The sequence below is a fragment of the Aliarcobacter vitoriensis genome (assembly GCF_003316695.1).
GTDB classification, from domain to species: domain Bacteria; phylum Campylobacterota; class Campylobacteria; order Campylobacterales; family Arcobacteraceae; genus Aliarcobacter; species Aliarcobacter vitoriensis.
This window is the reverse complement of the sequence record NZ_PDKB01000010.1, coordinates 57,672-102,573: the sequence shown is the minus strand read 5'-3', so window position 1 is coordinate 102,573 and position 44,902 is coordinate 57,672. Positions and strand designations below refer to the sequence as shown.

Below are 44,902 nucleotides of genomic sequence, written 5' to 3'. Positions count from 1 at the left end.
GTATTTTAAATAATATCTATCCCCATCTCTAGGTTAAATATTACTACTTGTACAAATTTTTTCTTTTAACATATATATTCGGTTTACAAAGATTACCCTCTCTAAACCTATCAAACTTTAAAGATCTCAACCTTCCCAGCTATCTGGTCAAATTGGACGGGAATTATAATCGCTTTTTTCTTATTTGTCAAGAGTTTTTTATTAATATTCGCTTAAATTCCTGAATTTGTTTATTTATTTTTTAAAAACTCGATAAAACCACTATTTGGGTGAATAACAATTTCTCTAAAATCATTTGAATTTGATATAAATTTTATAATACAAGGTTTTTTTATCTCAAAATCATATGCTTCTGATATTCTTGAGTAAACTTTTCCATCTTCACCAAAAGATATTTGCCCTAAAGAATCAGTAGAATTGCAACTAATATCTACTTTTTTTATATCATAGTTTTTTAAAAGCACAAATGGACTATTTTCAATATTATTGTTACAAGCATTTGTATTATAAATATATTTATTTGACAGTGGATCTTTTAGACTCTCTTTTTGACCAGCATGTCCTTTATCATTTTTTTCTGAATAAATACGAAAATAAATTCCTCCACCTTTATTTTCAGAACATCGCATAAATTTCATAGTCCATCTACCTTTATACCAAAGATTATCTCCCTTGCTATCTTTTTCTTCTGAATAAACATCATCGCTCAAAGCTTTAAATCTTGTAAAATGTAAATATATTAAAATTCTATTCGTAACTTCATCTAATTTGTTTATGTATTTTTTCGGAGTAAAAATTGAGTAAATTATCCCTAATATAACTATTACTATAATAAATTCTATTAGGAAAAATGATTTTTTCATATTAATTTTTTTATATACACTCTAAAAAGTTCTTTATCGTAGTAGTTAATTGATATTTTTTCATCATAACCATAAAATTCAAATTCTGATAAAAAGTAATCTTCTGTTTCTTTAATTCCATAAAATTTTAGCCTTAAAGCTAAAGACTTATCATCACAAAAAACACCATTGATATTTCTATTTTTAAGTTCTTTTGAAAGTTCTTTTACAAAATGGTATTGATGTACAAAGTGTTTATCGCTTCTTTCAAGAAGTAAATAAATTGGTTTATTTACAAATGTAAACAAAATATTAATTGATAAAAATAAAATTGTTGTTATAGCTATAATATTATAAGTTGTTCTAAACTCTTTTAATCTAACTCTATATGAATGCAAAAATATTTTTACAATTGCAGGAATAACCACAACAACATAAGGAGCAAAATCTTCTATATATATGCGTTGTCTAAATGATGCTAAAATAGATAAAAGAAGTGCTGTTGAAGCTATATACCAACTCAAATCCATCTCTTTTTTTATTAATACTCTATATAAAGAGTATAAAAAGTATAAAAATAAAACTGGAGATAATATAGCTGCATATATTCCAAAAGTATCTATTAAAAAACCTTTTGGACGCCCATCAGTAAATATTCCATAAATAAATATAGATAGAACAAATAAAATTGTTGAGAAATATAAAAGTTTTCTATCTTTAGTTTTAAACGAAAATAAAAAAAGAGCCAAAAAAAGTATTGCAAAAGAGTTATCAACAAATAGTAAAAACGGTAACAAATAATATAAGTGTTTACCATATTTTTCATAATAGTAGATATATAAAAGAGTTAAGAATATACAAATTATTGCCGTATTTACTAAAAGTGAGGCACTCAAAACTCCTGGTAAGACCATAAAAAGGCAAATTGATATAAATCTATCCATTTCATATTTGAAATAGTTTTCAGTAATTTTATACATTAAAACTACACTAAAAATATACATACATATAAAAGGTAATCTTAATGCTAAATCACTTTGCCCAAATAAATATACAGAAGCTTGCGTAATAAATGATAAAATAGAACTATTCTCATAAAAATTTAAAGCTTCTTTATATGAGATACTTAGATAAAATTGTGTTTGTATAAAAAGTAAACATACAATAAAAAATAATAATATATAAAAATATAATGTATATTTACTTTTTAAAAGCATTCTAAATCTTTAAAAAATTATCTATTATCTTATGCCCATGTTCACTCATAATTGACTCTGGGTGAAATTGTACACCATAAATTTGTTTATCTTTTATTTCCAAAGACATTATCTCTTCATCATCTAAACTTTTTGAAGTAACAATAATATCTTCTGGTAAATCATTTTTATCTACAATTAAAGAATGGTATCTTGTTTGAGTAAACTCTTTTGGTAATCCTTCAAAGATTTTTGTATCTTTTACAACTTTTATTAAAGAAGTTTTTCCATGCATCATATTTTTTGCTCTTACAACTTTTGCACCAAAAACTTGTGCTATGGCTTGATGCCCTAAACAAATACCAAAAATTGGTTTTTTATCAGAAAAATATTCTATAACTTCAAGGCAAACACCAGCATCATCTGGAGTTGCTGGACCAGGTGAAATTATAATTTTACTAGGATTTAAAGCTATTATATCTTCTAAACTCATTTCATCATTTCTAATTATCTTTAAATCTGCTCCCAATTCTAAACAATATTGAACAATATTATATGTAAAGCTATCATAGTTATCAATCATTAAAATCATTTTATTTTTATCCTTTAAGCCATATTTTCTATGGATTTATACAAAATTTATTCTAAAATATTAAAAATCATGCTAATTAATTACTACTCATTTTAGTATTTTATACAGTTTATAAGAGTACGCTAAAAGTAGCATAAAAGTTCTTGATTATATCTAATTGATGTTTAATCTCAAATTTTTATGATATGTAAATTAATAATATTTAACTATATTGTTTTATTATCATCTGCACAGCTTTTTCTACTAAGTTATTTTGTTCATCAGATGTCAATTTAGCTGCACCATAGATTTGTGGATAAAAAGCAAATGATTTAATCATTCCTATAAACTGTTTAGATACAAATAAAGAACTTTCAAAATCTAATTTTTTATTTTCTTTAGCTTTCTCAAACCATTTTGAAGTCATATCCATACAGTCATCTCTTTCATAAGCCAATAATTTTAAACCAATCTCATTTTTTTGAATCATTACAACTGTTAAAATTTGAATTAATTTCATATTTTCATTGTCATTTAAAAACTCTAATTCTTTATACGCAATTTCTTTTAATTGAAATTCTATTGTTTTGTTATTATCATATTCATATTGAAAACTCTTTTCAAGTTTTTCAAGTAATATATGTGCTAATGCTAAGAATAGATCTTCTTTATTTTTAAAATGATTATATACAGTAGCTTTAGAGACATTAGCCTCCTTAGATATTGTATCCATACTAGAAGCTTCATACCCTCTTGTATAAAATTCTTCAATAGCAGCTTTTATAATAGCATTTCTTTTTTCTTGATTTAATGGTCTATTTCTTTTCATAATAGAATTTTAACAAATAAAAACTTAAGGGCTATTCAAACTAAACCGTTTAGTTTAATTAATATTTAAGATTTCTTACACTAAACTTTTGAGTATGGTTTAAATAATAAAGGAATAAAATGAAAAATGTAGCTTTAATAACTGGTGCAAGTTCAGGAATAGGAAAAGAATTAGCTAAGATTCATGCAAGTAAAGGTGGAGATTTAGTTTTAGTAGCAAGAAATGAAGATAGTTTGATAAGTTTAAAAAATGAATTAGAATTTAAATTTTCAGTAAAAGTTGTAAATATAATAATTGATTTATCAGTTATAGGATCAGCTAAAGAGGTATATGAAAAAGTAAAGGCTTTAAATATTAATATAGAATATTTATTTAACAATGCAGGATTTGGATTATTAGGTAAATTTGATGAACTTTCTTGGGAAAGACAATCTCACATGATTAATCTTAATATAATAGCTGTAACAGAACTAACATATTTATTTTTATCTGATATGAAAAAAAGAAATAGTGGAAAGATTTTAAATATATCTTCAATTGCTTCATTACTACCTGGACCACTTCAAGCAGTATATTATGCAACAAAAGCTTATGTAACTTCATGGGGAAATGCATTAAGTGAAGAATTATATGATACAAATATTACAGTTACAAATTTGCTTCCAGGTGCAACCAAAACCAATTTTGGTGCAACTTCAGGAGTTGATAAAACAAAACTTTTGGATAAGGCTGTTTCTGCACTAAGTGTTGCTCAAGATGGTTATAATGCCATGATAAAAGGTGAGTTAGATAAAATTTCTGGTGTTGGTTGTTTTCAAAATATAATGATAAGAATAATACCATTTGTACCAAAAAAAATATTTTTAAAATATGTTAGACAAATACAAGAGGTATAGTAGTTTATGAAATCAATAGAAAATACAATAACCTAGAATTTATTAAAATTAAAAATGCTGGAAGAAAGTATAGGAGTTTGTAATATATAATTACAACATCCTAATAACCATTCTTACTATAACTTTTTTTAAAGTTTAAATATTATATCATTCAAGTTCAAATTAAAAAATGGAGTATATAATGATTAAAAAATTAGCATTAAGTTCACTTTTACTTTCAAGTTTTCTATTTGCAAACAATGAAGTAAATGTTTATTCTCAAAGACATTACGATTCAGATAAAATTTTATTCAAACAATTTGAAGAAAAAACAGGTATTAAGGTAAATTTGGTAACAGCAAAAGCTGAAGAGTTAGTTTCAAGATTAGCTATTGAAGGAGCAAATTCTCCTGCTGATATACTTATCACTGCTGATATTGGAAATTTATATGATGCAAAACAAAGAGATTTACTTCAGAAAGTAGAATCAAAAACTTTAGAAGAAAATATTCCAAGTCATTTAAGAGATGAAGATGGGAAATGGTTCTCTCTTACAAAAAGAGCAAGACTTTTTGTTTATAACCCAAAAACTGTAAACCCTAAAGATTTAGGAGACTATTTTTCTATTACAAAACCACAATTTAAAGGTAAAGTTATAACTAGAACTTCAACTCACGCTTATAATAAATCTTTATTAGCTTCAATTATTGCTCATCATGGAGAAAATAAAGCATTAGAGTTCGTAAAAGGTTTAGTTGAAAACTTTGCAAGAAATCCAAAAGGTGCTGACAAAGATCAAATAAGAGCAGTAGCTTCTGGAGAAGCTGATATTGCTATTGTAAACTCTTATTATGTTGGAGTTATGGCAAATAGTGGTGATAAAGTTGATGAAGAAATAGCAAAATCTATTGGAGTATTTTTCCCTTCACAAGAAACAACTGGTGCACATATAAATATTTCAGGGGCTAGTGTTACAAAATTTGCTCCAAATAAAGATAATGCTGTAAAATTAATAGAATTTTTAACAAGTGTTGATGCACAAGGTGCTTTAGCACAAGGAAATTATGAATATCCTGTAAATCCAAAAGTAAAACCAGCTGGTATAGTTGCTTCTTGGGGTGAATTTAAAGAAGATACTATCCCTTTAAATGAAGTTGGAAAATATACAAAAAAAGCAGTTGAAATAGCAACAAAAGGGAAATGGAAATAAAAAATTTAAAATTCTACATAGCTCCAGTTTTGGGGCTATGTATAGCCTTACCAATATTAATCTTAATAGCATATTTTATATTTAGTGGTTCATTTAATAAAGAGTTTCTACAAAGTGATTTCTTAATAGAGTATACATTAAACACTACTCATTTGATTTTAGGAACGGCTATTTTTGTAATCATCATAGGAACTATAACATCATATTTAAGTGCAAGATTTACATATTTTGGAAGTAAATTTTTCGCTATTTGTTTTGTTTTACCTTTAGCTTATCCAGCTTATATTTTTGGATATACTTATGTTGGATTTTTTGAATTTCGTGGTCTTTTATCACAAATACTAAATAATACATCAATAAAACTTGATATTTTAAATATGAGTGGAGCAATTTTTATATTTACAATAGCAATGTTTCCTTATGTTTATATTTTAGCAAGAGTATCTTTTGCATCTCTTTCATCAACAGTAACAGAATTAATATCTTTACAAAAAATAAATCCTATAAAAGCCTTTTTCAAAGTATATTTACCATTGTCTTATCCAGCAATTTTTGCAGGAACAATACTTGCTATTATGGAAACATTAAGTGATTATGGAACAGTTTTATATTTTGGAATAGAAACTTTTAGTGTTGGTATTTTTAAAAGTTGGTTTGGTTATGGAGATTTAGCTGGAGCGATAAATGTAGCTATTGTTCTACTTGTTTTTGTTTTTTCTATTTTATTGGTCGAACATAATATTAGGAAAAAATTAAGATTTACAAGTTCAACTCATAGTTCAAAAAAAGCTAATAAAATAAAATTGACTGGGAAATACAATCTTTTAGCATTTTTAGTATCTTTTTTTATCAGTTCTTTTACACTATTTATTCCAACTGCCATTTTAATTTATTGGACTTACTTGGATATTCACACTTTAGATTTTGAAGCATTTGATTTATTATTTAATACTTTAAATTTAAATATTATATCAAGTTTATTTATAGTACTTCTAGCATTTTGTATAGTTTATTTTATAAGAAAATTTCCTTCAAGAATATCAAATATTACTCACAAATTATCCATATTAGGATATTCAATCCCTGGAGCAGTTGTTGCTGTTGGGTTGATTATTATTGCAAATTTTATAGATAATAGTCTAGGAATATATTTCTTTAGTGGCTCATTTATAATTTTAATTTTTGCTTACACTACTAGATATTTTGCATCAAGTATTGGTTCAGTTGAGAATGGCTTTAGTAAAATAGATGCTAGTATAGATGATGCAAGTAAAATATTTTGTAAAAATGAAGTTCAATCTATTTTTAAAATTTATCTACCACTTTTAAAACCTTATTTAATAAGTGGTTTTTTAATACTTTATATAGATATAGCTAAAGAGCTTCCTGCAACACTGATTTTACGACCATTTAACTTTGATACTTTAGCTATAAGAATATATGAATTAGCAACAAATGAAATGCTTTATAAAACTGGGTTCCCTTCATTAATCCTTGTTTTAACGACTGCTGTTGCAGTTTTATTATTAAATTCAAAATTTGTAAGAAGAAGAAAATGAAAAAAATTGTAGATATAAGAAATTTAAAAAAATCATTTTGTAAAGGTAATGTTTGTGTAGCAAATAATATAAATTTATCTTTTAATGAAGGTGAAATCTTTACTATTTTAGGTACTAGTGGTAGTGGAAAAACTACATTTTTAAGAATGTTAGCTGGACTTGAAAAGCCTGATGAAGGTGAAATTTTTATTGATGAACAATTGGTTTTTTCAAATAATATAAATTTAGAACCAAGAGATAGAGAAGTTGCAATAGTTTTTCAAAATTATGCCCTACTTCCACATCTTGATGTATCTTCAAATATACTTTTTGGAAGCAATGCTTCAAAAAAGGAACTAGAAGATATTTTAGAAAAAACAAAACTAAAGGGTCATGAAACTAAATATCCACATGAATTAAGTGGAGGACAACAACAGCGTGTTGCACTAGCACGTGCTATTATAAATAAACCAAAAATATTACTTTTAGATGAACCTTTAAGTAACATAGATACAGAATTAAGAAATATTCTAAGAACTGAATTAAAAGAGATGATAAAATCTTTCAATATAACAGCACTTTTTATAACTCATGATAAGGAAGATGCATTTTTTTTATCAGATAGAATTGCTATTATGTTTGGTGGTGATGTTCTTCAAGTTGGAACTTCAAAAGAGCTTTATCATAATCCATCTAATTTATATTGTGCAAATTTTTTAGGAAAATTTACAAAAATAGGAGATAATTCTTATATTCGCCCTGAAAATATAAAAATTTGTGAAAATGGAAATATAAAAGCTATCGTAAAAGAAAATATTTTTTATGGAAATTTTAATGAAATCATAGCAGAGGTTAATGGGCAAGATTTATTGATAACTAGTTTTGATAGAAGCCCTAATATTGGAGAAACTATAAATTTAAGTTTTGAAGATAAAGTTTTAAATTTTTGATTTATAACAAAGGATATTTTTATGAGTAGTATTCCAAAGGTTGAATTTTGTACTTTTGTTGAATTAGAAAAAGAGATATTGAATCCATTTGAAAGATTAATCCATATAAGATCTATAAATAAAAATTTAGGAGATGGAAAATATTTTTGGTATGATATGGGCAATGGTATAGCTGTTTTAATTAGAAATTTTACTCCAAACCAAGATATTACATTAATCGAACAAAGTGGTGGAGTTGCAGGAGCAACTTTTATTTTCAATCTAGGAGAACCTCTTAATTATACATTTGAAGACAAAGAATTTAAATTAAGAACTAATGATTTCTTTTTAGAACTTATTTCTGATAAATATTATGCTCAAAATCATTTAAAAAAAGGTAAAAATTATACAACTTTTATGATAGCAATTAAAAAAGAACTTTTTTTAAAACTCGGTTCTCCTATTGAAAATATAAAAAGTTATATGAATGAAGCTTATATAAAAATGAGAACTCATATATACAATGGAAATATTGATTTAGAACAATTTGAAATTTTAAATACACTTAATAGTAGTTGTTTTGATGAAGATCTATTGAAAAACCTGTATTTAGAATCAAAAAGTATGAATTTACTTCACTATACTGTAGAAAAAATAGCAAAAGTTTTGAATAATGATTTTATAAATTATGACAAAAATAGACTTTCAAGTTTAGAAAGAGCTAAAGATATAATTATGAAAGAGTACAGTTCAAATCTTTCTATAAAAGATATTGCTTACAAATCTGCAACAAATGAGTGTTATCTTAAAAAAGATTTTAAACAATATTTTAAAATGACTATATTAGACATGCTTCAAAAAAGAAGGCTCGAAGTAGCAAAAGAATTGTTAAAAGATGATTTTAATATAAATGAAGTTGCTTTAAAAGTTGGCTATAAACACTCTGGATACTTTAGTAAATTATTTACCGACTATTTCAAAATAACTCCAAGTGAATATAAAAAACAATTTACTGCTTATTAAAATATTATAAATTTCCCTTTTTTAGTTTAATTTTTCCTTTTTATGATTCTTAAATATTGATAACAACTATTTATTTTTATACTATTCCAATCTAAAAAATTAAATAAAAGGAAAAGAGAATGAAAATAAAAATGGCACTATCTGTTGCTACAATTTTAACTATTAGTAGTGAAAGTCTCCTAAATGCAAATGAAACTACAAGACTAGATGAAATTACAGTAAATAGTTCTACAAGCTATAATTATCAAAGTAAAATAGAGTTAAATAGAACTCAAATGTCAAAAGAAGATACAGCAAAATCTATTCAAACTTTTAATAAAAATTTTATAGAAGATTCATCTTCTCAAAATGTTGAAAATATTATAACCATGTCATCAAATACGGTTTACACAGGCGATAATCATGGAAGAACAAATGATATATCAATGAGAGGTTTTTCAGGAGTTCCTATTTTATTTGACGGAATAAGATTTACAAATAAACTAGCACATCCAGAAATTTTTAATCTTGAAGCAGTTGAAGTTTTAAAAGGTCCTGACAGTTTACAATATGGACAATCAAGTCCAGGTGGATTAGTAAATTTAGTTACAAAAAAACCTACAAAAAACTCTTTGGCTTCAATAGAATTTGAAGCCACAGACAATCCATCTTATAGTCCAAAACTTGATATTGGAGGAAGTTTGAATGATGACAAATCTTTATATTTTAGATTAACATCTGTTTTAAAATATGATGAAGGTTGGACAAATAGCAATACAGATACAAATAAAATATTTATAGCTCCTAGCTTAGCTTATAATATCAATGATAATAATACTATTACTTTTGTAACTGAATATACAGATGAAAAAACTCCATCAAATTTTGGAACTTATGTAAATAATAAAGGAAAACTAGTAGCTCCTATAAAAAATATGAGTTCACATCCTGATGAAGAGTTTGAAAAAACACAAAAAATTGCTGGTTTTGATTTAGATAGTATTTTTGATACTTGGAGTTCTAATTTTAGATATAGATATATTGATTATGTTGGAGAAAATGAAAATGTTGCATTCCCATTTATGTATCAAGAAGCAACAGGTAATTTATTAAGATTCTTTGCTATACAAAACCAAAAATATCAAGAACATGCTTCTCAATATACTTTAAATAAAGAATTTGATATATTTGGTATAAAGAATAGATTTACTATTGGAGCTGATTATAACAAAGCTTATTCAGAACAAATTATGTTTGCAGATATGAATACATTTTATCCTATAAATTTTTCAAATCCAAATTATGAACATCTTACAAATTTAAAAGACCATCCAAATGCAGCAAATATGTCAGTACCAAAAAATAGTGTAGAAAGTTATGGAATATTTTTACAAAATAATATAAATATAACTGACTCTATAATTTTTAGTGCTGGAATTAGATATGATGAAGTAAAACCTCAAAATAGTCAAAAAAGTGATGCTACAACTCCATCATTTGGTTTAGTTTATCATGTAACTCCACAAACAACTATTTTTACAAATTATTCTCAATCATTTACACCGACTACAAGTATTGATAAAAATGGAAATGTCTTAGACCCAGAGAAAGGGAAAGGATATGAACTTGGAATTAAACAAAAACTATTTGATGATAAATTTGATTTATCTGCTTCTATTTTTAAAATAGAAAAAGAAAATGTTGCTACTCGTGATATAGTTATAGGGAGTCCTATTTTTTACTATAAAGCAAGTGGAAAACAAGAAAGTAAAGGTTTTGAACTTGATTTAAGTGGAGATATCACAGAAAATTTATCTCTTATTGCTTCTTATGGATATGTTGATACAAAAAATAAAGATGTTAACAATAATGATTTAATAAATATTCCAAACCATACTGCAAATCTGTTTACAACTTATAAATTAGCTTCAATTAATCTTCCTGATTTTTATATAGGTGGTGGAGTTAAATATTTGGGTAGTAAATATGCAAATGAAACAAATAGTATAGAACTTGATTCAGTAATCACTTACAATGCAACTATTGGGTATAAAAAAGGTAATTGGAGAGCAAACTTAAGTGTACAAAACTTAACTGATAAAGAATATGTTGATGGTTCACTTATTAGTGATGCAAGGGGGACAAGAGTATATGTAGGAACTCCTAGAACTTTCTTAGCATCTGTTTCTTATAAATTCTAAAAGAATAAAATATGTTAAAAAAAGCTTATTTATATTTAGCTACACCTGAAATTTCAGGAAAGAAAATAGGACTATTTAGAACAATGATCGCCATTTTTGGCGGTCTATTTGTTGCTTATTTAGGTATGACATTACTAGCTTTCATAATACCTATGGAAGTTAAACAATCAGGAATAATATCAATTATGTTCAATACCTTTGCTTGGGCATGTACTTTTACTTGGATAGCACTATCTTATACAAAACTTGAAGCACTATTAAAAGCTGTAATTCCTACTGTGATTTTTGCAATATCACTTTATATTTTATATTAGGAAAAAATTATGGAAAAATCAAAACTATTTAAACAAAGACTTTTTGCTCTTCATATAGCTGCTGGTATTACTTTTTCTATTATTATGTATCTTGCAATATTTTTTGGAGTATTTGCTATATTTTTACCACATATTCAAAATTGGGAAAAACCTTCAAGATATATCGAAAGATCTGATATTAAAAAAATTGACTATAACTTTATGGTAGAGATTGCTTTAAAAAATCCAGATTTCCCAAGAGATAACATTCTTATAAATCTACCGGGAAGACTTGGAGATACAGCAGTTAGCGTTACGAACCGTTTCGTTAAACCAGTAGTTTTTAATCCTACAACAAAAGAGATTCTAGAAGATGAAAATAAAGAAGTTACAAATCTAGCTGAATTTTTAAATCAACTTCATTATGGGTACCCATTACAATTAATAGGTAGATTAGCTTTTGGATTTACAGCTGTTGGAACTTTGGCTCTAGTGATAACTGGATTAATTTTAATTTACTATTTTAAATTTAGGTATAGAGCAAAAAATCAACAAGGATTATTTTCAACTATTCATGTCAAAATATTTACTTGGGCATTTTTACCATTTTTACTTATAACAATAAGTGGTGCAGTTATGAATTTAGGATTAATATCTGCTCCACCTATGGCAAAAATACTCACAAAAGGTGAAGCAAAAGCAATAGATGAACTTGTAGGTTCTACACTTTTCCCACAAAACAAACCTGTAAAAAAAGAGAATATTGAAGCGAAAATGCTTCCTTTAAATGAGTTGATGAAAAAAGCTAATGAAATAAATCCACAACTTACATTTAAACAAATAAAACTTTTAAACTGGAACGATACAACTGCAAGAGCTGAATTTATAGCTTACAACCCTTATAAACCATTTTTAAATGGTGGAATATTTAATATTCCTTATGTAGCACTCAATGCTCATACAGGGGAATTACTAGAGAATAAAAGAGTATTGGACAATACTATTCCAGTATTTGTAGCTGAAGGATTATTCTTTCTACACTTTTTATTTGGTATTGATATTTTTTCAAGAACTATTATAGCTATTTTGATGGTACTTTGTGGAGTTGCTATTGGATTTGGTGTGATGTTATGGCTTGAGAAAAAAGCAAAAAAAGTTGAAGGAAAAATCACTTTTTATCACTGGATGGGAAAACTATCAACAGCAACAATGGTAGGAGTTATTCCTGCTGTTGCAGTTTTATTTTTACTGCAATGGACATTACCATTTGATTTAGAAGATAGAGTTTTATGGCAACAAGGACTTTTTTATAATGTTTGGTTATTTACACTTTTTTGGTCATTTTATAGAATTAACTCTTATCAAGCTAGTAAAGAGTTTTTAGTAAGTGGAGGAATTTTATTTATATTAGCTGTTTTAATGCACTTGATAAGTTTTGATTTAGAACTTATAAAAAATAGTTATTATGCAGTTGATATTACTTTAGTTTTATTTGGAATTTTTTTAATATATTTAGGCAAAAAACTTCCAGAAAAAAGAGAAGATTTTATACTAGCTAAGATTTTAAACAAAGGAAAAACAGATGAATAAAATATTTAAAATAGCAATACTTTTACTATCTCCTTTATATATTTTTGCTCACTCTTTAGTTTTATATGTAGATGACAATAAAGATGGAACAATAACTATTGCAGGAGAGTTTAATACGGGAGAAAGTGCATCAGGGGCATTGGTAAAGCTTGAAGCTTTACACTCTGGTGAAATACTTTTTCAACAAAGATTAACTGATGATGATTTGATAGTCGATATTCCAAAAATTCCATATAAAGTAGTTTTAGATGGTGGAGGAGCTGATCATCAAGAAGAAAAAATTGGAATTGCTCCACCAAATGGATTTGAAAAAGTAGAACAAGTAGCTAAACCTGAAGCTAAAAAAGAACAAAAACCTAGTAGAAGTTTGATGCAAATTTCATCAAGTCCTGCTGTAACAATAAGTATATTTTTAGCCTTTTTACTACTTTTTGCAACAATGCTTGTAAGTATAATAAATACAAATAAAATATTAAAAAAATTAGAAGATAATAAGTAGAGAGTTAAAACTCTCTATTTATTGAATTATGGGTTTCAAGATAGATTTTACTTAAGTATTAAAATTTCGACTAAAATTTCTTGATAGCAGTAGATAGTATTCCTTTTACTATCTTGGAACTCATAGTTGAATAAATCAACTATTCATCATCACTACTAGCACCACCAACTGGCTCTAAAGCAGCTAGATAATCCTTAAATCTTGTTTGTCCTAAGTTATCAGTTTTATAGTCATTTAAAAGGCTTTCAATATAATCAACAACTCCAGTAGCTGGAACTTTTACACCTATTTTTCTAGCAATTCGGCTTTTACTTGTACCTTCTAAATTTCCACCGATTAGTACATCATATCCTTCTACTCTTTCTCCATCAAATCTCATCATTCCACCAACAAATCCAATATCAGCAATTTGTGGATGAGAACAAGTATTTCCACATCCAGAAATAGCAATTGTTAGGTCTTCTTTAAAATCTGGAAATCTATTTTCAAGTTCAACTACAACTTTTTTTGCATACTCTTTTGTTTCAGTAATTCCAAATTTACAGAACTCTTTTCCAGTACATGATTGTAATCTTGCTCTAAATGGATTTGGTTTATATGGATACCCTAAAGCTTCAAATTCATCTGCTAAACTTTGAGCAAATTCATCTTTTATATCATAAACTATAAAGTTTTGAGTTCCAGTTAGAGCAACTCCTCCAGCACCATATTTACTACAAATTTCATAGAATTTTACAAAATCTTCCCCAGCAACTCTTCCAGAATTTGTTGCAAATCCAACATAAGAAAGACCTACTTGTTGTTGTTTGTTTATTCCAAAGTGATTTCTATTTTCATACGAAGCAATAATTGGCTCAACTTCGCCAATTTGAAGTTTATATCCAATAGCTTTTTCTATCTCTTCAACAAATTTTTCAATTCCCCAATCATTTAAAAGATGTCTTACTCTTGCTTTATTTCTATTACTTCTATTTCCATTATCTCTAAAAATCTCTGCACAAGCAACCGCTACATCTAAAACTTGTTCTGGTTTTACATATCTGTTTGCCCTAGTTGCAATTTGTTTAGATTTTGATAATCCTCCACCAATAGTTAAATCAAATAAAACCTCATCATTTTTAGTTTTAAAAGCAGTAAATGCAACATCTTGAACTTCATGAGCTGCACAATGACATTTACAGCCACTAATTCCAATTTTATATTTTCTAGGAAAATTACAAAATCTATCATCGTTTTTATCAAAATATGTATCAACTTCTTTTAAAAGTTTAGCAACATCATAAATCTCACCATCATCTATTCCACTAACAGGACATGTCATAATAGGTCTTGGTCCATCTCCAGATGCCATTCTTGAAGTCAAATTTACACTACTTAATAAATCAAAAATAGCTGGAATATCTTTAATTTCTATATAGTGAAATTGAACATTCTGTCTAGTTGTAAAATCTACTAGACCTTGAGCATATTTCATTCCAATTTCACTCATAACTTTTAGTTGTTCTAAATTCATCCTTGCATCAACAAGCTTAATTCTTTTCATAAAATATTTTTTATCTTCAAGACCATCTTTGTTTATGTGTGGATACATACCATACCATTTTAAAAGTCCGATATATTCATCACTTAAAGGAATCCCCTCTAACGCCTCTTTATATAAATCTTCAACTACTCTTAGTGGATTTCTTGAAGCTTTAAGTTGTTCAAGTGCTGATAATTCTGCCATAATTAATCCCTTATAATTTTTTAATTTGTAATTTTACAATAAATTTGCAAAATTATATCTCTATATTTTTAAATACAGATTAAAATAAAGTTGATTAAAATAATATACTTTAATATTTTAAAATTAAGTTTCATTTTAGAATAAAAAAAAACTTTATAGTTTATAATTCCACGCATAGAATAATTTTTATTCTATCTAAAATTATAGGAGTTAATTTTGGTTAATTCATTGATAAATGAGCCAAAAAATTTTAATCTTTTTTTAGATTTGTTAAAGCAACTTATTCGTGTTCCATCTGTAACAGGAGCCGAACACTCTTTTTTAGTATATATAAAAAGAGAGCTTGAAGAATTAGGGATTAAAACTCAACATTATGATGGTTTATTAGTTGCTCTTGGTAATAATCCAAAAAATGGAATATTAAGTGCACACATTGATAGACATGGCGTTATTTGTACAGGTCCAAATGAGTTCCAATTTGCTGCATTTTTAGCAAAAAATCGTTCTGATTTAAAAGGAAACTCAGTATCTGAACAAACTTTCCAACTAATCTCTCAAAGATATATCAACCAACAAGTCCATGCTTATGAACCTTATAGCGGTAGTTACTTAGGAATGGGAACTATAAAAAATGCCTTTTTAAAAGAAGAAATAAACAATTTAATCTTTGAAATAGAAGGACTTTCTCATCTACAACCAGCAACTCCAATAGCATTTAGTGATAAGTTAAAACAAAATGATAATTTAATATCTGCTCAATTAGACAATGTTCTTTCAGCAGCAATTATCATATATTTGTATCAAAATGGATTTCAAGGAACTGCATTTTTTACAGCTCAAGAAGAAGCAGGAAAATCTTGGAGATTTGTACATGAATGGTTTAAAAAACAAAATCTTTGCACAAATGAACTTCTTGTATTGGATACAAGTCCTTACGAAAGTAGAGAAGAAGCGAATAAACAACTTGTAGTTTTGAGAAATAAAGACGTAAATGCAAGATTTAAATCGCCTATTTTAAAACAGCTAAAAAGTTTTTGTAAAAAAAACAAATTATCATTTTCTTGTAAAGATAAGTTTATTGAAGAAAAAAATAAGATTCGAATAGAACAAGGTTTAAAACCTTTAAGTTTAGGAAGTACTGAACTTGGAAGAATTGTGATGGAATCAAAAGGAAAGATTCAAGGAACAACATTGCAAATCCCAACAACAGGCTACCATACAGTCGATGAAACAGCTTCAATAGAATCAGTTAAGGCAATTTTATTTATTTTAAGTAGTTTATATATAACTACAAACTAAAAATTTAGAGGTATAAAATGAATTTAGCTATTATTTATGAATTAAGAGCAAACGATGTAAAAGAAGAAGACATCGAATTAATCATGGATAGAGTAAAGAATAGATTAAGTGAAGACAATATTGATAAAGAACTCGTAAAATTGGGTTATCCTAAAATATTTACTGTTGATTATAGCGAATATGACGACTATAATTATAACGAAGATTATTCACCAAACCATAAAGGAAATTTTGACGATTTAGACTAAAATATCTTATTTTATACTTTCATAAGCATTTTGTTTATGAAAGTTGCCTATCATTTCACAAAATCCAAAAAAAGAACATTTATGAATTTAATAGAAATTTTACAAAACAAAACAAATTTATCAAAAAATATTATTGAAAATATTATAAAACTACTTGATGAAGGTTGCACAATACCATTTATTGCAAGATATAGAAAAGAGTTTACAGATGGTGCAACAGATAAACAACTTAGAGATTTTGAAGAGATTTTTGAATACTCAAAAAAACTTATAGCAAGAAAAGAAGAGATAATAAATCTTTTAAAAGAGAAAAACTTTTTAGATGAAAAAATAAAAAATAATATTCAAAATGCTACAACTTTACAAGTGTTAGAGGATATTTATGCACCTTTTAAAGAAAAAAAATCTTCAAGAACAACTGCTGCTTTGGAAAATGGATTAGAACCACTAGCAAATATCATTCAAAGCATGAGATATAGTATTGAAGAATGTGAGCAAAAAGCAAAACAATTTTTAAATGAAAATATACAATCTATAAGTGAAGCAATCAACGGTGCAAAAGATATAATCGCACAAAGATATGCAGATGATTTTAAATCAAAAGAAATTTTGAGGAATCTTATACAAAATTGGGGTATTTTAGAAATAAATGAAGGTAAAGAGTTTGATAAAAATGGACTTTATATAAACTTTGTAAATACAAGTGAAAAAATAAAATATATAAAATCACATAGAATATTAGCTATTTTAAGAGCAGTAAATGAAAAACAACTAAATATAAAAGTTGAAATAGATGAAAATCATATTTTAGAAAATATAAAAAAATATAAAATTCCAGTTGAAGCAAATAGCTCTAAAGAGTTAGTATTTGATGCTTACAAAGATGGGTTAAAAAGATTGTTACTTCCAACTTTAAAAAGAGAAGCTATAACAACTTTAAAAGAAAAAGCAAGTATTGAAGCAATTGAACTTTTTGGGAAAAATCTAAAAGAGTTACTTCAAACTGCCCCGCTTGTAAATCAAATAATACTTGGAATTGACCCAGGATATAAAACTGGTTGTAAACTTGCAGTCATTGATGAAAATGGTCTGTTTTTAGATAGTGGAGTTATATATCCAACAAAACCTAAAGAAGATATACAAACTTCATCAAAAGTTGTTTTAGATTTGATTAAAAAATATAAAATTACTGCTATTGCTATTGGAAATGGTACAGCTTCAAGAGAAACTGCAAATTTTGTAGATGAACTTATAAAAAAAGAGAACTTGGAAGTAAAATATGCAATTGTTAGTGAAATAGGTGCAAGTGTTTATTCAGCTTCAAAAATAGCTTCGCAAGAGTATCCAAACCTTGATGTAACTATAAGAGGAGCAATATCTATTGCTCAAAGACTTCGAGATCCAATGGCAGCTTTAGTGAAGATTGACCCTAAATCTTTAGGTATTGGACAATATCAACATGATGTAAATCAAAAAGAGTTAAGTTTAAAGCTAGAAAATATAACAATAGACTTAGTAAATAAAGTTGGAGTTGATTTAAACTCTGCTTCATATAAACTTCTTTCATTTATCTCTGGAATTAGTGAAAAACTTGCACAAAATATTGTTGAGCATAGAGAAAAAATAAAAAAATTCAGCACAAAAGAACAACTTTTAAAAGTAAAAGGAATAGGAGAAAAAGCTTATATTCAAAGTGTTGGTTTTTTGAGAATAAAAGATGGTAAATCTATTTTAGATAATACAGCAATTCACCCAGAAGATTATGAACTAACTTCAAAATTGCAAAAAAACTATAAAGTCGAAGAAATAAAAGATTTTGAAAAAGTGGCAAATGAAATAAATTGTTCGATTTTAAAATTAAAAGATATTGTAAATGAGTTACTAAAACCTGGATATGATGTGAGAGTTGAGTTTAATCAAGTAAAATTTTCAAATGACATTTTGGATATAAATGACTTAAAAGAAGGATTTATTTTAAGTGGAATTGTAAGAAATATAACAGATTTTGGAGCATTTGTTGATATTGGGTTAAAAAATGATGCCCTACTTCATATCTCACAAATAAGTGAAAAAAGGATCTCTCATCCTAGTGAGGTTTTAAGTATAAACCAAAATCTTGAAAATCTAAAAGTTATAAGTATAGATTTGGAAAAACAAAGAATTGGAATAAGCCTAAAATGAATGTTTCAAAATCAAATCTAGGAATAATTTATATAGCTTTATGTATTTTTCTTTGGTCACTACTTGGAATTTTTGTAAAATTTGCACAATCAAACTTAGACCACTATCAGTATATGTTTTATTCATCAGCTTTCTCTTTTTTATCTTTATTATTTATAGCAATTGCAAGTAAAAATTTAAAAGAAATTCTAAGCTATACAAAAAAGATTTTTTTAGTTTTATTTGCTTTAGGATTTTTAGATTTTATGTTTTATCTACTTTTATATTTTGGTTATCACAATGCAAACTCTATTGAAGTATTGGTTATACAATATACTTGGCCTATTTTTATCCTTGTTTTATCTTTGATTATTTTAAAAGAGGATTTTACAAAGAAAAAACTTTTTGCTGTAATTTTAGGATTTATTGGTGTTAGCTTGGTTATCACTAAAGGAGATATTTCAGCCTTTAATTTTAAAAATATTGATGTTTTACTTGTAGTTATGTTATCTGCTTTTTGTTTTGCTCTTTTTTCAGTTTTGAGTAAAAAAGTTAAAATAAATGCTGTAAATGCAGTTATGATTTACTTTTTTAGTGCAACAATATACTCATTTTTTACAATGCAAACTTTCTCAAATTTTGTAATCCCAGCATCAAAAGACTGGATTGCTATTTTGGTAAATGGAGTTTTTATAAATGGGATTTCATATGTATTTTGGATAAAAGGACTTCAAATTTTTGATGCCTCAAAAGTAGCACCATTTACATTTATAATTCCTATTTTATCAGCATTTTTCCTAATTTTAGTTTTTGATGAACCTATATTAATGGTATATTTTGTAGGACTTACTTTTGTTGTTACAGCTGGACTTGTAAATAGTATAAAAACTAGATAAATCTATTTTTATACTAATAAACAACAACTTGATTTTTACCTAAATTTTTTGCTCTATAAAGTGCTTCATCTGAAAATTTAAAAATCTCTTTTAAACTAGTTTTTTCATTTTGTTCCAAAATATATACTCCTATTGAAATCGTAATACATATATTATTTTTAAATTTTAACTTTGTTATCTCTTCTTTAATTTTATTAGAATATATTAATATTTTATCTTTATCAAAATCCATAGATATTATAGAAAATTCATCTCCTCCTAATCTAAAAGCAAAATCATTCGCTCTTTTCGTAAATCTTTTTAAAACAATTGCAACTTTTTTTAAAATATTATCTCCATATAAATGCCCAAAAGTATCATTATACTTTTTAAAATTATCTATATCAATCATCATTAAAACAAAATTCTTATTCATCCTTCTAGCTCTATTTATCTCTTTTCTTACTATTTCATCAAAAAATCTTCTATTGTACAAATTTGTCAAAGTGTCTGTTATACTTAAATTCTCTAATTTCTTTTTGTCTGTTATATCTTGCCTCTTTGCAGCATAACCTAAAATATTTCCTTTTATGTCTCTTTTAATAAAAATTGTAGTTTTATACCATATATCATTTTTATTCTTGTCTAAACATCTCAATTCACCTATCCAAAGCTTATTATTTGTTATATTTTCCCAAAGCTCTTTATATTTTGATTCTTGTTCTAAAGGATGCTTTAAAATTGAGTGTTTTTTTCCAATAAGTTCTTCTTTTTTATATCCTATCAAATCACAAAAAGATTGACTAATATCAGTTATAAACCCATTTAAATCTGTTTCTGAAGAATAAGATAATTCTTTAAATTGTTCTAAAAATAAGTTTAATTCATAATTAATTATTTTTAACTGTTCATTTTCTTGTATTAAATCTTGCATTATTAATATATATCCTATAGATTAGTATTCTATAAACAATTGAATAAGTATTCTACTTCATCTATCATTAGTTTTTAATTAACCAATAGGATAGTAACTATGTTTATTTCAAATGTTGATGATGAAGAGATTATAAAATTTTATAAAACTGTTTCACAAAATGTAAAAAGATATCGCAATGAAAAAGGTATGACTCAACTAGAATTAGCCCTAACTATAGGACAAAAAGGAAATGCATTTTATAATTATGCAGAAAATAATACAAATGGAAAGCATTTTAATTTGGAACATCTATATAAAATAGCAAAAGCTTTAGATGTTCCAATAGAAGATTTTTTTAAAGAATTAAAAAACTAGAAAAATCTAGTTTTTAAAAGCTATTACATCTACTTCTACTAAAACATTTTTTGGTAATGTTTTAACAGCCACTGTACTTCTTGCAGGTGCAGTTTCAGCTTTGAAATATTGTCCGTAGATTTCGTTGAAAGCTACAAAATTATCCATATCAGATAAATAACAAGTTGTTTTTAAAACATTTTCGAAAGAACTTCCAGCCTCTTCTAAAACAGCTTTTAGATTTTCCATAACTTGTTTTGTTTGTTCTTGAACTCCACCACTTACTATTTCCATAGTAGATGGATCAAGTGCTATTTGTCCAGAAGTAAATACAAGTTTTTCAAAACTTGTAGCTTGATTGTAAGGTCCTATTGCACTTGGTGCTTTTGTTGTGCTTATTATCTTTTTCATTTTTATCCTTTATTTTTAAAGTTTGTATTATATTTAGTTTTTGCTTTCTTTCACAAAAAACAACTCAAACTCATTTTTTAGATGATTTAAAATTGGAGTTTCTGATTTTTCTAGTCCACTCATGCTAATCGCTGATTTTACGATAGTTTTTGTATATTTACTAATATCTTCTCTAATAAACATTTCATCAAGATTCAACCAAATAGCCTCACTTATCTCTTGTTTATCTTTTATATCTATTTTCAAACTTTTTGGAACTGCTTTACAAAGAACATATAAATTTGATTTATTAAATTGATGTGGATAAAAATGCCCTAAAGATACTATTTTTTCAAAATCTACAACAACTCCTGTTTCTTCAAAAACTTCTCTACTTAAAGCAGTTGTTATCATCTCTGCATCATCAATATGACCTCCAGGAAGCTTGTAGTACTCATTTCTTAAATGCTCTTTTATAAGTAAAATCTCATTCTTTTTATTGATTACTACTGCACCTACTCCCAAAGTATGATTTGCCAAAGTTGGAATAATAACTCCTTGCTTCAAAACTTTTAACAAAAGTAAATAATCACTATTACAAGAGTGAAAAGTAAAACCATATTTTGTCAAAATTGGTATAAATTCAGAATCTTTTATATCAACATATATCCAAATAAGATTTCGTTTATTTTTTATCTCTTCAATCAAAATAGCTAAACTTTTTTCAAACTCCAAAATATCTTTTGGAAAATCATTTTTTTCTATTGTTATTCCATTGTATGGGTCAAGAGTTGTTTTAAAATTGGCTATATATTCTATGCTACTTGTCATTATAAATCCTTTTACACATATCTTATTGGTAGATAAAAATCTAAAGTAAATTCTTCATTGTTACTTAGAAAATGGTTTTTTTCATATATTGTATAAGATGGATTTGTTGTTGTTTCATATCCACTTTTTATAAGCCAAGTATGATAAACCCACTGAATCAACTTGATAACATCACCATATTTTCCACTCAAATTAAATTTTGCATAAATTCCCTTTGGAACAATCAAAGAAGGCAAAGACAAATCTTTTAAACTATCTTCATCATCTAAAACTACAATCGCAATATATTGACAATCTTCAAGTGGAGTTATAATAGGGTTATCGTGATGAAGAGCTATTTGCTTATAATCTTTTATATCATTTGTATATATCCAAGTTTGAATTTTTGCCCAAGTTTGTTTTATAGTTTTATCATAACCTTTATGTCTTATATAATAACCTTTTATTTCAGGCATTTTTACAATTGTTGGCTCTATATCAAAATCTCTTTCTTCAATATTATTGGATATCTTTTCTACTATTTTATTTGAATATTTTTTATATCCACCATTTCTCCAATCTTTTGGAGTCATATTAAATCTTTGTTTGAAACTTCTTAAAAATGAAGTTTGAGAACTATATCCAATCATTAAAGCAATATCAGATATCGTAGAGTATCTATTTGTAATAAGTAAATTTGCAGCTTTTTCAAGTCTGATAGATTTTATACTTTCATAGATATTTTTTCCAAATTCTTCTTTAAATATTCTATGAAGATGAAACTTACTTATATTTAACTCACAACTTAATTCATCTATATTTATATTTGTATCAATATATTTATAAATATAGTTCATAACATCATTCGCAAGTTTTATTCGTTTTTCAAATGTAATTTTTTTCATAAGAAATTATATCAAGAATTGTATATAAATTTAGCAATAATTGATAATAATAAAAGCATTTTATGTAAAGCATAAATAATTCTTTTGATGTAGAATTTTGCCAATATATATAAAAGGATTATAAACCAATATGAAACGGTCATTTATACGAGAAATTCTTGAAGCAATAGATGAAGAAACTATCTCTTTTGCTGGTGGACTTCCAAGTCTTAATCTATTTCCAACGCAAGATTTAAAAGAAGCAACAATAAAAGTTTTAGACAATCCAAAAATTTATCAATACACAGTTAGCAATGGAATAAATGAATTAAGAGAACAAATAGCCAAAAGATATTCAGATGAAGGATTTCCTACAACAAAAGATAATATTCTGATAACAACTGGAAGCCAACAAGCTATGTATATTTTGGCAAAGTTTTTTGAAAACAAAGATATAACTATCGAAGAACCATCATATTTAGGTGCTATGAATATTTTTAGATTAAATAAGTTAAAAATGCAAGGAGTAAAGTTAGAAAATGATGGAGTAAATATTAGTGAATTTGAGAAAAGTTTTAAAAACACAAAATTAACTTATCTAATACCAGATTTTCAGAATCCAAGTGCAACAACATATAGCCAAGAAAAAAGAGAAGAAATTACAAAAATAGTAGAAAAACACGATGGTATTTTGATAGAAGATAGCCCATATAGTGAACTATTTTTTGATAAAAAAATGCCTTATATTAGTGCTAAATTACCAAAAAACTCTTTTCATTTAGGAAGTTTTTCTAAAACTTTAGTTCCTAGTTACAGAATTGGTTGGATTAGAGCAGATGAGGAAAAAATAAAATCTTTACTGATTATAAAAGAAAGTATAGATTTACACTCAAGTGGAGTTTCACAATATATTTTGGCTGAATATCTAAAAGATACTCAAAAATATGAAAAACATCTTCAATCAATAAGAGATGACTATAAAGCAAAAGCAGAATATTTTTCAAAACAATTAAAATTAATAATGCCCGAATTTAAACACCAATTACCAAAAGGTGGAATGTTTTTATATGGAACTTTTGGAGATAATATAGATACATTTGCTCTTGTTCAAGAGTGCTTAAAGAAAAAAGTTGTTTATGTTCCAGGAAATCAGTTTTATATTGATAAAGTGCCAAATGGTGAGATAAGATTTAACTACACTCATTCAAATTTTGAACAAATTGAAAAAGGTATAAAACTTATAAAAAGCTGTCTATAAGATATTTATAGGCTCTTTTTTCTTTTTTTTGTAATTTTGTAGTATATATAAGAAAAGATTACAATAGATACTAAAATTACGATTATAATCAAATGTAAATACTCTTTTAGTAACTCTTCATTATCTCCTAAGAAATACCCAAGATATGCCAAAACTATCATCCAAAGCCCTGCACCTAAAGTAGTATAAAAAGTAAATTTTGCTAAATTCATCTGTGCAAGTCCAGCTGGTAGAGATATATATTGTCTTACAACTGGTATCAATCTTCCAAAAAAAGTAGAAATATGCCCATGTTCTTTAAAAAATTGCTCTATTTTCTCTAAAGTTTCTTCTTTTATAAAAACATAATTACCATATTTTACTAATAGTTTTCTTCCCAATTTAATTGCTAAGTAGTAGTTAAACAAAGCCCCTGCAAGTGAACCTAAAATCCCCGATAATACTACTAAAAGCATACTCATTTCACCTTTATATGCCAAATATCCTGCTGGTATCATAACAACTTCAGATGGAAAAGGAATTATAAATGAACTTTCAATAAACATCATTATAAATATTCCTATATAACCTAAGCTTCCAACAGTTTGAACAATAAAGCTAATTATTTCTGATAACAATTTTATCCTTTAAATTAGATAGTTTGAAATGAAGTATTTTAAATTTGTAGAAATTGTGATAAAAATCAAAAAAATTAAGGCAAAAAGCCCTAATTATTTTTTTAACTCTCTAATTTTTGCAGCTTTACCTTTTAACTCTCTTAAATAGTTAAGTTTAGCTCTTCTTACTCTACCTCTTCTTATTACTTCAAAAGATTTTAAAGATTCACAGTATAAAGGGAATATTCTTTCAACACCAATACTATTTGCACCAAGTTTTCTAATTGTAAAAGTAGCATCAACACCATTTCCGCTTCTTCCTATAATCACACCTTCGAAAGTTTGAACTCTTTTTTTCTCGCCTTCTTTAATCTCAACACCAAGTCTTACTGTATCTCCTGCTCTAAATGCTGGAACTTCTTTAGAAGCAATTTGTGCTGCTTCGAAACTTGCAATATATCTGTTTTTCATCGTTTTTCCTTATTAGGTCTATAATATTTTGTCTTACAAATGGACATCTGGAATTTTAAGTCGCAAATTTTACTATGGTTTCCCTTTAAAAATTCTTTAATGACACTTAAATTTTGGTATTTTTCAGGTTTTGCAAAAGATGGAGCTTCTAAAAGATTGTTTTCATAGCTTTCAACTTCCAAAGAATCGGCATTTCCTAAAACACCATCTACATTTCTAGCAATTGCATCACACATAACTAAAGATGGAAGTTCTCCACCAGTTAAAATATATTCTCCTATAGAAAATACTTCATTTGCATACTTTTCAATAACTCTTTCGTCAATTCCCTCATATCGTCCACTAACCATTACTATATTTTTTTTCTTTGCCAATCTTTTTGCATCATTTTGGTGAAATGGCTTAGCAGCAGCCAACGGAAAAACAATGTATGCATCTTTGTTTTTCTTCTTTATATCATCAAGACAATCAAAAAGAGGTTGGCAAAAAAGAAGCATTCCTGCTCCTCCACCAATCATAGCATCATCAACTTTTTTATGCTTATTAGTTGTAAAATCTCTTGGATTAGAAAACTCATAAGATATAAAGTTTGATTCCACTGCTCTTTTTAATATAGAATCTTTAAAATATGGTTCTATCAAATTTGGGAAAAGGGTTACAAATGTAAATTTCAAAGCCTAAAATCCGTCCTAAAATTTTGTTTGGAATATTACCATATTTAGTTTTAGTTATTATTAAGGATTATTGATTTAGACTTCTTACTTTATTTATAATAATTATAAGAGAAGGTTTTTTATTGAAAACATTAAATGGTTTTGGAAAAAAATATTTTTCATTGTCATCAATACAAGCTTACAGTGTAGCTATATCTTTGCACAACAAAGTAGTGTCTTGTAAAAATCATTTAAAAAACAAACTTCAATTATCTTCAAAAAATGATGAAGAAATAGAAGAATTAGAACCAACCATATCGCAAATTTTACTATCATGTTTTATTTCAAAAAGTAAACCTTGCCATTGTGACTGTTTCTTTAGAAAAAAAACGGCACTTGCAGTAAGACTTTTCAAATTTATTCCAAGATGTCCATATTATACAACTTATTTTGCTTTTAGAAGAACTGGCGTTCATCCTCCATTATATACTATTTAATTCGTATCAAAAATTATAAAGATACATCCGTTTTTTAGTTTTAAGTTTTGGCTAACTAAATAGTCAATTATAGTATGGTTCTTTTTTTAAAAGGAACCTTTGAAAAAAGGATTAATAATGTCAAAAAATTATGTAATAGGATTTCCAAGAATTGGAGAAAAAAGAGAGTTAAAAAAAGTTTTAGAACAATACTGGGCAAAACAAACAGACTTTGATGAAGTAAAATATGTAGCAGAAAGTCTTAGAAAAAGACACTGGACATACCAAAAAGAAGCAAAAATAGATTTTATAGCTTCAAATGATTTCTCATATTATGACAATATGTTAGATACTACAATTTTACTTGGAGCTATTCCACAAAGATTTCAACACCTAAAAAATGAAGAGTTATATTTTGCGATGGCAAGAGGAAATCAAGATTCTGTTGCTATGGAGATGACAAAATGGTTTAATACAAACTACCATTATATCGTACCTGAAATATCTAAAGATACAAAATTTGCTTTAAACTCTAAAAAAGTAATAGAAGAGTATAAAGAAGCAAAAGAATTAGAAATAAACACAAAAATAAATTTGATTGGTGCAATAACATATTTAGGATTATCAAAAAGTGTTGATAATAGTGATGTTTTTGCTCATATAAATAGTGTAGTTGATGTTTATAAAGAACTGTTATTGGAAATTTCAAAACTTGATGAAGAAATTGTAGTTGAATTTGCTGAACCACTTTTTGTAAAAGATTTAGATACAAAAGTTTTATCTCTATTAAAACCAGTTTACGATGCACTTTCAAGCGTTGCACCAAATATTAAAATAGTTGTAACAACATATTTTGAACACTCAAATGAAGCAACAAAAATCTTAGTAAATACTCCAATTTGGGCTTTAGGATTAGATTTTATTCATGGAAGCAAAAATCTTGAGGCTTTAGAAATAATCAAAAATTCAAACAAAGTTTTGATAGCTGGTGTTATTGATGGAAGAAATATTTGGAAAAGTAACTTTGAAGATAAATTAGCTTTACTAAATAAAATTTCAAATGTTATTTCAAAAGAAAATATCATAATAGGAACTTCTTGCTCACTTTTACACGTTCCTTTTACTTTAAATTATGAAGAAAAATTAGATAGTGAAATTAAATCTTGGCTAGCATTTGCAACTGAAAAATTAAAAGAGTTATCACTTGTAACAAAACAATTCTTTGATTTAAAACTTTCTCTTGATGACAATGCAAATATAAAGAAAAATGCTGAAGAAAATGCAAAAAGAAAAATATCTACAAAAATTCATAATGCAAAAGTTCAAGATGAAATCAAAAATTTAAAAGTATTCCAAAGAGCTGACAAATTTGAAGATAGAATAAAAGTTCAAAGAGAATTTTTTAAATACGACGCACTTGCAACTACAACTATTGGGTCATTTCCTCAAACTCCAGAAATTAGAGAAAATAGAAAACAATATAAAGCAAATGCTATTTCAAAAGAGCAATATGAAGCTGAAATTAAAAAATATATTGATGATTGTGTAGAATTCCAAGATGAAATTGGACTTGATGTTTTAGTTCATGGAGAACCAGAAAGAAATGATATGGTTGAATATTTTGGTGAATTAATGGAAGGTTTTGCATTTACTCAAAATGCTTGGGTACAATCATATGGAAGTAGATGCGTAAAACCACCTGTTATTTTTGGTGATGTTTCAAGACCAAATCCAATGACTGTTGAGTGGATAAAATATGCTCAAAGTAAAACTAAAAAAGTTATGAAAGGTATGCTAACAGGTCCTGTTACAATTCTTAACTGGTCATTTGTAAGAGATGATATGCCAAGAAATGAAGTAACAAAACAAATAGCTTTAGCAATCAATAAAGAAGTGGATGATTTACAAAATGCTGGAATTAAAATGATTCAAGTTGATGAAGCAGCATTCAAAGAGGGTTATCCACTTAGAAAAGAAAATATCAAAGCTTATGAAGATTGGGCAGTTGAAAACTTCCGTTTAAGTGTAAGTTGTGCAGAAGCAAATACTCAAATTCACACTCATATGTGTTATAGCGAATTCAATGATATTATAAAAACTATTGAAGCAATGGATGCTGATGTTATCTCTATTGAAACAGCAAGAAGTGGAAATAGACTATTGAGAATTTTCAAAGAAGTAGCATATAAACAAGAAATAGGACCTGGAATTTATGATATTCATAGCCCAAGAGTTCCAAGTGTTGAAGAAATGGTTGAACAAATTAAAGCTTTAGTTGAAGTTTTACCAAAAGAACAATTATGGATAAATCCAGATTGTGGATTAAAAACAAGAAAATGGCCAGAAGTAAAAGAGAGCTTAAAAAATCTTGTTGAAGCAGTAAGAATAGTAAAAAATAGCTAAGAGCATTTGCTCTAGCTATTTTGATAAAATCAATTCAAATTAATACATTATCAAGAATAAACTCATTCACAATTTTTTCAACTATTAAACCAATTTCTGATAAAATCCACTAAAATTTCTCAAAAAAGATAGAAGATGATTACACTAAACGATATAAAAGATGCAAAAAAAAGATTAGAAAATACAGTTTCTAAAACTCCACTTATGAAAGCTCCTTTTTTAAGTATTGAAAAAAATGCCCAAATTTTCCTAAAAGAAGACAATCTACAAATAACAGGAAGTTTTAAATTAAGAGGTGCTTTTAACAAAGTAGCAATGCTTGATGATAGTAAAAGAAAAGCAGGAGTTGTAGCAGCAAGTGCAGGAAACCATGCTCAAGGTTTAGCTTTTGCAGCCCAATATTTTGGCTGTGAAGCAACTATTTTTATGCCAGAAGCAACTCCACTTACAAAAGTTTCAGGAGTAAAATCTTATGGAGCAAATGTTGTTTTAACTGGTGAAAATTTTGATGAAGCATATGCAAGTGCAGTAAAATTTGCAAAAGAAAACAATAAAGAGTTTGTTCATCCATTTGCTGATGATGAAGTTATAGCAGGGCAAGGAACAATTGCACTAGAAATTTTAGAAAATATTGAAGATATAGAACAAATTATCGTACCAATTGGTGGTGGAGGATTAATTGCAGGTATTGCAATAGCAGCAAAATCTATAAATCCAAACATAAAAATAACTGGTGTTGTAGCAAGTGGTGCAAAAGGTATGAAAGAAAGTTTTGAAGCTAGAATGCCAATAGACTCTTCAAGTGTAAGAACAATAGCAGATGGAATAGCAGTACGTGATGTAACACCAAAATTACTTGATATTATTTTAGAGTATGTAGATGAAATAGTAGAAGTAAGTGACAACGAAACAGCAAATGCAATTTTATTTTTATTAGAACGACATAAACTTATGGTTGAAGGTGCAGGAGCAGTTTCAGTTGCTGCTATTATGCATGATAAAGTTGATATTGCAAATAAAAAAGTTTGTGCAATAGTTAGTGGTGGAAATATAGATGTTACTATGTTATCACTTATTATTGAAAAAGGTTTAATAAAATCTCATAGAAAAATGAATCTTATAGTTACACTTATGGATAAACCAGGGGCTTTGATGCACTTAACGGAAGTATTCTCACAATGTTCAGCAAATATAGTTCAAATAGATTTTGATAGAAACTCTTTAAAACTAGAGTTTGGAGAAGCACATGTAACTATCGCTTTAGCAACAAAAGGTGAAGAACATCAAGAGCAAATAAGAGAAAATTTGAAACAATATGGATATAGATTTAAACAAATCTAAATTATTTTACAACATTTATAAAATTTTTAGAAAACAAATATTATAATCCAAGCATAATTTAGTAAATGTAGAAACAAAGACAAAGGAAGAGTATGGAAGGAAGACTGTTTACATTCTTAGGAACAATCGGTGGACACGGACAAGAATGGATAATTTTATCTCACTACGTTTTAGTAATTGGGATTATTTTCTTAATTTCAAATATGGCAACTAGAAGATTGCAACTAGTTCCAACTGGTTCACAAAATGTTATGGAAGCATTTGTTGGTGGTGTTATTGGTATTGGTAGAGATTCTATGGGAGAGCAAAACTCAAGAATCTATATGCCACTTATTGGTTCATTGGCTTTAGTTATTTTTGTTAGTAATATGATGGGAGTTATCCCAGGATTTGAAGCTCCAACTTCAAATATCAACTTTACTTTATCTTTAGCTTTGATAGTATTTGTATATTACAACTACTTAGGTATTAAGAAAAATGGTTTTATAAACTATTTCAAACATTTTATGGGACCTTTACCAATATTAGCTCCTTTAATGTTCCCAATAGAGATTATCTCTCATTTATCAAGAATTGTATCTTTATCTTTCAGGCTGTTTGGTTCTGTAAGAGGAGATGATATGTTCTTAATGGTACTTCTTATGTTAGTACCTTGGATTTTGCCATTACCAGGATTTTTCCTTTTAGCTGTAATGGGTGTGTTACAAGCATTTATTTTTAGTATCCTAACTTATGTTTATATAGCAGGATCTATTATGATGGAAGAAGAACATCATTAAGATGTCTTTGTAAAATAAAAAGGGAATAAGTAAAACTTATTCCCTTTTTTTATGGAGAGAATATGACAAATATAAAATCTTATCTTATCACTGATCCAAAGTATTTTTCAGATAATCCAAAAATATTTAAACAAACTTTAGAAAATAGTTTAAAATTACACAAAATAGATTTTGCTTGTTTTAGAGATAAAACATCTACAAACTTTGAAAAGTTAGCAAAATTATTTTTAGATACTTGCAACGAATTTAAGATAAAAAATATCTATCTAAATTCCAATATTCAACTAGCAAAAGATTTAAATTTTGATGGAGTTCATCTAAACTCAACACAATTTGAAAAAATAGGATTTGCAAAAAGTCTAAATTTAAAAACTATTATATCTTGTCACAATCATAAAGAGTTAAAACTAGCCTTTGATAAAAAAGTGGATTTTGTAACATACTCACCTATTTTTGATACACCAAATAAAGGTGAAGAAAAAGGAATAGAAGATTTAAAGCAAACTATAAAAGAGTTTAAGAGTCTAAATATATTTGCACTAGGTGGTATAATAAATGATATTCAAGTAAATAAAATATCGCAAACAAATGCCTATGGATTTGCTTCTATTCGCTACTTTATTGCTAGTAATTAAGCCAAATCATCTATCAAATATAAATCCAAACTTAAATTAATCAAGAATTAATACATATTTAATGACTTTAAGAAAAGTTTAATTTTTTCTCATATAAAATAGTCGCGACGGTAAGCAAGGAAATATTATTTTTTGCAAATCGATTAAAATTTCGAAATTTTAGGAGAAACGAATATGAGAAAAATCTCAAAATTAAGTTTAGTAGCAGCTGTTGCAGTTGCTGGTTTTAGTACTGCTAATGCTCAACCATTAGAAGAAGCAATCAAAAATGTAGAAGTATCTGGATCTGTAGTTTATAGATATGATAATTTCCACAATGACAATGATTATTTACAAAATGGAAATTCTGATTCTGGAAAAAACAATTATAAAGTAGGATTAAATTTATCTTCAAAAGTAAATGACTATGTTAAATTTAACTCGAGATTTATAGTAGGTCAAGAAGGTAGCTTAGGTTTTGCTAGTTTAGATGCAAAAGACGATGGTGATACAAGTGTAGATGTTGAGCTATCTCAAGCATACTTTGGATTTACAGCTATTCCAAATACTATAGTAAATGTTGGAAAACAAGGTTTAACTACTCCATATACAGTTGCAACTGATATTAATGGTAATGAGCAAACAGGTACAGGTATCCTTTCTCTAACTACAGTTGGTCCAGTTACAGTAGCTCTTGGAGGATTTAACCAAACTAATTTAGATAAAACTCCAGATGTAAATGGTGGTTTAGGTGTAAAAGGTACTACAGCTCTAATTGATGGAACTGAAAATACTTATGTAGCTGCTTTAATGGGAGATTTAGATTTCGTTAAATTAGAAGCTTGGTATTTAAATTTAGAAGATACATTTGATACATTTACATTAGCTGCTGCAGGTAAATTTGATTTAGCTGAAAATGCAAACATTGGTTTAGAAGCTAGATATGTTCAATTAAACTTTGATGATCAAAGACAAAAAGATTTAGGTTTAGCAGAAGATAAAAACTCTATGTTTAGATTTGCTGTAGATGGTAAAGTATCTATCGTTAATGCTAGAGTTGCATATACTAAAACAGGTAAAGATGGTGGTTTAACGGCACTTGATCAAGATGCTAAAAATACATCTTTAGGTTGGGCTATCTCTTCTAATGGTATAGCGGATGCTGATTATTGGCAAGCTGCTTTAGGTGCTGATATCTTAGATAACCTAAACTTCACAGCTCATTATGGAAACTTAAAAGCTGATGGTTCAAATAAAGGAACTATTAATAATGTTTATTTAGGTGGAATTGATGCTTCTCTTGTTGGTGAAGAAATTAAATTACAAGAAGTTTATGGACAATTAACATACAAAATGTCTAAAAACTTAACTACTTATGTAAGATATGGTAATTATGAGCAAAAAATCGGTGGTGACAAAGCTATTGATCAAGATAGAGGAAGAATCCAAGTTGCTTATACATTCTAATTTTTTTAGAGTATAAAACTTTCTTTCAAAGGTTGGGCTTAGGCTCAACCTTTTTTTAATTAAGAAGTGAGAATTCAGTCCTAATAAATACAAAAATCATATTTCAGATAAACTAAAATATTCTTTATACAATAAATCAAACCTCAACTTCAACAATATCCAAACTATCTTCTTTCAAATAAAACAGATAAGCTTTAACATTATGATTTGTAAAAATATCACTTATAGCTTTTTTATAGTAGCTAACTTGTATTTTATGCTCATCTAAAATCTGTCTTGTTGTTTTATAATCGATAATATAAAAACAATCATCTTTAAAAAGTAATAAATCAAGAATTTTCAGCTCTTCTTTATACATCAAAGCTTGTTCATGCACTATTTTTGAATTTTCTAACAAACTTTGAAAACAACTATTTTCTACTAGATTGTTTACAACTTTTTCTATTTTTATAAAATCCATATCATCTAAATAGTTTGAATATCTAGCTTTTGATAAATTTATAGCATAAAGCATAGAAGAGATAGTAAATTCACTCATCATTTCTAAAACATAGTGAGTTGCAAGTCCAAAATACCTAGCTTTTAAGATCTCATCTTCTTCAACACCTTTTTCATTTACTATCTTTTGCTCTTGTTTTCCCAAATATATAGGAGTATAAGATATTTTTTTTATTTTTCTATCTAAACTCAAAGTTTCACTTTGAGATAAATGCCCTATTTTGCAAACACTTAATCCCAAAATATCAAAAGCCGATGACTTAGCTTTTTTAAATATGATAAGATTGTTTTTTGCCCTTGTAAGTGCTACATAAAGAACATTTTTATCATCATCTAAACTTAAATTTTTCTCTTTTTCTTGTGCTTTTTTGTACTCTAAATCAAAATTCTCATATCCTGATATTTTATAAAAAATATTTTTCAACCCTATATTTTCATAATCAAATAATAAAGAACTTTTATCAAAATTCTTCCTTTTTATCCTATCAAGTACAATTACTGTATGAAACTCCAAACCTTTTGATTTAAAAACAGTTAAAATTTGAAGTCCATTGTCTTGACTATTTTCTATACTTGTTTCAAGTTTATCTATCTCATATACAAAATCAACAATATTGTTATAAATTGTTGCGATATCCATCAGTTTCACAATATTTTCATCTATAATATCAAAATGTTTAGCAAGTTCATACACAATCTGACTCATACTTTTTTGTGATATTTCAAAATCAAACTCAAAAGAAGTTAAAAGTTTTCTTCCTAAAAGAGCATTAAAATTCTCTTTATATATATCTTCACCAAAATATATATATTTTATAGCATTTATCACAGCTTTTACATTTTGTTGATTGATAAGCTTTGAAGTCATATCTGTTTTGATTTTTAGATTTGGAAATTTTTCTTTTAGATAGTAAAAAAGTTCTAGCACATCCCCATTTGTATAACATAAAATCGCAATATCATTTGGATTTATTCCACTATTTATAAGTTCATCTATTTTTAACGATATATTTAAAAATTTATCTTCATTTTGTAGATTTTCATCTTCAATAACTTCTACACAACCATCTTTTCTGATACTTTCTTGTTGTTGATAGTCGTAATTTGGCAAATTAAAAAAAGCACTATTTACAAAATCTATGATATTTTTACAAGAACGATAATTTGTATCTAAATGTTCAAGTTCAATTATAGGATTTGTTTTTAAAACATAATCAAAAAGTTCTCTTTTACCACCACGAAATCTATAAATACTTTGTTTTGGATCTCCAACATAAAAAAATGTTTTAAATTTTGTTTCATCTCCTGATAAAATCTCTTCTATTAAAGGTTTTAAAATCTTGTATTGCAAAATAGAAGTATCTTGAAACTCATCTATCAAAATATGCTGGTAAGTACTATCAAGCCTAAAATATAAAAAATCTCTATTGATTTTTTGATTTAAAAGTTCATAAACTAGATTTGAAATATCATTGAATTCAAAATAGTTTTTTATTTTATTGAAGTTTAATTTATACTCTTTAAACTCCAAATATAGTTTAAAAATTTTATTTAAACTATAAGTTGCTCGTAATTTGTAGTAGTTTTTAAACTCTTCTTTTAAGTTTAAAAACTCTTGATTTATCTCATCATTTGCACACTTTTTAAAATAAGAGTAGTCAAACAAACTATCTTTTTCTATCCAAGTTTTTTCAAATAATTCTTCAAAATTTGTAAAATCTACTGCTTTTATCGCACTATTACTAGCATTTGCACAATTTAAAAAATGCTCTTTTATCTTAAAAGCTTGTTGTAAAACATTTTCTTTTTGTAAATTTATAAAAGAACCATCAATCTCTAAAAGATTTATATGCTCATTTTTTTCTATCAAACTTTTAAAAAGTTCAAAAATTGAGTTAAATTTTTTTCTTTCATAATTTGAAAATTCAACCAAATCTTTAAAACTATTTTCATCTAAAGATTGTAAAAATTTGTAGCTTAAAAGTTCTATATCATCATTTTTTATATCAAAATCATCACTGATCCCTATGTAACCACAAAACTCTCTTAATATTTTATTTACGAATTTATCTATTGTAAAAATAGAGATTGTAGCATTTGAAAAACTTTTTATTAAAAATGATTTTTTACCTAAAATCTCTTCTTTTGAAAATCCAGAAACTCTTATTAATTCCCCTAAATATGCTTCATCAACGCCCAATGTTTGCAAAGTTTTGTATATTCTTTGGCTCATTTCAAGTGCGGCTTTATTTGTAAAAGTAAGTGTTAAAATCTCACTTGCATTTGCACCTTTTAACAATAGGCTAATATATCTTACAGTTAATGCAAAAGTTTTTCCACTTCCAGCACTAGCTTTTAATGCTAAATATCTTTTCATAAATCTATTCTACTATAAATCGTTTTAATTAATAAGCGATTTTTAGATATAATCCGTGCTTTAAAACTTGCAAGGATTGGCAAAATGGCACAAATAAACCAAAAAGTTCAAACTCTAATAGACGCAATTCCATATTTCAAAAAATTTTATGGAAAAACAATAGTTATTAAATATGGTGGTTCAGCACAAACAAGTGATGATTTAAAAGAAAAATTTGCTCAAGACATAGTCTTACTAACTCTTTTAGGAATAAGACCTATCATCGTTCATGGTGGAGGAGCAAGAATAACAGAACTTTTAAAAAAATTAGAAATTCCATCATCTTTTGTAGATGGATACAGAGTTACTTGTCAAGAAAGTATGAGAGTTGTTGAAATGGTTTTAAGTGGAGAAATAAATAAAAATATCTCTTCTTTACTAAATTTTCATGGTTCTAAAGCTATTGGAATTTCTGGAAAAGACTCTGGAATTATCAAAGCTATTCCAAAAGATGGTGGTAAATTTGGCTTTACTGGAGATATCACAGAAGTAAATGGAGAGCTCATCAACAATTTACTAAAAGAAGGATTTATTCCTGTAATTGCACCAATAGCAAATGGAGATGAACCAAATCATCCAGGATTTAACATCAATGCTGATGTTGCAGCTTGTAAAATCGCAATGGCTGTAAAAGCACAAAAAGTAATATTTTTAACAGATACAATCGGAGTTTTAAATAAAAGTGGAGAGTTAATCCAAACTTTAGATAAATCAAATGTTGAAATGTTTAAAAAAGATGGAACAATAGCTGGTGGTATGATACCAAAAGTTGATTCTTGTATTGAAGCAATCTATAATGGCGTAAATAAAGCCCATATAATTGATGGTAGAGTTGAACACTCTATCTTACTTGAATTATTCACAAATGATGGGATTGGAACACAGTTTATAAGAGTTGATAATCCAAATAATGGTATTAATATAGAGAAATTATTAAATAGCTAAGTTTAAAAGCTTAACTCGTTATGCACTTTAGGGTTTTGCTACTTTTAGTAATTTTTTCAAAATTGTGTTAAAAAGTAGTTATTAAATAAAAAGGTTTCCTTTTAAATGGGAACCATTAAAAGGAGAATATATATGAATTTTATTGAAACTAGAGGAAATGATGGAATAAAACCAAAAGAGGTAAGTTTTAGTGAGGCTATACTAAATCCAAGTACATCTTTTGGTGGGCTTTATGTTCCAAAATATTTACCAACACTCAAAGAAAACTTTATTCAAAATCATTTAAACTCAAGCTACAAAGAGTTGGCTTATGATATTTTAAAAGCTTTTGAAATAGATATTGATGAAAGTGAAATAAAAAAAGCTTTAGATTTATATGATAATTTTGACGATATTAACAATCCTTGTCCTGTTGTTAAAGTTAAAGATGACTTATTTGTTCACGAACAATATCACGGTCCAACACGTGCTTTTAAAGATATGGCATTACAACCTTTTGGTTCTATTTTATCTTCAATTGCAAAAAAGAAAGATGAAAAATATCTTATACTTGCTGCAACTTCTGGAGATACAGGACCAGCAGCACTAAATACTTTTAAAAATAAAGAAAATATTCAAGTTGTTTGTCTATATCCAGATGGTGGGACAAGCGATGTTCAAAAACTTCAAATGGTTTGTGAAGATGGAAAAAATTTAAAAGTTTTGGGAATAAAAGGAAATTTTGATGATGCACAAAATGCTCTTAAAAATCTTTTAGCTTCATCATCTTTTAAAACTGAACTAGAAAAAGATAATATAAAATTAAGTGCTGCAAACTCTGTAAACTTCGGAAGAATAATATTTCAAATAATCTATCATTTTTGGTCATATATTCAACTACTTAAACAAAATGAGATTAAAAATGGTGAAAAAATATATTTAGTAGTTCCAAGTGGAAATTTTGGAAATGTTTTAGGAGCTTACTATGCACAAAAAATGAATTTACCACTAGAAAAACTTTTAGTTGCTTCTAATGAGAATAATATTCTTACAGAGTGGATAAACACAGGTATTTATGATATTAGAAAAAAATCTCTAAAATTAACTACTTCTCCAGCTATGGATATACTCAAATCTTCAAATATTGAAAGAGTTATTTTTGACCTATTTGGGGATAAAAGAACAAAAGAACTTATGGAAGATTTAAATAAAAATAGTATTTTTACTTTGAGTAAAGATGAAACAACAAAGTTACAAGAATATTTTAGTGCTACTTTTAGTAATGATACTTTTGGTAACGCTACTATAAAAGAGTTTTTGGATATTGGATACCTAATGGATCCACATACTGCAACTTGCATAAAAGCTTATAATGAACTAAGAAAAAAACCTTTAAAAACTGTAATTTACTCTACAGCTGAATGGACAAAATTTTCTCCAACAGTACTAAATGCTTTAAATGAGAATTCTTTGAAATATGCTGATAAAGAGGCTTTAGAAGAGATTTCATCTAAATACAAAGCAACTTTGCCACAGGCTATTAAAGATTTATTTAGTTCAAAAATCAATCATGATTTAGTAATAAATAAAGAAAATATAGAATCTGAAATTGTTAAATTTATTAGAAAGTCATAAGATTTTCTAATAAATATTATTTACTACTTTTCTACTCATTAATATATTTAAAGATACTTATTTATGACCTAAATCAATATTATTTAAGTAATTTTATAATAAAATCTAGCCTGATTCTAATTTTAAAAAAAGGAAGCCAAATATGTCTAAAGATACAAATAGACGAGATTTTATTGGTTACTCATTTGCTGCTGTGGCTGCAGTTGGTGGTGCCGCGTCTCTTGTTGGTATGAAGCAAGTATGGGATCCACTTCCTAGCGTTCTAGCTGGTGGATTTACAGAAGTTGATTTAAGTGTATTAAAAGCTGGTGAACCAGAAACTTTTACATGGAGAGGGAAACCTATCTTTGTTCTTAAAAAAACATCTGATATGGAAGATAACAAAAGAGATTTAGTTGTTGGTAGTGATAGATATACTGTTGCTATTGGTCTTTGTACACACTTAGGGTGTATTCCAGCTTGGAAAAAAGATCAATGGAAATGTGCATGTCACGGTGGAGAATTTAATGCGAGTGGACAACAAACTTTTGGACCTCCACCAAGACCATTAGATTTACCTCCATTTGAAGTAAAAGGGAATACTATCGTTCTTGGAAATGAAGGACCTGAATATAAACAAATCGCTGATGCGATGATGGCGTAAGGAGGAAGAGATGGCAAAATTTGAAAAAGCTAACTCTGTTGGAGAGTGGTTAGACCAAAGATTAAACTTAACTACGTTTAATAAAGTTATGATGACTGAATACTGGATTCCAAAAGATATTAACTTCTTATGGGCAATGGGTGTACTTTTAGCTACTACATTTGGTATTTTAGTTATTTCTGGACTATTTTTAATGATGTATTATAAGCCAGATGTTGCTTTGGCATTTGATTCAGTTAATTATACAATTATGCAAGAAGTTGCTTTTGGTTGGTTATTTAGACATATGCATGGAGTTGCAGCTTCTGTTGTATTCTTGATTATCTATATTCATATGCTTACAGGAATTTACTATGGTTCTTATAAACAAGGAAGAGAGATGATTTGGATCTCTGGAATGTTATTATTTATGACATTTAGTGCTGCTGGTTTCTCTGGATATATGCTTCCTTGGGGACAAATGTCTTACTGGGCTGCTATGGTTATTACAAATTTATTTGGTGGAGTTCCTGTTATTGGAGATGCTTTAGTTGTATGGATTAGAGGTGATTTTAACGTTGCTGATGCAACATTAACAAGATTCTTTATGTTACACGTATTCTTATTACCAATCACTATTATGGGACTTATTGGTCTACACTTCTATACTTTAAGAATTCCTCACGTAAATAATCAAAGTTCTGAAGAATTAGATTTTGATGCTGAAGCTGAAAAATATTTAAGTGGTAAGAAAAAAGAATCAAAAGTTATTCCTTTCTGGCCTGTATTTATCTCTAAAGATTTAGCAGTTCTTGGAATTTTCTTAATTTTCTATTTCTATTTAGTATTCTTCCATTATAACTTTGCTATGGATCCAGTAAACTTTGATCCTGCTGATTCAATGGTAACACCAGCACATATTTATCCAGAATGGTATTTCTTGTGGTCATATGAAGTATTAAGAGGATTCTTCTTTGATATAGCTGGAATTAAAGCATTTGATATTGGTTTAATGGCATTTGCATTTGCAAATGGTATTTTCTTAGTGTTACCTTGGCTAGATAGAGATCCAAAAATATTACCAGCACATAAAAGACCAGCGTTCTTTATTTGGTTCTGGATATTAATGGCTGATTTAATTGTATTAACTATTTGGGGTAAACTTCCTCCAACGGGTACAAATGCGTGGGTAGGGTTCTTTGCGGCTGTTACATTTATTTTACTGTTCGTTCTACTTCCACTTATCACAAAAATTGATGCAAAAAGAAGGGGAACACTATGAGAGAATTAAAAATATTAGCAGTAGTAGTAGCTTTAACACTTATTACTTACTGGGGAGTTGAGCCATTTGCTCACTCACAAATGCATCCACATGTTTCACCTGCAAATTTTGATTTTGCCGCTGCTGATAAAGAATCAGCAAAAGAAGGTATTGAAAAAGCTCAAAAAGATTTAGCAGATGCTGAAAAAGCTGGAGTAGAAAAAAATATCAATGGTGCTAAAGTAACTTTAGATGAAAAAGTGGAGTTTGAAAAAACTATAAATGCTTTTTGGGCTACAAATGAAGAAGCTATCAAAGCAACTGGTGATATAGCAAATGGTGAAATGTTAGTAACTACAAACTGTACTGCTTGTCATAGTATTGAGTCAAAAGGCTTCCCACAAATTATGGATAATGCAACTGCTGGATCAGCTTATGGAGTAACTCCTCCTGATTTAGGAAGTGCTGGAAAACTTTATACAAAAGAGTATTTAGTTGCGTTCATTAATAATCCTGCACTTGCTTCAAAAACATCGCATAAATTTGTAGATGGTAAAGTTCATCCAATGCCAGGATACGACTGGATGCCAGCACAAGAAGTTGCAGATATGGTTGCATATTTAAAATCTATTGCACCAAATGAAATGACAAATAAAGAGATATTTACTGATGCTTGTCAAAGATGTCACGGTATAAAATATGCTGATATGAAAGATGGTTCAATGTCTGCATTTACAACAAATGCTGATATTAAAAATTATATGGGTAAATTACCTCCTGATTTATCTCAACATATCAGAAGTAGAGGTGTTGATTTCTTACAAACATTTATAAACGACCCGCAAAAACAACTTGAAGGTACAGCTATGCCAAGAGTTGGTTTAAGTCAAGAATCTCAACAACAAGTTATAAACTACTTAGAAGAAGTTGGTGATTCTAAAAAAGCACAAAGAGAAGAGTTAGGACCTAAATTCTTAATTTATCTTGTAGTGTTTGCAATATTTGCATTCTTATGGAAAGCAAGTAGATGGAGAGATGTTCATTAAGAACATCTTTTCGCAATAAAAAAAGGGATAGATTTAATATCTATCCCTTTTTTTATATATAAATTTTACAACTATAAAATAATTTGTGCACCAGCAGAAATTATTGCAGTTTCAGATTTTAAAATTAAATTACTATCAAACCCAACTACAAAATTTTTATTAAAAAGTTCCCTTTCTCTTTTTGAAAATCCACCTTCTGTTCCAATAACCAAAGTTTTTATATCACTTTTTTTATCTCCAATTTTTTGATTTGAGAAATCTAAAAAGTATATATTTTTATTGTTTTTTATAAATTCATCAATATTTTTACAAATATCTAGTTTTATTATACTACTTCTTCCACATTGAGATGATGAATTTATCAATATTTTTTCTAACTTTTCAATATTTACCTTAAAGTTATTTTGAGAAAAATCACTATAAATAAAAGTGATTTTATCAACTCCAATTTCATTTAGAGATGCTATTGTTTTTTCTATTGTTTTTGGATCAACAACACACCAAGCTAAATGTAATTTTCTTAAATTTTCACACTCTTTTTCTTCACTTGATATTAGATTTAAAATAGCTTTTTTTTTATCAACAAAGTTTAATTTATAAAGATAAATATTTTTATCTTTTAAATTTCTAAAATATATCTCATCATCAATTTTATGCCGTCTAGCTTTGATAATATAATTATAAACCTCATCTTTTATCTCTAAAGTTTCATTTCCACTTGAAGGTTCGTAAACAAATTGCATTAAAAAACCTTGCTTATAGCAAAAACAGAGATCAAAACAGCTATTTCAATAAGATATATTTTTTTTGCATAAACATAAAATTTTTCTTGAAGTTCTACATCTGCAACTTTTATAACTCTCATTTTTTTATATCTTTTTATCTCAATTACCAATAAGAATATTGAAGCTGGTATCATTAAAGCAATAGTTAAACTAAAATATTGTGCATAAAAAGCCACAATTGTACCTGTATAAATCACAATTGCATTGCTTAGATGATAAATAGGAGTCATAAATCTTAGTTTTTTTGCCAAAGATATAAAATCTTTTTTTCTAAAAACATAGTATAAATTAAAAAGCATAATTGCTAGAAAAATATATATTGCATAAATGTGTACTGATATTGCATCTTGCATTAAATCCATATTAGTTTATCTCACTTTTAAAAAATTTTGCTATTATATCCAACTTGTCATAAGTTTATAATTTCCAAATTCAATACATTTTTTATGACAAAAGGATTTTTTAATATGAATAACAATTTAAATAAAAAAGCTATAGTAATTTTAAGTGGTGGAATGGATTCAACTTTAAGTTCATACATTGCAAAAACTGATGGCTATGAATTAATAGCTGTACACTTTAATTATGGACAAAGAACACAAAACAAAGAATTAAAAGCTTTTAGAGATATTTGCAAAGAGCTAAATGTTGTCAATAAATATGAAATAGATATTCCATTTTTTACACAAATTGGTGCAAATGCTTTAACTGATTTAAATATAGATGTACCAACAAATGGTTTAGAAGATGGTGTACCTATAACTTATGTTCCTTTTAGAAATGGTATTTTTTTAAGTATTGCTACTGCTGTTGCAGAAAAAGAAGGTGCAACTGCTATGTATATAGGAGTTGTTCAAGAAGATAGTTCAGGTTATCCTGATTGTACTGATAGTTTTATAGGTTCTATTTCTAAAGCTATCAATGAAGGTACAAAAGAGGATACAAAAATAGAAATCATAACTCCTTTAGTACATTTGAGTAAATCTCAAATTGTACAAAAAGCTATTGAGCTTAGTGTTCCACTTGAACTTACTTGGTCATGCTATAAAGAAGAACATGAAGCTTGTGGAGTTTGTGACTCTTGTAGATTAAGATTAAATGGTTTTACACAAGCAAATAGTATAGACCCAATAAAATACAAGGAATTTTAGATGTGGAAAATATCAAAAGAGTTTGATTTTTGTTATGGTCATAGAGTTTGGTCACAAACACTAAATGTTGATTTTTCTCTTGATGCTTGTCTTATGTGTCGCCATCTTCATGGACATCAAGGAAAAGTAATAGTATATCTTGAAGCAACAACACTAAAAGATGGAATGGTTACAGATTTTAAACATCTAAATTGGTTTAAAGCTTTTTTAGATGATATTTTAGACCATAAGTTTATAATAGATATAAATGACCCACTATTTTCAACTATTGTACCAAATATCAAAAAAGAAAATTTAAAAAAATTTGATGATGGTTATTCTTTAGTTGATTTAACTCCTTTTAGAGATGAATTTTTAGAGCTTTATGAGAGCTTTATTATCGTTGATTTTGTTCCAACAAGTGAAAATCTATCAGCTTGGCTTTTAAAAATTGTCCAAAATAAAATGAAAGAGATAAATATCAAAGTTTCTCATATAGAATTTTTGGAAACCCCAAAAAGTAAAAGCACTTTTTATGCTTGAGATAAATGAGATTTTTGGTCCAACAATACAAGGAGAAGGTAAATTTGTAGGATCACCTTCCATATTTATTCGATTTGGTAAGTGTAATTTTTCTTGTGTTGGTTTTGGTGTAGAGTATGAAACTCCAAGTGGAATAAAAAAATGTGCTTGTGATTCGTATTATGCTGTTGATAAAGAGTTTAAAGATAATTGGTATAAATATGAATCACATCTTGATATTATAAATGAAGTGAATAAACTTCTTGAAAATTTTGATTATAAATATAAAATTGATATTGTAATAACTGGAGGAGAACCACTTTTATATTGGAATAAAGTAGAATTTCAAAATCTACTTAGATACTATATAGAAAAAAATCATAAAGTTACTATTGAAACGAATGGTTCTTTAGATATAAACTTTAAAGAAGAATTTCAAAAAAAACTTATATTTTCTATGAGTGTAAAATTAAGTAACTCTTTAGAACCTTTAAAAAAAAGAGTAAATATAGCAACGTTAACAACTGTTTTACAAAATTCTAGTGAATCATATTTGAAATTTGTCATTGGAGATGATTTTTTAACTCAAGCCATAGATGAAATAAATGATATTTTAAAAGATATTCCAAAGTGTGATGTTTATTTAATGCCCTTAGGTGACACTTCAAAACAGATAGATAATAACTCTATAAAAGTTATAAATCTGGCTATAAAATATGGTTTTAAATACTCTGATAGACTCCATATAAGAGTTTGGAATAATAAAAG

44 protein-coding genes (1 of these 44 running past the window's edge) are annotated in these 44,902 nt (G+C 27.2%); 29 read left to right on the top strand and 15 right to left on the bottom strand.

Features of this window, described 5'->3' with window-relative positions; genetic code table 11:
- Positions 1–230 precede the first annotated feature (230 nt).
- From CRU91_RS07155 to CRU91_RS07140, 4 genes are all read right to left on the bottom strand, one after another.
- Positions 231–863 carry a type II secretion system protein gene (locus CRU91_RS07155; RefSeq protein WP_113894538.1) on the bottom strand — a complete coding sequence of 211 codons (633 nt, stop codon included), beginning with the start codon at positions 861–863 and terminating at the stop codon, positions 231–233.
- Positions 860–2,059, bottom strand: coding sequence for a glycosyltransferase family protein (locus CRU91_RS07150; RefSeq protein ID WP_113894537.1), 1,200 nt, complete (start codon positions 2,057–2,059; stop codon positions 860–862). The genes CRU91_RS07155 and CRU91_RS07150 overlap by 4 nt, the downstream gene beginning before the upstream one ends.
- Before the next feature lies 1 nt (position 2,060).
- A complete protein-coding gene (locus tag CRU91_RS07145) occupies positions 2,061–2,630 on the bottom strand; it encodes an anthranilate synthase component II (protein ID WP_113894536.1) in 570 nt (189 codons plus the stop codon).
- Between the two features lie 202 nt (positions 2,631–2,832).
- The gene (locus CRU91_RS07140; RefSeq protein WP_113894535.1) at positions 2,833–3,438 is read right to left on the bottom strand and encodes a TetR/AcrR family transcriptional regulator; all 606 of its coding nucleotides are present in this window, start codon (positions 3,436–3,438) and stop codon (positions 2,833–2,835) included.
- A 119-nt stretch (positions 3,439–3,557) separates the two neighbouring features.
- Here CRU91_RS07140 and CRU91_RS07135 point away from each other — a divergent pair, with 119 nt between their 5' ends.
- The 9 genes from CRU91_RS07135 to CRU91_RS07095 all read left to right on the top strand — a co-directional run bounded on the left by CRU91_RS07135 (position 3,558) and on the right by CRU91_RS07095 (position 13,575).
- Entirely contained in the window at positions 3,558–4,334 is a 777-nt protein-coding gene (locus CRU91_RS07135) for an SDR family NAD(P)-dependent oxidoreductase (protein ID WP_113894534.1), read from the top strand.
- 181 nt (positions 4,335–4,515) lie between these two features.
- Positions 4,516–5,523 carry a Fe(3+) ABC transporter substrate-binding protein gene (locus CRU91_RS07130; protein WP_113894533.1) on the top strand — a complete coding sequence of 336 codons (1,008 nt, stop codon included), beginning with the start codon at positions 4,516–4,518 and terminating at the stop codon, positions 5,521–5,523.
- Positions 5,514–7,082 carry an ABC transporter permease gene (locus CRU91_RS07125; RefSeq protein WP_113894532.1) on the top strand — a complete coding sequence of 523 codons (1,569 nt, stop codon included), beginning with the start codon at positions 5,514–5,516 and terminating at the stop codon, positions 7,080–7,082. The genes CRU91_RS07130 and CRU91_RS07125 overlap by 10 nt, the downstream gene beginning before the upstream one ends.
- The gene (locus tag CRU91_RS07120; protein ID WP_113894531.1) at positions 7,079–8,011 is read left to right on the top strand and encodes an ABC transporter ATP-binding protein; all 933 of its coding nucleotides are present in this window, start codon (positions 7,079–7,081) and stop codon (positions 8,009–8,011) included. Before CRU91_RS07125 ends, CRU91_RS07120 begins: the two co-directional genes overlap by 4 nt.
- A 21-nt stretch (positions 8,012–8,032) precedes the next feature.
- Positions 8,033–9,013 carry a helix-turn-helix domain-containing protein gene (locus CRU91_RS07115; protein WP_113894530.1) on the top strand — a complete coding sequence of 327 codons (981 nt, stop codon included), beginning with the start codon at positions 8,033–8,035 and terminating at the stop codon, positions 9,011–9,013.
- 119 nt (positions 9,014–9,132) lie between these two features.
- Positions 9,133–11,193 (top strand): TonB-dependent siderophore receptor, encoded by a 2,061-nt coding sequence (locus CRU91_RS07110; RefSeq protein WP_113894529.1) that lies wholly within the window; start codon positions 9,133–9,135, stop codon positions 11,191–11,193.
- Between the two features lie 11 nt (positions 11,194–11,204).
- Positions 11,205–11,507, top strand: a complete 303-nt coding sequence (locus tag CRU91_RS07105; RefSeq protein WP_113894528.1) for a hypothetical protein — start codon at positions 11,205–11,207, stop codon at positions 11,505–11,507.
- 9 nt (positions 11,508–11,516) lie between these two features.
- Positions 11,517–13,076, top strand: a complete 1,560-nt coding sequence (locus CRU91_RS07100; RefSeq protein WP_113894527.1) for a PepSY-associated TM helix domain-containing protein — start codon at positions 11,517–11,519, stop codon at positions 13,074–13,076.
- Complete coding sequence (locus tag CRU91_RS07095) at positions 13,069–13,575, top strand: hypothetical protein (protein WP_113894526.1); 507 nt, start codon at positions 13,069–13,071, stop codon at positions 13,573–13,575. Before CRU91_RS07100 ends, CRU91_RS07095 begins: the two co-directional genes overlap by 8 nt.
- Before the next feature lie 139 nt (positions 13,576–13,714).
- On the opposite strand, the gene CRU91_RS07090 is transcribed toward CRU91_RS07095, so the two are convergent.
- Positions 13,715–15,301 (bottom strand): nitrite/sulfite reductase, encoded by a 1,587-nt coding sequence (locus CRU91_RS07090; RefSeq protein WP_235826971.1) that lies wholly within the window; start codon positions 15,299–15,301, stop codon positions 13,715–13,717.
- A 216-nt stretch (positions 15,302–15,517) separates the two neighbouring features.
- Here CRU91_RS07090 and CRU91_RS07085 point away from each other — a divergent pair, with 216 nt between their 5' ends.
- The 4 genes from CRU91_RS07085 to CRU91_RS07070 all read left to right on the top strand — a co-directional run bounded on the left by CRU91_RS07085 (position 15,518) and on the right by CRU91_RS07070 (position 19,904).
- Positions 15,518–16,600 (top strand): peptidase M42, encoded by a 1,083-nt coding sequence (locus tag CRU91_RS07085; RefSeq protein ID WP_113894524.1) that lies wholly within the window; start codon positions 15,518–15,520, stop codon positions 16,598–16,600.
- Positions 16,601–16,617: 17 nt separating this feature from the next.
- The gene (locus CRU91_RS07080) at positions 16,618–16,848 is read left to right on the top strand and encodes a hypothetical protein (protein ID WP_113894523.1); all 231 of its coding nucleotides are present in this window, start codon (positions 16,618–16,620) and stop codon (positions 16,846–16,848) included.
- A gap of 81 nt (positions 16,849–16,929) precedes the next feature.
- Positions 16,930–19,029, top strand: a complete 2,100-nt coding sequence (locus CRU91_RS07075; RefSeq protein ID WP_113894522.1) for a Tex-like N-terminal domain-containing protein — start codon at positions 16,930–16,932, stop codon at positions 19,027–19,029.
- Positions 19,026–19,904 carry a DMT family transporter gene (locus tag CRU91_RS07070; RefSeq protein WP_113894521.1) on the top strand — a complete coding sequence of 293 codons (879 nt, stop codon included), beginning with the start codon at positions 19,026–19,028 and terminating at the stop codon, positions 19,902–19,904. The genes CRU91_RS07075 and CRU91_RS07070 overlap by 4 nt, the downstream gene beginning before the upstream one ends.
- 13 nt (positions 19,905–19,917) lie before the next feature.
- Here the strand turns inward: CRU91_RS07070 and CRU91_RS07065 are convergent, their stop codons facing one another.
- Complete coding sequence (locus CRU91_RS07065; RefSeq protein WP_113894520.1) at positions 19,918–20,817, bottom strand: sensor domain-containing diguanylate cyclase; 900 nt, start codon at positions 20,815–20,817, stop codon at positions 19,918–19,920.
- A 99-nt stretch (positions 20,818–20,916) separates the two neighbouring features.
- Here CRU91_RS07065 and CRU91_RS07060 point away from each other — a divergent pair, with 99 nt between their 5' ends.
- Positions 20,917–21,174, top strand: coding sequence for a helix-turn-helix transcriptional regulator (locus CRU91_RS07060; protein WP_113894519.1), 258 nt, complete (start codon positions 20,917–20,919; stop codon positions 21,172–21,174).
- A 6-nt stretch (positions 21,175–21,180) separates the two neighbouring features.
- Here the strand turns inward: CRU91_RS07060 and CRU91_RS07055 are convergent, their stop codons facing one another.
- From CRU91_RS07055 to CRU91_RS07045, 3 genes are read right to left on the bottom strand one after another with little or no spacing between them, the layout of a single operon-like run.
- Positions 21,181–21,564: a RidA family protein gene (locus CRU91_RS07055; RefSeq protein WP_113894518.1), complete on the bottom strand. Its 384-nt coding sequence runs from the start codon at positions 21,562–21,564 to the stop codon at positions 21,181–21,183.
- 33 nt (positions 21,565–21,597) lie between these two features.
- Positions 21,598–22,374: an NUDIX hydrolase gene (locus tag CRU91_RS07050; RefSeq protein ID WP_235826970.1), complete on the bottom strand. Its 777-nt coding sequence runs from the start codon at positions 22,372–22,374 to the stop codon at positions 21,598–21,600.
- Positions 22,375–22,385: 11 nt separating this feature from the next.
- Positions 22,386–23,258: an AraC family transcriptional regulator gene (locus CRU91_RS07045; RefSeq protein WP_113894516.1), complete on the bottom strand. Its 873-nt coding sequence runs from the start codon at positions 23,256–23,258 to the stop codon at positions 22,386–22,388.
- Positions 23,259–23,388: 130 nt separating this feature from the next.
- On the opposite strand from CRU91_RS07045, the gene CRU91_RS07040 reads away from it, so the two are divergent.
- Positions 23,389–24,495, top strand: a complete 1,107-nt coding sequence (locus CRU91_RS07040) for an aminotransferase-like domain-containing protein (RefSeq protein WP_113894515.1) — start codon at positions 23,389–23,391, stop codon at positions 24,493–24,495.
- Between the two features lie 5 nt (positions 24,496–24,500).
- Here the strand turns inward: CRU91_RS07040 and CRU91_RS07035 are convergent, their stop codons facing one another.
- From CRU91_RS07035 to trmD, 3 genes are all read right to left on the bottom strand, one after another.
- Positions 24,501–25,112 carry a DedA family protein gene (locus tag CRU91_RS07035; RefSeq protein WP_113894514.1) on the bottom strand — a complete coding sequence of 204 codons (612 nt, stop codon included), beginning with the start codon at positions 25,110–25,112 and terminating at the stop codon, positions 24,501–24,503.
- Between the two features lie 93 nt (positions 25,113–25,205).
- The gene (gene rplS / locus CRU91_RS07030; RefSeq protein WP_113894513.1) at positions 25,206–25,562 is read right to left on the bottom strand and encodes a 50S ribosomal protein L19; all 357 of its coding nucleotides are present in this window, start codon (positions 25,560–25,562) and stop codon (positions 25,206–25,208) included.
- Positions 25,559–26,236: a tRNA (guanosine(37)-N1)-methyltransferase TrmD gene (gene trmD / locus CRU91_RS07025; protein WP_113894512.1), complete on the bottom strand. Its 678-nt coding sequence runs from the start codon at positions 26,234–26,236 to the stop codon at positions 25,559–25,561. The genes rplS and trmD overlap by 4 nt, the downstream gene beginning before the upstream one ends.
- 122 nt (positions 26,237–26,358) lie before the next feature.
- On the opposite strand from trmD, the gene CRU91_RS07020 reads away from it, so the two are divergent.
- From CRU91_RS07020 to CRU91_RS06995, 6 genes are all read left to right on the top strand, one after another.
- On the top strand, positions 26,359–26,712 hold the full coding sequence (locus CRU91_RS07020) for a hypothetical protein (RefSeq protein ID WP_113894511.1): 354 nt from the start codon (positions 26,359–26,361) through the stop codon (positions 26,710–26,712).
- Positions 26,713–26,829: 117 nt separating this feature from the next.
- Positions 26,830–29,094 (top strand): 5-methyltetrahydropteroyltriglutamate--homocysteine S-methyltransferase, encoded by a 2,265-nt coding sequence (gene metE, locus CRU91_RS07015; protein ID WP_113894510.1) that lies wholly within the window; start codon positions 26,830–26,832, stop codon positions 29,092–29,094.
- Positions 29,095–29,229: 135 nt separating this feature from the next.
- On the top strand, positions 29,230–30,435 hold the full coding sequence (gene ilvA / locus CRU91_RS07010) for a threonine ammonia-lyase (RefSeq protein WP_113894509.1): 1,206 nt from the start codon (positions 29,230–29,232) through the stop codon (positions 30,433–30,435).
- A 92-nt stretch (positions 30,436–30,527) separates the two neighbouring features.
- Positions 30,528–31,214: a F0F1 ATP synthase subunit A gene (locus CRU91_RS07005; RefSeq protein ID WP_113894508.1), complete on the top strand. Its 687-nt coding sequence runs from the start codon at positions 30,528–30,530 to the stop codon at positions 31,212–31,214.
- A 62-nt stretch (positions 31,215–31,276) separates the two neighbouring features.
- Positions 31,277–31,849, top strand: coding sequence for a thiamine phosphate synthase (locus CRU91_RS07000; RefSeq protein WP_235826969.1), 573 nt, complete (start codon positions 31,277–31,279; stop codon positions 31,847–31,849).
- A gap of 174 nt (positions 31,850–32,023) precedes the next feature.
- Positions 32,024–33,295: a major outer membrane protein gene (locus tag CRU91_RS06995; RefSeq protein ID WP_113894507.1), complete on the top strand. Its 1,272-nt coding sequence runs from the start codon at positions 32,024–32,026 to the stop codon at positions 33,293–33,295.
- Between the two features lie 136 nt (positions 33,296–33,431).
- On the opposite strand, the gene CRU91_RS06990 is transcribed toward CRU91_RS06995, so the two are convergent.
- Complete coding sequence (locus CRU91_RS06990; protein ID WP_113894506.1) at positions 33,432–36,170, bottom strand: RecB-like helicase; 2,739 nt, start codon at positions 36,168–36,170, stop codon at positions 33,432–33,434.
- 84 nt (positions 36,171–36,254) lie between these two features.
- Between CRU91_RS06990 and argB the strand changes: the two genes are divergently transcribed.
- The 5 genes from argB (at position 36,255) to CRU91_RS06965 (ending at position 41,697) form a co-directional block, all read left to right on the top strand.
- Positions 36,255–37,154 (top strand): acetylglutamate kinase, encoded by a 900-nt coding sequence (gene argB, locus CRU91_RS06985; RefSeq protein WP_113894505.1) that lies wholly within the window; start codon positions 36,255–36,257, stop codon positions 37,152–37,154.
- A gap of 132 nt (positions 37,155–37,286) precedes the next feature.
- The gene (gene thrC, locus CRU91_RS06980) at positions 37,287–38,768 is read left to right on the top strand and encodes a threonine synthase (RefSeq protein ID WP_113894504.1); all 1,482 of its coding nucleotides are present in this window, start codon (positions 37,287–37,289) and stop codon (positions 38,766–38,768) included.
- Positions 38,769–38,910: 142 nt separating this feature from the next.
- Positions 38,911–39,411: a Rieske 2Fe-2S domain-containing protein gene (locus CRU91_RS06975; protein ID WP_113894503.1), complete on the top strand. Its 501-nt coding sequence runs from the start codon at positions 38,911–38,913 to the stop codon at positions 39,409–39,411.
- Positions 39,412–39,421: 10 nt separating this feature from the next.
- Positions 39,422–40,672 (top strand): cytochrome b, encoded by a 1,251-nt coding sequence (locus CRU91_RS06970; protein WP_113894502.1) that lies wholly within the window; start codon positions 39,422–39,424, stop codon positions 40,670–40,672.
- The gene (locus CRU91_RS06965; RefSeq protein ID WP_113894501.1) at positions 40,669–41,697 is read left to right on the top strand and encodes a c-type cytochrome; all 1,029 of its coding nucleotides are present in this window, start codon (positions 40,669–40,671) and stop codon (positions 41,695–41,697) included. Before CRU91_RS06970 ends, CRU91_RS06965 begins: the two co-directional genes overlap by 4 nt.
- Before the next feature lie 71 nt (positions 41,698–41,768).
- On the opposite strand, the gene CRU91_RS06960 is transcribed toward CRU91_RS06965, so the two are convergent.
- Together CRU91_RS06960 and CRU91_RS06955 are read right to left on the bottom strand one after the other, a co-directional pair.
- On the bottom strand, positions 41,769–42,440 hold the full coding sequence (locus CRU91_RS06960; protein WP_113894500.1) for a 16S rRNA (uracil(1498)-N(3))-methyltransferase: 672 nt from the start codon (positions 42,438–42,440) through the stop codon (positions 41,769–41,771).
- Complete coding sequence (locus tag CRU91_RS06955; protein WP_113894499.1) at positions 42,440–42,844, bottom strand: hypothetical protein; 405 nt, start codon at positions 42,842–42,844, stop codon at positions 42,440–42,442. Before CRU91_RS06955 ends, CRU91_RS06960 begins: the two co-directional genes overlap by 1 nt.
- A 105-nt stretch (positions 42,845–42,949) precedes the next feature.
- Between CRU91_RS06955 and queC the strand changes: the two genes are divergently transcribed.
- The 3 genes in view from queC to CRU91_RS06940 are tightly spaced (each overlapping or abutting the next) and all read left to right on the top strand, a layout consistent with a single transcriptional unit that may run on beyond the window.
- Positions 42,950–43,633: a 7-cyano-7-deazaguanine synthase QueC gene (queC, locus tag CRU91_RS06950; RefSeq protein ID WP_113894498.1), complete on the top strand. Its 684-nt coding sequence runs from the start codon at positions 42,950–42,952 to the stop codon at positions 43,631–43,633.
- On the top strand, positions 43,634–44,155 hold the full coding sequence (locus tag CRU91_RS06945) for a 6-carboxytetrahydropterin synthase (protein ID WP_113894497.1): 522 nt from the start codon (positions 43,634–43,636) through the stop codon (positions 44,153–44,155). It abuts the gene before it with no gap.
- Positions 44,148–44,902 carry the 5' portion of a 7-carboxy-7-deazaguanine synthase QueE gene (locus CRU91_RS06940; RefSeq protein WP_113894496.1) on the top strand. The gene runs 10 nt beyond the window's last position, so the window shows 755 of its 765 coding nt (coding positions 1–755); it begins with the start codon at positions 44,148–44,150; its stop codon lies off the right edge, out of view. The genes CRU91_RS06945 and CRU91_RS06940 overlap by 8 nt, the downstream gene beginning before the upstream one ends.

What these genes read in the sequence shown, in the direction of transcription:
- CRU91_RS07155 (WP_113894538.1), bottom strand. Translation starts at nt 863, where the DNA reads ATGAAAAAATCATTTTTCCTAATAGAATTTATTATAGTAATAGTTATA.
- CRU91_RS07150 (WP_113894537.1), bottom strand. Translation starts at nt 2,059, where the DNA reads ATGCTTTTAAAAAGTAAATATACATTATATTTTTATATATTATTATTT.
- CRU91_RS07145 (WP_113894536.1), bottom strand. Translation starts at nt 2,630, where the DNA reads ATGATTTTAATGATTGATAACTATGATAGCTTTACATATAATATTGTT.
- CRU91_RS07140 (WP_113894535.1), bottom strand. Translation starts at nt 3,438, where the DNA reads ATGAAAAGAAATAGACCATTAAATCAAGAAAAAAGAAATGCTATTATA.
- CRU91_RS07135 (WP_113894534.1), top strand. Translation starts at nt 3,558, where the DNA reads ATGAAAAATGTAGCTTTAATAACTGGTGCAAGTTCAGGAATAGGAAAA.
- CRU91_RS07130 (WP_113894533.1), top strand. Translation starts at nt 4,516, where the DNA reads ATGATTAAAAAATTAGCATTAAGTTCACTTTTACTTTCAAGTTTTCTA.
- CRU91_RS07125 (WP_113894532.1), top strand. Translation starts at nt 5,514, where the DNA reads ATGGAAATAAAAAATTTAAAATTCTACATAGCTCCAGTTTTGGGGCTA.
- CRU91_RS07120 (WP_113894531.1), top strand. Translation starts at nt 7,079, where the DNA reads ATGAAAAAAATTGTAGATATAAGAAATTTAAAAAAATCATTTTGTAAA.
- CRU91_RS07115 (WP_113894530.1), top strand. Translation starts at nt 8,033, where the DNA reads ATGAGTAGTATTCCAAAGGTTGAATTTTGTACTTTTGTTGAATTAGAA.
- CRU91_RS07110 (WP_113894529.1), top strand. Translation starts at nt 9,133, where the DNA reads ATGAAAATAAAAATGGCACTATCTGTTGCTACAATTTTAACTATTAGT.
- CRU91_RS07105 (WP_113894528.1), top strand. Translation starts at nt 11,205, where the DNA reads ATGTTAAAAAAAGCTTATTTATATTTAGCTACACCTGAAATTTCAGGA.
- CRU91_RS07100 (WP_113894527.1), top strand. Translation starts at nt 11,517, where the DNA reads ATGGAAAAATCAAAACTATTTAAACAAAGACTTTTTGCTCTTCATATA.
- CRU91_RS07095 (WP_113894526.1), top strand. Translation starts at nt 13,069, where the DNA reads ATGAATAAAATATTTAAAATAGCAATACTTTTACTATCTCCTTTATAT.
- CRU91_RS07090 (WP_235826971.1), bottom strand. Translation starts at nt 15,301, where the DNA reads ATGGCAGAATTATCAGCACTTGAACAACTTAAAGCTTCAAGAAATCCA.
- CRU91_RS07080 (WP_113894523.1), top strand. Translation starts at nt 16,618, where the DNA reads ATGAATTTAGCTATTATTTATGAATTAAGAGCAAACGATGTAAAAGAA.
- CRU91_RS07075 (WP_113894522.1), top strand. Translation starts at nt 16,930, where the DNA reads ATGAATTTAATAGAAATTTTACAAAACAAAACAAATTTATCAAAAAAT.
- CRU91_RS07070 (WP_113894521.1), top strand. Translation starts at nt 19,026, where the DNA reads ATGAATGTTTCAAAATCAAATCTAGGAATAATTTATATAGCTTTATGT.
- CRU91_RS07065 (WP_113894520.1), bottom strand. Translation starts at nt 20,817, where the DNA reads ATGCAAGATTTAATACAAGAAAATGAACAGTTAAAAATAATTAATTAT.
- CRU91_RS07060 (WP_113894519.1), top strand. Translation starts at nt 20,917, where the DNA reads ATGTTTATTTCAAATGTTGATGATGAAGAGATTATAAAATTTTATAAA.
- CRU91_RS07055 (WP_113894518.1), bottom strand. Translation starts at nt 21,564, where the DNA reads ATGAAAAAGATAATAAGCACAACAAAAGCACCAAGTGCAATAGGACCT.
- CRU91_RS07050 (WP_235826970.1), bottom strand. Translation starts at nt 22,374, where the DNA reads ATGACAAGTAGCATAGAATATATAGCCAATTTTAAAACAACTCTTGAC.
- CRU91_RS07045 (WP_113894516.1), bottom strand. Translation starts at nt 23,258, where the DNA reads ATGAAAAAAATTACATTTGAAAAACGAATAAAACTTGCGAATGATGTT.
- CRU91_RS07040 (WP_113894515.1), top strand. Translation starts at nt 23,389, where the DNA reads ATGAAACGGTCATTTATACGAGAAATTCTTGAAGCAATAGATGAAGAA.
- rplS (WP_113894513.1), bottom strand. Translation starts at nt 25,562, where the DNA reads ATGAAAAACAGATATATTGCAAGTTTCGAAGCAGCACAAATTGCTTCT.
- metE (WP_113894510.1), top strand. Translation starts at nt 26,830, where the DNA reads ATGTCAAAAAATTATGTAATAGGATTTCCAAGAATTGGAGAAAAAAGA.
- ilvA (WP_113894509.1), top strand. Translation starts at nt 29,230, where the DNA reads ATGATTACACTAAACGATATAAAAGATGCAAAAAAAAGATTAGAAAAT.
- CRU91_RS07005 (WP_113894508.1), top strand. Translation starts at nt 30,528, where the DNA reads ATGGAAGGAAGACTGTTTACATTCTTAGGAACAATCGGTGGACACGGA.
- CRU91_RS07000 (WP_235826969.1), top strand. Translation starts at nt 31,277, where the DNA reads ATGACAAATATAAAATCTTATCTTATCACTGATCCAAAGTATTTTTCA.
- CRU91_RS06995 (WP_113894507.1), top strand. Translation starts at nt 32,024, where the DNA reads ATGAGAAAAATCTCAAAATTAAGTTTAGTAGCAGCTGTTGCAGTTGCT.
- CRU91_RS06990 (WP_113894506.1), bottom strand. Translation starts at nt 36,170, where the DNA reads ATGAAAAGATATTTAGCATTAAAAGCTAGTGCTGGAAGTGGAAAAACT.
- argB (WP_113894505.1), top strand. Translation starts at nt 36,255, where the DNA reads ATGGCACAAATAAACCAAAAAGTTCAAACTCTAATAGACGCAATTCCA.
- thrC (WP_113894504.1), top strand. Translation starts at nt 37,287, where the DNA reads ATGAATTTTATTGAAACTAGAGGAAATGATGGAATAAAACCAAAAGAG.
- CRU91_RS06975 (WP_113894503.1), top strand. Translation starts at nt 38,911, where the DNA reads ATGTCTAAAGATACAAATAGACGAGATTTTATTGGTTACTCATTTGCT.
- CRU91_RS06970 (WP_113894502.1), top strand. Translation starts at nt 39,422, where the DNA reads ATGGCAAAATTTGAAAAAGCTAACTCTGTTGGAGAGTGGTTAGACCAA.
- CRU91_RS06965 (WP_113894501.1), top strand. Translation starts at nt 40,669, where the DNA reads ATGAGAGAATTAAAAATATTAGCAGTAGTAGTAGCTTTAACACTTATT.
- CRU91_RS06960 (WP_113894500.1), bottom strand. Translation starts at nt 42,440, where the DNA reads ATGCAATTTGTTTACGAACCTTCAAGTGGAAATGAAACTTTAGAGATA.
- CRU91_RS06955 (WP_113894499.1), bottom strand. Translation starts at nt 42,844, where the DNA reads ATGGATTTAATGCAAGATGCAATATCAGTACACATTTATGCAATATAT.
- queC (WP_113894498.1), top strand. Translation starts at nt 42,950, where the DNA reads ATGAATAACAATTTAAATAAAAAAGCTATAGTAATTTTAAGTGGTGGA.
- CRU91_RS06945 (WP_113894497.1), top strand. Translation starts at nt 43,634, where the DNA reads ATGTGGAAAATATCAAAAGAGTTTGATTTTTGTTATGGTCATAGAGTT.